The organism is Paenibacillus sp. E222, assembly GCF_013401555.1.
In the GTDB taxonomy this organism is placed as follows: Bacteria; Bacillota; Bacilli; order Paenibacillales; family Paenibacillaceae; genus Paenibacillus.
The window spans coordinates 519,043-576,713 of the sequence record NZ_CP058552.1; the positions used below are offsets into that span (position 1 = coordinate 519,043).

The following is a 57,671-nucleotide window of genomic DNA, read 5'->3' on the forward strand; positions in this document are numbered from 1 at the left end:
GTCAACGTTGCGCTGTACGTACCATCCTGGTTATCCGTTACGGCGCTGACGGTGCCCTGTGTCGATGTAATCGCCACCGACTCACCTCCGCCCGTCAGCCGATTGCCCTGCGCATCCTTTAACGTCACCTTAATCGCGGTCTGGCTCGTTCCATCGGCCGTTAAAGACGCTTTGGACGTTTCCATCAGACTGCTCGCTAATGACGGAGAGCCTGCAACAAACTCCACCGTGCTCGTTGCGGTTAATTCATTTCCCCCAACGGTTGCGCTGATCGTTGCTGTACCCACGGTTGTTGGGGCCGTCAACGTTGCGCTGTACGTACCATCCTGGTTATCCGTTACGGCGCTGACGGTGCCCTGTGTCGATGTAATCGCCACCGACTCACCTCCGCCCGTCAGCCGATTGCCCTGCGCATCCTTTAACGTCACCTTAATCGCGGTCTGGCTCGTTCCGTCGGCGGTTAAAGACGCTTTGGACGTTTCCAATACACTGCTCGTTGGTGACGGAGTACCGGGTACAAAATTCACCGTGCTCGTTGCGGTCAGCGCTTTCCCACCAACTGTGGCGCTGATTGTCGCCTTGCCTGCAGTCGTCGGTGCGGTTAACGTTGCGCTGTACGTACCATCCTGGTTATCCGTTACGGCGCTGACGGTGCCCAATGTTGATGTAATCGCCACCGACTCACCACCATCGGTAAGCGGGGTGCCCTGGGCATCCTTCAAGTTCACCGTGATCGTGCTCTGACTCGTTCCATCTGCGATCAAACTGGCTTGTGTACTCACAATGCGGCTCTCTTCCATAGATATCGAGTAATCGGCAATCATGTACGTTCTGAAGGAATAATCATAATTAGCAGCCGGGGAAGAGCCTCTCGGATAAGGATTACCAGAACCCATATACCACCCAAAACCGATATTAGACCCACCATTTTCGGTAGATACGATCATTCTGTATTGGGTTTCCCTTTTTAAATAAGGAGCAGACTCTCCGGAAAAATTAACAGATGTCCAGCCTGACGCATAGTTAACAACAGTCTTTGCCTCAGCAATTGCGGTGGACAGGTCACTTTCCTTATAAATTTTAATCTGAATGGCACCCAAACCGTTATAACTATCGAATATGTTCAGATCAATCCTGCTCAGATTGCCTGTTATAGCCGGAGTAAACGTCTGATATCTGGGATAATCCCGATTAACAAATGAATTTCCCGACCAACTCGCTTGCTCCTGATCCAGGACCCCAGGCGAGTCAGCCATCACATATGCACCTGATGCTCCCCCTGTTGCAACCATAATACATAGAATCAGGATCAACCATTTCTTTCCCTTGCTCCAACCGTTCATTCATATCCCCCTTCTTAATCGTTGCTGTTCGCTTGCTTCATACCGTGAACTACACCCACGTACCCAATAACATAAAATGGGACCGTTCTCTTAGGCCATACCTCCAAAGGGGTATCTTATACCTAATCCTCAGCAAACCAACGCTGAAATGCTAATCCCATGGAGGTATAGAGTTCTTCTTGAAAGCGGGATATGATAAGGGAATCATTATAAGGAATCATTGCTCGATAATTATTCTTTTGGTCTGTAACGTGGACTGAACTTCCATTACAATAAGACCTAATAGCTAGTATGTTGATGTATGAGGTGCACAGCCATGACAGGAACTAACATTATTGAACATGCAACAGAAGATAGAGATTCAGGAAAAGAAGGACTTCCCCTGGATCGGATAAATAACGATGCACCTAAGATAACCCTCAAAGAATTCATTGAACATTATTCTCCCATGAAGCTTGAAGTGTTTCTCCCTCTGGCGAGAGCCATTGTATCCTGTGTCGGGAATGTTCATCGACTGCAGACCCTACATCTGGATCTAAGGCCTGAGCACATCGACGTGCTGAATAATGGTTACGAGGTTTCTTTGAATACTTCCGGTTGTACGGTGCTGCGTTCAGCGGAAGGTTATATACGCCCACACCCGATTGAGAGCGGTATACCCGAAGGGTCTCTGCCGTATTGCTCACCTGAAAATACAGGCAGAATGCAGCGACAAATTGACGAGCGGAGCGATCTTTATTCCCTTGGTGCAATTTTTTACGAAATGCTCACAGGTCGACTTCCTTTTCTCGCTAATACTGCACTTGAATGGGTGTATCTGCATCTCGCTCAAAGCCCCTCCCCCTTAAATTTGTCTGGTATACATGGATCAGATGCGCTGGAATCCATCGTGATGAAGCTGCTGGAGAAAAATCCGGACTCTCGCTATCCAAACACAGCTTATCTGCTCGCTGATCTGGATCGTATTGGACAATCTGCGGATACACTTCTCACAGAGTCGGACTTTCACGGAAGGTTGCATGAAATGTCAGTCCTCATTCAGGCTTTCGATTCCGCTTGCTTAGGCTCAACCGAGATGATGTACGTTGCAGGCGAAGCTGGAATGGGCAAAACAAGCCTGATCCACCAGGTCTTCCGCAATGAACAGCATACAAGACCATTTTTCTATATCACCGGAAAATTCGAGCAGTTATCCATGGAAAGCCCCTATCAGCCGATTATTCAGGCGTTCCGTGGACTTATTCGCCATTTGCTCGGAGAGACTAAACAAGCCTCTATGCAGTGGGGACACAAGCTGCGCGAAGCATTGGGGATATACGCAGGAGTGATCACGAGCATTATCCCTGAAGCCGACATGATATTGGGCCAAGTACCCGCTGTAGAGGAACTGCCTGCCAATGAATCCAAGAAACGGTTCGTCCATGCTTTTCGCAAATTTGTACAGACACTCGCAACCAGGGAATGTCCGCTTGTGTTATTTATCGATGATGTGCAATGGGCGGATTCTTCCTCTCTTCAATTAATTGATGCCTTGCTCTGTGATCCGGAATCCCAGTATTTGATGATTGTGTGCGCCTATCGTCAGGCGGAAACCGACGTGAGTCAGCTGCCCGGATATCAGGCTGACGGAAGCGCTGCCCTGCAAGCGGTCATCAGACATATCCATCTCAGTCCGCTAGGTCTGGAGGATATGAACGGAATCGTGACGGCGAAGCTAAACAGCGATACACATGCTACACAGTCATTGACGGAATTGCTGTATCAGCAATCGGGTGGAAACCCGTTTCATTTTCAACAAATTCTGCTTCGTCTCCAGGACGATCAAACACTGCTGTATGATGAAGAGCACCGCCATTGGCAGTGGGACCTTGGGCAGATTATTGAGCATAATCTTAGCTACTCGGTTCAGGATCTGATCACACTTAAACTGCGCCGTCTTAACGAGGAGGCTCAGGAGCTTCTTCAGGTGGCAGCTTGTGTAGGCAGCACGTTTCACTCTAAATTCATTGCCCTGGTGGTGAACCAACACGCCGAAGTGCTGCTTCCGTTATGGTCCATGATCGTTGCCGAAGGGATGATTATGCCTACCTCCGATCAACAATTCAAATTCGCTCATGACCATATTCAGAAGCAGATCTACAGCTCCATGGATGTCACCTCCAGACAAGCCCTTCATCTCCGAATTGGCAGTTGTTTGAGGGATCTGTACCCGGAGAATGAAGAGTACACCTATGAGAAGGTTCATCATCTGAATCGTGGTTCCGCCAGCATAGCAGATCCACAGGAGATTCTGCGGCTCGTACAATTGAATGCGGATGCGGGTCACCGTGCCAAATCAGCCTCCGCCCACGATGTTGCGTTAGGTTATTTCAGGCAAGCGATTGAGCTACTCCCAGCGGGATATTGGGAAATGGCATTTGAAACGTGCTTTGAATTACATATCCAAAGGGCGGAATGCGAATATTTATGCGGCCACCATGCGCAATCCGAACAGGAGATTGAACTCTTGCTTGAACGTGCGCGCAATCCGGTCGAGCGGAGCAAAGTACAGATGATTCGAATTATGCAATATATTAACCAGGGAAAATATTCGGAAGGCACCGCCCTTGGCCTCGAATGTTTGCATGACCTTCGGATTTACATCACGCCTAATCCCGGGAAATTCACGCTGTTTATAGAAAGCAAACGAATAGAATGGATGCTTCAAAATCGATACGAGCAGTTGACTCACTTGGAGGAAATGCAAGATCAGGAACGAATTTCAGCCATGAATCTGATTTTTGCCATTACCCCCTCAACCTTCTTCACCAATAAAAAAGTTTTTTTTCTGCTCATGTGTCGGGCCATTCAGCTCTCTCTTCAATATGGAAACACGCCGGTTTCCGCAGCAGTTTATTCGGCCTATGGCCTGCTTCAAGGCATTGCGTTGGGAAAATTCGAAAGAGGATATGCCATGGGCAAGGTCGGGATGGAATTATCTAACCGTTACAACATTCCATCCATTCAAAGCAGAACCTATACGATGTTTGGCGGTGTACTTTGCCAGTTTGTCGGGGATGCAAGGGAAGGGGATATGTATCTGAAAGATGCCATCCAGATGGGCATGAATTCAGGGGATTATATATTTGCCAGCTACGCCATCGGCGCACATGTGAACTCTTTATACACAAGGGCACCCCTTGGACAATTTTCCAAAAACCTCGCCGATTATCTGACGGTGCTGGAGACGACAAAGGATGAATTTGTAAGACAAAACATTTACCTGTATCAGCAATATATCCTTGCCCTTCAAGGAAAGACAGATGCACCGGACTCATTCAGCCGTGCCCATTTTGATGAAAATGAATTTCTGGAGCGGATATCGGGGGAAGAGACATCTGGCACCACTCTGTTTCAATATAATACCTACAAAACGCAGCTATGTTATCTGCTAGGTCATTACGAGGAAGCGATGCAATGGGCAAGGCAAGCCCGATCCCATGAAATTTATGCGACGCATCTGCCCCATTTGCCGGAATGCCTGTTCTATGAATCACTCGCCATGGTGGCCGCCTGTATCCTGCCACATCAACGGTCCACATGGCCGACCCTCAAGCGGCGTTTCAATCAAAATATACGTCGTTTTCGCCAATGGGCGGCATGGAGTCCAGTAAACTACCAGTCCAGGCTGCTGTTGCTTGAGGCTGAGCTTGCTCGTGTCTCGCGGGATATGCAGAGGGCTGAGCATCTGTATGATCAATGCATCCGGGAAGCCAGGGAGCGGGGCGATCTGAGGGTCGCCAGTCTCGCCAGCGAGATTGCTGCCACTCACTATGATAATCAGGACAAGCGGAAGAGCGCTTCTTTTTATTTGCAATCATCGATTCAGGGATATGAGGAGTGGGAGGTGCGTATCAAAATAACCCAACTGAAAAAATTGCAGCAGCACTGGCACCAGGAACAAGAGCCGGAGCATGCTTCACATACCTCCCTGCCCCCTTCAGATAGCAGCGATAAAATGGAGAAGATAGAGCAAAGTATGCGATCTGCCTCCTTCCCGGATCAGCTTGCTGCCATAGACCGCCTTGGCCTCTCTCCTCTCCTGCAAACGATGCAGGACACGTCCAGTCAGACGGAAATGGATACTGTGGTGGCAGACATCATGAAATCCATCCTGATCTATGCAGGTGCAAGCAAAGGGGCCTTGTTGACAGGCAGTGCAGAGCCCTTTTTCATACAGGGTTATGCGGATATGGAGAGTTCCTCTTCCTCCTCTAATGAAATCATTCATGACATGAACCGGTTGCCGGAAGGCATCATTCGCTATGTGTTCCGCACCCAGGAAAGGGTTTATTATAACGGAGGCGAGGATAGCTGGCTCATACACAATCCTTATATGTCGAAGCATCAGCCGCAATCGGTTCTGTGTATTCCTGTAGCGGTTCATGGCACATTGCTGGGCGTTCTTTACCTGGAAAACAGGCTCACACGAGGCGTGTTCCATGAGGAGCACAACTCTGTACTCGTGACGATGGCGTCTCATGTTATCCTGATGGGCTTGCTTCACCATTCCCATGAAACATCTGATCCTTCTCAGTCTTCGCCAGACATCGCGAAAGGAACAGATTCTCTTTCGACCTTGATTGAAGAGCCGCTCACGGAACGCGAACTGGAGGTGCTTGCACTGATTGCAGCCGGATTGTCCAACAAGGAAATTGCAGAGCATCTGGTCATTGCGATGGGTACAGTAAAGGTCCACGTCAAACATATTTTTGCCAAGCTCAAAGTTAACCGGCGTACCAAAGCTATTGCTCAGGCCAAGGAGCTTAATCTGCTCGAATGAGCTTTGCTGAGCTTAAATATCATTTTCGTTTTCGTCTCACATAATAAATATCCCCGATCATGTAATGATCGGGGATATTTATTGCTATATAGAAAAATTCATGAATTAATTCGGTTTATTTCAATATCTTAGACCCGAATGTCAAATCGGCCATTGCTGTCCGTTGATGCATTTGCAATTTCTTGCGGGGAGGCTGCTTGCAGGCCATGGGTTGGTGGTTTGGCCGGCGGTGCTTCTTTGGTTGTTGTTGCCCCGCTGCTCTGGGAGCTTTGCTGTGAGATTTGAGCTTCAATTTGCTTGATTTGCTGCTGCAACTGCTTCGTTTTGGTCTCCTTGGTTTTCTCATCGTTCTTGCTGGATTGTACCTTTTCCAATTCGGCCTCAAGCTTCGTCTTTTGTTTTTCCAACTCACTTGTGCTGTTCGAACTGGATGAAGATGTGGATATGTAGGATGTCGTGGAACTTGCTGCAGAAGAAATATTCATCGTTGATCTCCTCCTCTTTCTTGGTTCCACTATATCCCATCCAGACGAAAGGCACGTTAATTTCAACTGAAAGGTTGCTGAATGATTGGCTGTCGGCCCTTTCTAGTTTTTCGGACAAAGCTACGAGGTCCTTTCGTGAAAATTTCTCACAAGAAATTTCATGAATTTCCTAACGCTATAAAATTCCCCCCATACCTTTCTATATCAGCCTTCGTCAGGCTTCTTAAAAGAAATTCGGCAGCATCCATGAAGGTAGCGCTTACAACCATCCAAAAAAAGGGTTGATAAATGAGAAACCATCCACTATGATATTGTCATCAGTCCGGATAATAAAGTTAAAGCACTTTAACTTTCAATTACATAACATCATGTGAAACCTTTTATTTATGGGAAAACCAACTCTGAAAGTTAAAGCGTTATAACTTTATACCCGATAGAAAGGTTGGTGTTTATGTGACCCATCGCGAAAGCCGGCGGCAGACATTTTACATGTACCTCTTCATCTCTCCATGGCTTATCGGTTTCTTCGTGTTTGCCTTGTATCCGATTCTGTCATCCCTTTATTACAGCTTCACGGACTATGACATTATCCACCCGCCGAAATATGTCGGACTCGCGAATTACAAAGAAATGTTTCAAAATGACCTGTTTTGGAAATCTGTTTTCGTAACGGTGCGCTATACCTTTATCAGTGTACCGATCCAGCTGCTGCTGGCACTCGGATTCGCGCTCCTGCTCAATGCAAAAATACCGTTTCGCGGGTTTTTCCGCACGGCCATGTATTTTCCGAGTATGGTATCCGGCGTCGCCATGTCCTTGCTGTGGTACTGGATTTTCAACCCATCAATCGGTCTGTTCAATTACGTGCTATCTTGGTTCGGCATTAGCGGCCCAGCCTGGCTCATGAGCCCTGATTATGCGCTTTATGCTCTGATGATTATGTCCTTCTGGACGGTGGGCTCAGGCATGATCCTGTTCCTTGCAGGACTTCAAGGCGTTCCTTCAAGTCTCGTGGAAGCCGCCAAGCTTGACGGTGCGGGACGCTTCCGAATTTTCCTGAACGTGACGCTGCCCATGATTTCACCGGTGCTTTTGTTCCAGCTGATTATGGGCGTCATTGATTCCTTCCAGGTATTCACTCAGGCGTATGTAATGACCCAAGGGGGTCCAAACTACTCGACCTGGTTCTACGTTTACAACCTCTACACCAGCGCCTTCAAGGAATACAGGGCAGGCTACTCCTCGGCACTCGCTTGGGTGCTGCTGATCGTCGTCATGGCGTTTACGGCGCTCATTATCAAACTCTCGAACCGGTATGTTCACTATGAAGGAGGCGGGGGCAAATGAGTACGATTCCGACTGCCGGACCAGGGGCTTCACCTTCTGTAAATAAACGCCGGCGCAAAATCGATGCGGTTAGCATTGCCAGCTTCATTGCCCTTGTGGTCACCACCTTTCTCATGCTCCTCCCTTTGTTTTTCATGGTCTCGACCTCGCTGAAATCGAAGAAGGAACTGCTGAAGTTTCCTCCGACCTTTCTGCCGGAATCATGGCAATGGAGTAACTACAGAGAGATTTTCGACACGCTGAACTTCGGTCAAATGTATATGAACAGTCTCATTATCGGCATTTTGACCGTTGTGGGCACCCTGTTTTCGTCGGCGCTTGCAGGCTATGGCTTCGCCAGATATCGGGGCAAGGGCAGCAACTTGTGGTTCATGCTCATGCTCAGCACCATGATGCTTCCATATCCGGCGATTATGATCCCGCAGTTCATTCTCTTTTCCAAGCTGAACTGGATCGATACCTTCCTGCCGCTGATTGTCCCTGCATTTTTCGGTTCGGCATACAACATCTTTTTGCTGCGACAGTTCTTTTCCACCCTGCCGGATGAGCTGTTTGACGCCGGACGCATTGATGGCTGCAGCGAGTTCCGGATGTGGCGACAGATCGCTTTGCCTCTGTCCGGTCCCGCGCTTGCAACCGTTGCAATCTTTGCTTTCATTTACAGCTGGAACGACCTTCTGACACCAGTGCTCTATTTAAGCTCATCGGATAAGTTTACGCTTCCGGTCGGTATGTCTTCCTTCACATCTTCGCGTTTCCGAATCCCGCCATGGCATCTGCTCATGGTTGCCTCCGTGCTCGCCATGCTGCCGATCGTGACTCTGTTTGCGATAGCCCAGAAGCGGTTTGTAGAAGGAATTGTACTTACAGGCATCAAGTAAAGGCTCCGCCGCAGGGGCGGCAAAAAACTTGAATATATGGGGGACTGTAGTTCATGAAAACGCTAAGGATCAAAAAGTCTTTTACACTCTTGCTTGCGACCAGCATGCTCGTCGTATTCGCATTGTCCGGCTGTAGCGGCGGCAAATCTGCGGGAGATATCGTAACCGGGAACGATGGCGATAACGCTAACTCCGGCTCCTCAGGAGGGCAAGTCACCATAACGCACTACACCATTGATTCCGAGGATCGCACCTTTATCGAAAAGCTGGTTCCGGATTTTGAAGCCCAACATCCGAATATTAAGGTAAAAGTCGAGAAAGCTCCTTACGAGCAGTTCGACAGTAAACTCCAAACGCTGATTGCCGGCGGCAAATCTCCTGACGTCACAAGCCACTATGGTTACGGCGGTTTTGCGGAGTATTACAACAAAGACATGCTGCTCGACATGAACGACATGATTAAGGAAGACGGATTTAAAGCATCTGACTACAGCATCCCGGATGATCTCATGAAAATCTATACCGTCAAAGACCATGTCTACGGTATCCCGGTCAACATGTACGTCTCTCTAATGCTCTACAACAAAGACATGTTCGACGCAGCCAACGTTCCTTATCCTCCAAGCGATTACGAGGACAAGAGCTGGACGTTTGACAAAATGGTTGAAGATGCGAAGCAAATGACGCATGTATCCAATGATATTGCCAAAACTCAATATGGCGTTGACTTCACATGGTCCGAGCGCGATATGCGCCCGCTCTATTTCGGAGCTGAGCCCTACTCCGAGGATACCTGGACCAACGGCGGTGTACCATCCGAGACTCATTTCGATTCGCCGGAAGTCATCGCAGCCTATAACAAGCTGTTCAACCTGATCTTAAAAGATAAAGTGTCTCCGACAACGGAATGGAGCAAAAGCGTAGCGGGGCAAAACGGTGATGCGTTCGTAACCGGCAAGGTGGGTATGACCGTCAGCGGCTCATGGAGCCTTGCGGGCTCCAATGATTTCCCTTTCAAGGTTGGCGTGGCTGCAGTACCTGCCGGCGGCAATGACAAGGTCCGCAGTGTACTTTTCGTCGATCCGCTCTTGATTCTGAAGGGCTCCAAACATCCGAAGGAAGCTTTTGAATGGATCAAGTATCTGGTCAGCGACGAAATTCAGGAAAAATCCATCGAACTGAGCGGTGGCAACCCTCCTGTAAATACGAAGGCTGCCGAAACCTATTACAAGCATTTTGATGGCATCGATCCAGCAGATGTGAAGAAGGTATACGAAGGTGCAGTGAAATACGGATTTGAATCCTATAACCACCTGATCACCCACTATTCTCAGATCAACGACATGTTCATCAACGAGATGCAGCCGATTGATACCGGACACAGCACCGTTGAAGAAGTGATGCCGACGATTCAGAAAAAGGTCATGGAAATTATCAATCGTTAACGCTAGAGTTGTGCCGTCCCGCAAGGGGCGGTGCACTATTAAATTAGCTTCGCGGCTAAGCCTCCGTACATGTATACTAATGTTAAGTCAATATAAAGTACGGAAAATCTGCCGCAAGGAGAGTAAACAATGAAGGTTAGTATATTTGATGTTGCAAAGAAATCAGGACTGTCCGTCGTGACGGTTTCTCGCGTTTTAAACGGTGCCGAATCCGTGCGAGAGAAAAATAGGCAAAAGGTTCTGGAGGCCATCAAGGAGCTCGATTACCATCCTAACGCTGCTGCGCGGAGTTTAGCTCGCGGCAAGACAGGAATCGTCGGTTTGATCATGACCACTCTTCAGGACTCCTTCTTCGACACCGTCGTTAAAGAGCTGAACGAAGTGCTTGCACTTCACGGCTATTTTCTTGCCGTCTCGGTCTCTACCGGCATTGGCTCTGATGAAAACCATTACCTGATCCAGGAGGACCGGGTGGACGGTCTGATCCTGCTCTCCCCGATGGAAGAGGATAACTACATTGTGGAACTGAAGCGACGCAATATTCCTTATGTGCTCATCGACAATCAGAAGCCGGAGAACGATGCTTTTTCGGTAACCATCGATAACTACAAAGGCGGCTATGCCGCTACGAAGCATCTGCTTGATCTCGGCCATACCTCCATCGCGCACTTAAGCGGACAGAACATGTTCCGCAGTACGAGGGAGCGCCGCAGCGGTTTTCTGGATGCACTCAAGGAAAAAGACCTGGCACCGTTCGACATGATTACAGGTGATTTCGAAATCGATTTTGGTTATGACATCTGCCGCAAATGGCTGCGAGAGGGACGCCTTCCTTCCGCGGTGTTCGCGGGCGATGACCATATCGCGCTTGGGGTCGTGAACGCCCTCATGGAAGAAGGCATCAAGGTGCCTGAACAGGTAGCTATCGTCGGCTATGACGATCAGTATATTTCATCCAAGCTGCACCCCCATCTGACAACGGTCCGGCAGCCTGCCGACCGCATCGGGATTGCTGCTGCAGATATGCTGCTGAAACGCATGGAGGGTACGATGAAACGCGGGGCTAATGTAAAGATCGACCCTGAACTCATCGTGAGAGAATCTACTGGATCTGGATCACCAACCAAAAGTACGACTGGATAAAAATAATATAACCTTATATATAGGAGTGACGACCATTGGCTTACTACTTGGGAATCGACGGGGGAGGAACAAAAACATACGCCCTGCTGACCGATGACTGCGGCAATGTGCTTGGCAAAGGCATGGGCGGCAACGGCAATCACCAGATTGACCGCGCCTTGGCCGCGCAAAGCATACGAGAAGCCGCGGAAGGAGCCCTGAACGAGGCAGGACTGCAGATTCATGAAGTCTCCCACACCTATTTTGGACTTGCAGGAGCAGACCGGGAAGTAGATTACCGAATCCTGCACCCTCTGGTTCAGGGAATCGGATTCACCCAGAATTACTCGATTAACTGTGATACCATGATCAGCCTGCGCGCAGGTACGAACCGACCTTACGGGGTCGCACTGATCTGCGGCACAGGCACCAACTCCGCTGGCCGCAATCCGGCAGGAGAACATGTGCAGGTCGGCGGTTTTGATTATATGTACGGTGATTTCGGCGGTGGCGGTTCCCTCAATATTGAGGTGTTCCGCTCTGTCATCCGTTCTTGGGACGGTCGTGAGCAGCCAACGCTCCTGACTCCCCTGCTGTTGAACTTTCTTGGGTATAACAGTGTCAGCGATATGTTCGATGACTATCAGGATCACGGCAAACATGTGCCTGTCCATGCAGCGAAGCTGCTGTTTGAAGCTGCCGCAGAGGACGATACTGTAGCCCTGGAGATTCTGAACCGCCAAGGCGTAGAGCTTGGCAAATCAGCGGCTGCGGTAATCCACAAACTTGAAATGGAAAAGGATACTTTTGACGTAGTCCTGGCAGGAAGTCTGCTAACAAGGGGAGATCGCGGCTGGATTCGCAGCAAAGTTGAACAGACTGTTGCAACCGTCGCTAAGAATGCGACCATCGTAACGTTGGCCACCGAGCCTGTTGTCGGTGCCTTATGGTCTGCTATGGATGCGAGCGGACATGCGGTAAGCCAGGATGTGTATAACAAAATGCGCACTTTCCGTGACTTCGAACATATTAAGCAAACCACAAGATAAACGTCAGTAAACACTGTCATCATAAATAATTCTTATAAGACTGGAGTGTGCAAAAATGGCATATGAACAAGGGCTAAAAATAGCGGTAATTGGTGGTGGATCTTCCTATACTCCGGAGCTCGTTGAGGGGTTCATCCTTCACCATGCCGAGCTTCCGGTACGTGAGCTGTGGTTGGTCGATATTGAGCCAGGACAGCGCAAACTGAATATTGTCGGTAACTTGGCCAAACGCATGGTGGAGAAATCGGGTCTGCCCATTGAAGTACATCTGACGTTTGACCGCCGCGAAGCCATCAAGGGTGCGGACTTCGTCAGCACTCAAATGCGTGTCGGCATGCTTGACGCCCGTGGCCGCGATGAATCCATTCCCCTGAAATACGGCGTGATCGGTCAGGAAACCACTGGTCCCGGAGGCATGATGAAGGCGCTGCGGACGATTCCGGTCCTGCTTGATATCTGCCGTGATATTGAAGAACTCGCTCCTAATGCCTGGCTGCTGAACTTTACGAATCCGGCGGGTATGGTCACGGAAGCCATTCTGAAGTATTCCAACGTTAAAAGCATTGGTCTCTGTAATGCACCGATCGGCCTAATCAAGCAGACTTCGGCCAAATACGGCGTAGAAGCGGACCGCATCTATGCCGAGTTTGTCGGCCTGAACCATCTGCACTGGATTACGCGTATCGATGTGAACGGTGAAGACAAACTAGATGACATGCTGGCCGATACGGCCGGGTACAGCGCCAAGAACGTGCCTGCTCGGGAGTGGAATCCGGAGTTCCTGCAATCCCTGCATGCCCTGCCTTCCTATTATTTAAAATACTTTTATATGACTGATGCCATGCTTGAAGAGCAGCTGGAATCCTTACAAACAGGCGGCAACCGTGCGGAAGTAGTTAAACGTGTCGAAGAAGAACTGTTCGAGCTTTATAATGACCCGGACCTTAAGGATAAACCGAAACAGCTGGAACAGCGAGGCGGCGCCTTCTATTCCGAAGCAGCCGTAAACCTGATGCGCTCACTGTACAACGGAACGAATGACATTCAGACGTTGAACGTAGCCAATCAAGGCATTATTGATTTCCTACCGGATGATGCCAGCATTGAAGTCAACTGCGTGGTCACCAAAACCGGCCCGCTGCCCCTGCCGTTAACCAAGGTTCCTCCAATGGCCGTTGGACTGATCCATGCGGTTAAAACCTATGAGCGCCTCGCCATTGATGCTGCCGTGACCGGCGATCGTGGATTGGCCATACAGGCATTGGCCCATCATCCTCTGGTCCCTTCGGTCGAAGTGGCGATTCAGATGTTGGATGAAATGCTCGAAGCCAACAAGGAATATTTGCCGCAGTTCTTTACTGAATCTGCAGCTAATGCATAATTCGGCTATCATCCATTCGTCCTGATACCATAAGAGAAACGTCAATAGACGTGCTTTCACACTAAACGAAACCGCCATATCCCAGGATTTCCTGAGCTATGGCGGTTTGTTGTTTCTAGGCATTCTCCTATCTATATCGCTTACTCAAATCCATCATTAAATCATTCTTCTAGCTCTCCTTCCATTTAAAAAGCAGGCTGGGAGCTAATCTCCCTGCCTGCTTGCATATGAGCAATCAATCCATTTCAAGTTGTTTAGTATGTCCACCAGTTGCCGGACATCACGATCATGGAGAACAGCTTGATGCTGTCTTCATAGTAGCCTTCATTGGAGCTACCCGCCGTTTTGGTCCATACGGAATTCAGCCAGTTTTGGTTCGTGGACGAGGTCATAGCGCTGACACCAAACGGTGCATAGAACGCGCCGCTGCCACCGGAACCTGTAACCGTGCCGTTGAGTTTATAACCATCCTTTACGCTGCTAGGGTTGCCGCTTACTTTGGTCGTAATCCAGCTGTTCATTTGGCTGAGCTGATTGAGCGCCCGGCTGTCACCCGTCATCAGATAATCCGTTGCGATCCGCCAAGGCGTACGACACGAGTTGTAATCGTAGTTACCATCGTTGGCCCCTTCCAGAAAATCGGCTGAAGCCGGCTTGTACGTTGAACCCGACAGAACGACGAAGTCTGGAAGCAATCCGGTTGATGAACTATACCCGTTGTATAAGGAGTTGATAATGGTATAGGTTTTGTCGATCACGTTCGCCCATCTGGCATCACCCGTTGCAGCCTGGAACGCCTTCAAGTGATTCAGCATAAAGTCTGATGGACGGGTAGCATTTTTGTAGGTGTTGTCCGTTGCCCAGTCGCCAAGACGCAGCGTCCATTGAGACTGATTCACGTCACTTTGCATAATGGCATTGATGATGTCCTTGCCGGCCTGAAGGTAGTTGATGCTGCCGCTGCTCCCCCACTGCTTGTCCGCAAGCAGGAGCGAATAAGCAATGTCCATGTCTCCATCCGTGGCCGAGTCGGCGCCTTCAATGTTCTGAAAACTGCTGTTTTGTTTCCATGCCATCAGTTTCGAATTGTTGGCGCTCGGATGAGCCTTATAATATTGATAAAGTCCGTCGAAATAGGTCTGCGCGTTGCTGTCATAACCAGCCATTAGAACCGTTGCCAGCATTCCATACCCGTGAGCTTCAGATACAGTATCCCCGTTGGACTGATATTTCACATAATACTTGCCTGTGCCTGCTGTCTTCAAATATGCTGATTTCCAGCTGTCCCATTTCGCTTTCACGGCGCTGTCCATCGCATTTTGCGTAACATGGTTCGGCTTGATCGAACCGCTGGTATATGTTGTGTGCTGCGGGAATGGCTTGTTTGGAGCGGCGAAGGCAAAGCCCGCCGGAATCAGAAGAAAAGCGAGACAACACATCATAACAGCCTTGCTGCTAACCGAAAATCTCCTGTTTTTTCTCATAAAATTACGCTCCTTTTTAGGTCCAAATGGGTCTTGATCCATGACATAACCTTTAAGCCGAAAATTCAGTGCAGCATCTTGATGGAGAAACCATGATTCGTTTTTGGCATCCAGAGACACAATCACCTCCATCTAAAAGTTAAAGCGCTTTAATTTTTAAAACGCTTACATTTATTTTAATTGTTCTTCTAATATTTGTAAATAGACATTTCCGAGATTGAATCTAAAGTCCTGATTCGACATTTTGGCAGAGACCACCGTTTTCTTACCCTAATTAATTTTCTCCATAATCCAGCTGTACATCCAGCCTTACTCACGGACGGAACAGTACTCCTTTCTTCACAGGCATACAAAAATCCCCCTCTTCCAGTGCTTGAGGGGGATTTTACTAATCTCTTTTTTCACTATCTATTGTCTACCATGAGGGGAGAATACCAGGCTCCCATAAAAGGAGCTATAATTCTTTTATTTTCGTACCACTGTATATCCTTTATCTTTCAGCAATTTCACGATCCCATGATCGCCCAAGTAGTGCGCTGCACCAACTACGATGAAGTACTCTTCCCCTTTGCCGTTTTTCAGGTAACCATCGATCTTGTCAGCCATTCCCACATTACGATCAGTGAGCATTGCTTTGTTGTACTCTTCATCATCAGAAAAGCTGTTCGTCAGCTCCAGCAGTTGCTCGTCATTCCCTGTTTTCCACATTTCGGCCATTTGGTTCACGCTGTCATCCAACACATCGAAATTGTCCAAAGTCGCTTTCAATGTTTTTTCTTGCAGCTCCTTGGAGAAGTCATTGAACATTCCCAATTGAGATTCATAGGATTCCAGCTCGATCACCGGAAGTTTGCGCTCGATTGCCTTCTGAATGAAATACAGATCAACCCCCGCAGAAGCTTCATAACCAGATTTCATAGACTTCAGACTGGCTAACGTGCTCTCCACCACCCAAGGCTTAAAGGTATCCAGTGCGTTCGCTTCCAATCCATTCTTCTTCAAAATATCGCCCAGTTGAGTATACGTCTCGCTGGAGATGTGATCTTTCAGTGTTGTGCCATCCTGATACGAGCCCATATCCAGAACAATCTTCTGCTGCGCTTCTTCAGCTGCTTTGCTGATATCGATCTCTACGCCTAGGTAATCTGCCTCGGCAAAGGCTTCTTCAAACTCCTTACGCAATGGATAAAAGCTTTCATCCGCAATATGCATAGAACCTACCAGGTACACGGTGTTGCCGTTGCTTTCGACTTCCCACATGAAGCCACGTCCACCGGTTTGAACAGTTTCTGTTTCGCCACCTTTGGAAACCAGCAGCACTGTGCGTGCAGCAGCATCCCAACGGACCTCATAACCAGTTGCATCCCCTACAATACGAATCGGCGCATATGTTACGCCATTAATACGTGTAAGCTTGCTATTCAAAGTAATCGTCTTGCCGTTAACGACGGCTGTAATTGTATCATCTGTTGCTATCGTCAGCTTCACATCCATCGCATCCAGCGTGGAACGAAGCGGAACAAGTGTTGTTCCTTTATTGTTAATCGGTGCACCTGCGGTGTATTCAACCGTTTCGTCATTCACCTTTACCGATGTCTCTTGAGGAGAGGCCATAGTCGTCGGCACTGCGGATGCAAGCAAACCGACCGAAATAGTTAGAGACAAGAGCATGCGTTTCCAGTTTTTCATATTATGTATTCTCCTTTAAGAATGAAATAATGAAAAGATATGTTCACTAGAAGAAAAATTAGAGATGGGTGCCACACCGACTTCTTTAGTGCAGCACCTGCTCCCATTCAATTATTTTACTGAGACATCAAAACACCACGACCTACTACACGACTACTACTTACTACCTCCGTAAATTTGAATCAGATTTTATACGCCTTCATCGCTTTGAACAATTCCTTGAAGGTTGGGCGTTTACCATACATCAACACACCTGTACGATAGATTTTCGCTGCGAGCCAACCGAAGATCATAATGGATACCACGAGAATGGCCAGGGACGTCCAGATCTGCCAGGTTGGCGCAACGCCTGCCCCGATCCGAACCAGAATTGCCGTTGGCGATGTGAACGGAATGAAGCTTGCTACTTTCAATAACAGGATGTTCGGTGTAGCAATACTGAAGATCGCGATATAGAAGGACACCAGGGACAACATCGTAATTGGCAGCACGGCCTGACCCAGTTCTTCTGTCCGACTCACCATGGAACCAATGGCTGCGAACATCACCGCATACAGGAAGTAACCCAGAATGTAGAAGATAAGTCCATATACAATGACTGCGACGTTCACATCACTCAGATTCATATTGAAATCGCTCAATACATCACGGTTATGCGGTAGCAGCATATTGCCAGCAACTACTGCACCGAAAATACCGATTTGCAGCAAACCTACCATGAAAATACCGATGATTTTACCAAACATCTGACTGAGCGGAGATACACTCGTAATCAAAATCTCCATAATACGCGAACTCTTCTCAGCTGTAATCTCGGAAGCAATCATATTCCCTGTCATCATCGTTGATGTGAACAACAGGATAATGAGCAGATATACCACAATGTAGTTGATGCCACTCATGGTACCTTCCGACTCCGCAGCAGCTCCACTTTGGCTAGAATCAAGGCTTTGCTCTGTCAGTTTTACCGGCGTGCTGATGAGCTGTTTTTGCTCCGCCGTGAGTGTATCCTTCACCACGACATCAAGCTTCACAATTTGCAGCGCAGCTTCAATAGGTGCTATAACCTGCGGGGAGATATCTTCGCTTGAATACAAGACAGGTTGTGGGAAGTCTTGCCCAGCAACAGGTTCAAACTTCAGGTACCCATCCAAAAGCTCCGACTCCACATCGGCTTTGAGGGCCGCTTCATCTTTACTCGCGTCCGAAACAAAGTGGTATGCTTCATTTCCTTGTGCGGAGGAGTATGTCTCCAGCTTCTCAGCTACCTCCGTTTGTCCCGTGCTCAGCAGACCGATCTTCACCGGATTTGTGCTCGAGCCTCCACCGATGGGACCACCATTAAATAGGGTAATGAAATATGGAATATTGAGTCCAATCGTAATTAAAAGTGCAAGTACAATAGTCGTTACCATGAAAGACTTCGTTTTTACTTTGTTTTTGAACGTAAATCCGATAATTGTCCCCATTTTATTCATTCGACTCACCTACCTCACGAATAAAGATTTGGTTAAGCGTTGGTTCCTTGATTTCAAAATGTTCAACGGTCGTCTGAGCCATGGCTGCTCTCAGAATTTCCTGAGCTGCTTCCATCTGACCAATATGGATCAGGTATCCACGCTCATTTTGCTCTACCTTTTTCACACCCGGCAGCTGTTCCAGACCGCCCACATTACCCGTGGTGCTCAGGAATACATGCTCACGTGGATAACGGCTCTTGATCTCCTTGATCTCTCCTTGCACAACCGTATTGGAGCGATGCAGAATGGTTATCTGACGACATAATTCTTCAACGTGCTCCATCCGATGTGTCGAGAACAGAATGGCTGTGCCTTCATCACGCAACTCCTTCACCGTGGATTTCAGCAATTCCACGTTGACCGGATCGAGTCCGCTAAAGGCTTCATCCAGAATGAGAATTTGCGGTCTGTGCACCACTGCGGCAATAAAGCCCATCTTTTGCTGATTCCCTTTGGATAGTTCCTCAATCTTTTTGTCGTAATACTCCGGCACTTCGAATCGGTCCAACCAATACTTCAGGCTCTGATCCGCATCCTTTCCATTCATGCCGCGCAGACGGGCCAGATAGTTGATCTGCTCACTGACCTTCACCTTCGGATACAAACCGCGCTCTTCCGGAAGATAGCCCATAATCTGCTGCAACTCCGTGTTGTAGGGCTTGCCGTTGTACAGGATATTCCCTCCGTCCGGATGGATCAATCCGAGCACCATACGCATCGTTGTTGTTTTACCAGCACCGTTGGCTCCGAGCAGACCGTAAATCTCCCCTTCTTGTACATTAAGCGTCACACCATTAACTGCCGTTTTGTCTGCGTATTGCTTGACTACCTGCTTCAATTCCAATCGGTTCATCATTTATCGTCTCCCTTCGGTTATTTCCACTGTACGGGTGCATACCCGGCAATCCAGAATGCCAAGACTTCATCCAATTCCAAGTTGCGGATTTTCAATACCCGGTTATTTGCCAGCTCCAGCCTTTCCTGCGCTTCGCTGACTCGGGTTGTAATGACGCGGACCAGACCCCTCTCTTCCAAAGAAGATTCCACAACACCGGGGATACTCTCTGGTCGCAAGTCTCCTTCATACCAGACTTCTTTCCACTGATCGAGCACCATATCTTTCTCGGCTATCCCCAGCGACTGACCCCGGTGCATCAATACGATGTAATCTGCAAGCCTTTTGACTTCATCCGCAATATGTGTGGCAATCAGAATCGTGGTGTCTCCCTCCGCCATGAAGGTACGGAACTGCTCAATCATCACTTTCCAGGCAAAGGGGTCCAGCCCTGATGAAGGCTCATCCAAAAGCAATAGTCTTGGGCGAGCTGCGATTGCAGCAGCGATCTCGAATTTCCGCCGTTCACCCTTGGACATCTTGTTCAGCTTCACATCAACAGGTACTTCCATATCGTGAATCAGTTGGTCGAACAACTTCATATCCCAACGCGGGTACCAGTAGGCCCGAAAATTAGCTGCTTCCTGTGCAGTTATCCGGTTCTCTTCGAGCCCAGCGTTGTCAGCCACAAAACCGATCTGTTGTCTCAGTTCAATGGGAAGAGGCCCCCCATGTTCCTTCCCAAACCATATAATCTGTCCTGCATCTGGCAGTACCACTTGTTGTAGCATGTTAAGAAGTGTGCTTTTACCTGAACCGTTATGACCGAGAATAGCAACTACATACCCTTCCGGGATGGTCAGATCGATTGGACCAATAACTCTGCGTTTTCGCATTTTGGATACGCCGTTCAACTGAACTGCGATGGGCTCCATGTATGAATCACTCCCTCACTTCACTTCGAGTAAACAGCCTTCAGGACTTCCCGGAACAGACTCTCCAGTTCTTCTTCCGTACATCCTACCGATTTTCCGGACTGCACCGCTGCCTGCATCGCTTCCTGTGCGGCCTTCAATCTATAATTTTCTCTGTCGCCGGCTTCTACCTGGGCCACAAATGTACCCGTCCCCTGCTTCGTACGAAGCAGCCCTTCATTCTCCAGATCCTGATAGACCCGTCTAACCGTTATAACACTGCAATTCAGTGATCCGGCGAATTCGCGAATGGATGGCAAATGTGTTCCCTCCCCCAACTGACCCGTAACAATTAACGATCTCAACTGATTTTCAATTTGGTGGTATAAAGGTTCAGCGCTATTTTCATTAATTTGAATGGGTATTTTCACATCTTGCACCTCGCCCTCCGGTACACTCCAGCCTGTTACCTGTCCGTGCCGGTTTCATCCTGTATTCATTTTTGTGTTCATCCCTCATACCCTTAACTCAAATCCCGAGTGGAAAGTTTCTTAAGCGTCAATCGACTGAAAAGCCATAATCCTGCTATGCCAGCCACCAAAGCAACCCACATAATCGGGGAAAGCAGCCCCCATGATTTACTCATATCAATTACAATCGAAAATCCGTAACTGCCCGACGTTCGGATCAGCAAGGATATGATGATTGTAAGCGGCAAGAACAGCGAACTGAGAAGCAAATATTTTTTACCACTGTGCAGAAACTCTCCGTAAATATATAAGCCTGTCATGAGAAGCCCGTAACCTGTACAAGTTATGCCAAAAGCCAGGTACTGATCCCACCGGAATCCTTCCTCGTGCAACCCAACCACATACAGTGATCCATAGAAAAAGATACCATTATACGTAAACGCCATCAGAGACTGCTGAAGTCTCGACCACATCACGGTTTCGTTCGGAATGGGAAGTCTGCGATAGTAGGCTAACATCTGTGTATAGGAATCCTCATGTATGTAACGGAAGGAACGCCTGCTGAACACAAATCCCTGAAATGGCACCATGATCAAAAAGAAAGTATCTACAACAGGATTAATGAAATCTGTCTTCTGTTGTCCTAATAACAACACACCGCTCATGCTGCCCGTGTATATCATAAAAATTGCGGTCCACAGCCATTGGAGCTTATCCTTGTTCATCTCGCTACGGGTCAGCCACCAAGCCTGCTTCCATTCGTTCATATCATTGCCTGCCTTTCCATCATTCATTGGAACACTTTGATCACTGTGCCTACTGTATATATCATTATACACAGTATACAGACCGTTCCTCATTCCCGTCAACCCCTTATTTTCCTGAATCAGGAAGTTTGGATAGGATTCAGGTTAGAGATACGATAAAATAAAACTTGATTCTGAACGTACAGTGATTTATTGTAATGTCATTTGTTCAACTTATAGAGATACTACAGAGATAAATAGAAAGGATGGATTCACTCATGGATTGGCTAGTTGAGATCGGGTTTGTGCTCCTCTTCCTTATCGTGGTTATCTGGCTCATTGTTCGAGACGAACCCAAACGGCACGCTACCAAAAAAGGCAGACATCGTGTACAGCGTAACAGCGGCTACACCGACTCTTCTCCGGCATACCCGGTCATGACCAATGATGACTCCTACACTCATCATTCCAAACATTTTCACGATCACAAGCATCATGACAGCGATCCTTTTTCGGGATCTAATCACCATCACAGCAGCAACGACAGCAGTGGAGATAGTGGCGGTGGGGACAGTGGCGGCGGTGGTGGAGATTGAATTTAACTCCTCAAACCAAAAAAAGAGCTGTATCCGATATTGTGCGAACACAATTCGGAACAGCTCTTTCCTGTTTCCCGGCACCTGAAATACAGAAGAGGTCTAATCCTTAAACGAGATCGTAGCCACTCGGCAGAGTCCGATTTCTACGGATTTCACGAATCTCCTCCAGAGTCAATCGCTGATTGGTGGAGATCAGGGATTCCACATCATTGCCACGGATCAGATCATCCAAATCTCTCAAATTGGTATTCCCACGAAAGACGCGGAACCCACCTTGAAAGTTAGGTCGCGTAAACACAACCAACGTTGCATTCAAACTTGTCGAGAAAAAACGCAGGCTCTCTACCCCTCCCAGGATGTTGTCCAGATTACGGAGACCCGTGTTACCACGATATACCCTGCTTCTTCCGCGATAAGCCTCTTCTGAATACACCGTAAGGCGTGGATACGTTTGACTTACATGGACTGTTTTTTTCATTTGTTTCCCCCCTCTCGAACTCATTCTATGAATGAATACGAGAGGAAGTTTGGACCAATCAACGGATGGATTCATCCATTTTCATATTTTCAAAGAATTTAATTCATCGCATTAAACACCCAGGATGACTTCCCATACCGGGCGTGTGTGCCCACCAGGATACAGCAAGTACAACAGAACGTATACAATAACGCCTGTGATCGCACTGCTAAACCAGATCATGGATGTGAATCTCCCCCAGCGGCGATGTGTCTTGAATTTCTTTTTGAAACCAAGCACTAAAGTGGAAATCCCGAAGACCGCTGCCACCGTGGCAAGGATAATATGAAAGATCAGAAATATTCGATAGAAGATCTCCATCTCCGGATCCCCGCCCCAAGCCGTATTCCCGACAAAGATGGTACGAGACATATAAATGACAAAGAACAGAAGGGCAGCAATGGCCCCTGCAATCATCGCGGTTTGGTGCGCCTCCCGTTTGCCACGGATAATTAGCACCCAGCCAATTCCAACCAGCACCGCGCTAATCACAATGAAAGAAGTACTGATCGTGGGTAGCAGAAAATACATATCCATCGTGTGTTTCCCCCTCTTGTCCAAACAAAACTTGTGTTATTTCGCTGCAGGATTAAGCGGTCCTCCCGTTTTCTCTACAGGGTATGGATCATCATCATCTTCCCGTTTTTCCTTGCGGTACCATTGGAAAAAGACATACGCCAGCATGGAGACAAAGATGCCTTCCTGTATAAATTTCATCAAAATACCGCCCACCTGCTGATCCTCCTTGGCAGAGGACAGGAAGTTGAAGAACGCCGGTCCACCGAACGATCGCAGCAACGCCGTAGAATCCCCGGACACACAATACCGCATCGCCTCAGCCCATACGGCGGGATTGCTATAGGTCGCATACAAGGGTTCGGAAGCAAAGATAATCAGTCCACAGGCTGGTGTCAGAAGCACCATGTTCAGAAAAATAAATCCAATCTTGGACAGCCCCGACGCTTGTCTGCCTTCCGGCAACGGATTGAGCAGCGTCCACCACATCAGCATGGAAGTAATGAAAAGTACAATGTAATACAAACGGTGAACCGTAAAGTTTAACATCACGTAATCATGTACTACGGGCAGGTGATATAACGAGAACAACCCGTTAAACAGCACAGCCGCCACGATTGGATGAGTCAAAAAAGATAACTGCCGTGTCGGCAGCCACCTTATGATTCCGCGCCATACCCAAAGGGGCAATCCCTTCATCAGTAGCGGTGGCGCAACCAGATAGGACAGAGCCATACTCACCATATGGAAACTGAACATCACATGACCCAGCAGATTGAATGGCCCTGCTTGTGCAAGATACAGCACCGTAAGCCCTGTAATAAACATCATTTTCTGTGCAGTTGTGGCCTGATCTGCCCCCTTGATTCGCTCACTGAACGGACCAACGAGCACCAGATAAGCTGCGGCAATGAGCAGAAACAATGCCATAATAAGTGGACTCCATAAATCGTTGAAACTAAAATATTGCAACCCGAGCATACGGGAAACCTCCCCGTGACCTGTTTTGGTTATTGCCTGAATTCATTGACCGATCGGTTCGCCTAAAAGGGGAAAAGACGGCGACACTGCGCCGCCGCCATCTCTTTTACCACCAAACCCAATAGAGTGCCATAATGATGCACGTAAAAGCTACGAAAAATCCGAAGCACATGAACAGGATCGGCATCAAATGCCCTTTATCCTTCAAGTGCATCCAGTAACCGAGCTGTACAAACACCTGCAGGATCGCCATAACCACCAATATAATAATGGTAAAGGTCGTATTAACTCCTCCCGCGGCGGCAGCCGCGAACGCAATGAGCGTCAGGACGATCGAGAAGATAAAAACAACAACGTGTTTCTGTGGACCTTCCGCCCGGTGACGATGCTTCACAGGCTGCTGATCACTCTTATCCTGTACCGACATGTGTTACCCCACCTTTCCGAGCAGGTACACGACCGTAAAGATAAACACCCAGACCACGTCAATAAAGTGCCAGTACATTGCGGAGACGTATACTTTAGGTGCAGTTACGACCGTTAATCCTTTTCTGAACAGTTGACCGATAATGAGCCCGATCCACATAATACCGAATGCAACGTGAGCTCCGTGGAACCCGACCAGCGTATAGAACGCTGAACTGAATGCACTTGTGGTCATGCCGAACTCTTTATGTTTCACATATTCATAGAACTCGTAAATTTCCAGACCGAGGAATCCGAGACCCAGTACAACGGTGATGCTAAGCCAGAGAGCAAGAGCATTGCGCTTGCCCTTATGCATAGCCTGGATGGCAAATACACTTGTCAAACTGCTGACCAAGAGAATAAAAGTTGCGGCAGCCACGAGGGGCAGATGAAACAATTCATTTGCCGTCGGTCCGTCATTCGTTTGCCCACGAAGGGCCAAAAAGGTTGCGAAGAGGGTTCCGAACAATACGGTCTCGCCGCCAAGGAACAACCAGAAGCCGACAAGCTTGTTGCGTCCTTCCAGCGTTGCTTTCTCCGGCTCATGCGGCAATTTGCCGTCTACCGGTTCGGCATGTGAAGTTGTCATGTTCTAACCCCCTTCTCATCCTGATCCTCCGGTTCAATATGCCAGCCATGATCGTCGTAAAGTGACCGCAGCGCCATCGCACCAAATGTAATCAGAAGGCCAATAATGACCACAATATAATTGTTGAACAATCCGTTCATAAACGCATTGCCAAAATCATCCTTGCTGAACATGAGACCAAGTCCAGCAATGAATATACCGACGGACATAACAAACGGCAGCGGCGTCGCTGACGGCATATGGATCGAACCTACAGGTTCAGCTGGTGTCATCTCCGTATGTCCTGCCATCTTTTCCTTCCAATACGCATCGATTCCACGTACCAGAGGCGTCTGCTTGAAGTTGTATTCCGGCGGTGGAGATGGAATCGACCATTCCAACGTACGGCCATCTTCCCACGGATCATTCGGTGCGTCTGCTGGTTTTCTCGTTGTGATCACGATGTTCACGAGGAACAGGATAACCCCAACACCCATCAGGAATGCACCAACGGAGCTGACTAGGTTAAGCAGGTCAAAATCCTGATTCGGCAAGTATGTAACGATCCGGCGCTGCATCCCCATCAATCCAAGGAAATGCTGTACGAAGAACGTTAATTGGAAACCGATCATGAACGTCCAGAACGTCCACTTTCCGAGCGTTTCGCTCAGAACACGACCGAACATCTTCGGCCACCAGTAATGTAGCCCCGAGAACAAACCTAGCACCAATCCACCAACGATAACGTAATGGAAGTGAGCGACAACAAAGTACGTATCATGGAACTGGAAATCCGCAGGCGCAGAGGCCAGCATGACACCAGTTACCCCGCCCATAACGAAGGTTGGAACGAATCCAACAGCAAACAGGTTTGCTGCCGTAAAACGGATCTGTCCGCCCCACATCGTAAAGAGCCAGTTAAATATTTTGATCCCTGTTGGTACAGCAATCAGCATGGTTGAGATCGAGAACAATGCATTAGCGACGGTTCCCAGACCTGTCGTAAACATGTGATGCGCCCATACCATGAATCCCAGAAAGGCAATCAGAATGGTTGCAAACACCATGGAGCTGTAACCAAACAATCTTTTACGTGCAAAGGTTGGAATAACCTCAGAAATAATACCAAATGCTGGCAAAATGAGAATGTATACTTCCGGGTGCCCGAAGATCCAGAAGATATGCTGCCAGAGTACCGGGTTACCGCCACCTGCAACATCGAAGAAATTGGCTCCCAGTATACGGTCAAACGTTAACAATACAAGTCCTACCGTTATGGCAGGGAATGCAAAAAGGATGATGGCTGATGTAATAAATGTGGTCCAGGTGAACATCGGCATCCGCATATAGGACATTCCCGGCGCACGCATCGTAATGATGGTGGCGAGAAAGTTAATGCCCCCGATGAGTGTCCCTAGACCGGCGATCTGGAGTCCTATAGTGTAGAAATCCACACCGTGCGTCCCACTGTACTCGCTGCCAGAGAGAGGCGTATACGAAGTCCATCCGGCATCCGGTGCCCCTCCCATCAACCAGCTCAGGTTCAAGAGCAGTCCGCCAAACAGGAATGTCCAGAAACCCAGCGCGTTAACAAAAGGGAAAGCAACGTCCCGTGCCCCAATCTGCAAAGGCACAACGGCATTCATTACGGCAAAAATAATAGGCATGACACCAAGGAAAATCATCGTTGTTCCGTGCATCGTAATCAATTCGTTGAAGACCTGCGCCGACACAAAATTATTCATCGGTTTCATGAGCTGAATCCGAATCAAAATGGCTTCAATGCCGCCGATTCCAAAGAAAAATCCACCCGCAATTAAGTAGAGAACGGCGATTTTTTTGTGATCGACGGTGGTAATCCAATCCATCAAGCCCCTGTAACGCTTGACGCTATGAGCATGAGCCAAGGTTGTGTACCCCCTTCTTCGTCCTTGCTGTTCTATTCATAGTCCAATTTGTAGTTGGCCAGATATTCGGCAATTCCGTCGATTTCTTCATCTGTGAGTCCAAGGTCTTTCGGATTAGGCATCGTATTGCCCGGCTTCACGGATTGTGGATCATGGAGCCATTCTTTCATGTTGTCCAGCACCGGATTACCGTCTTCCTGGCCTTCGCCCTGGTTCAGCAGAATACCTGCCACGGATTGCTTGCCACCGATACCTGTAAGGTTAGGCGCAACTGGTCCACCCTGATCCCCAACTGCATGGCAAGAAAGGCAGTTTGTTTTGAACTTCTCAGCCAATTGGGTATCTTCCGGAAGTACCGCCGGGGCTTTCATTTCATTGACCCATTTGTCAAAGGATTCCTGACTGACCGCTTTTACCTTAAATTCCATGAAGGCATGCGATCTGCCGCATAATTCAGCACATTTACCTCGGTAAACGCCTTCATTTGGCGCCGAGAAACTGAACTTGTTAAGCGTTCCATCCGGGTTTGTGTCCATTTTACCCGCAAGTGACGGCACCCAGAAGGAGTGAAGCACGTCAGCGGTTTTCAATTCGAATGCGATTTTCTTTCCGGTCGGGATGATGAGGTCTTGAGCGGTGGTTACGTCATATTGAGGATAAGTGAATTCCCACCAGTACTGATGCGAGGTGACTTTGACCTGAACTGCATTTTTGTCGTTGGACAGATCTTCGCCTTGGGCAAAAATCGTTTTGACCGTCGGTACTGCCAGAACAATAACGAGCAGCAACGGAATGGCTGTCCATATTACTTCCAGCTTGAAATTGCCTTCAACCTGTTCGGGCACTTCATTCTGCCCGGCTCGTCTGCGAAACCGGATCAACACATACGCAGCAATAGCAAATACAATGATGAGCACCACGATCATAATCGTAATGGACAGCTTCATCAGATCATATTGGCCTTGCGCCACAGGACCCTGAGGTTTCATTACCGACAAGTCTTCCCGCCCGCATGCGGATAGCAGCAAAGAGAACACCGCCAGCAAGGGGAGAATTCGCTTTGCAACCTGCCACTGTTTCATCATTGATCTACCCCACTTTTTTAACATTTTCGTAGATTGCCGTTGTCGCCCGAAATAAACTCAATTTAACCCATTTCAGCACGATACACGTAATCCTGTCCGACATACAGAATGCTTACAAAAATAACGCTTCCACCACTCCCGTCATTTCCTGCTAAGGGCATGTCTGCGCATTCTTCCAATTCATTCTATATGGTTCAATCACTTATTAAATATAAGTTGAGGGTATGATTTTGTCAATCTTTGGACACATGTTCACAAATTGTTCACTATATGTAAAAAACCGCACCACAACTTGATTTGTAACCGATTTCACTTAAAAATATTACTCTCTACTTTTGAAAATTTTTGCCAAATTTCGGTGATGAAATTGATTTTTTTGCCGATATTTCTCACATTGAAAACATGCAGTATTATGCAAAACAGAAAAGCATGCACCAGGTTGTCTCTCTTACAACTACTGGAAGCCGCAGTAAAGCTCCATACCGCTCCCTTTTAGAACCAAACGGCATGGAGCCTGAACCTATTGAACATCCCGGACACCATTACACACGCTCTTACCAGCTTCCCATAGATACAGCATCTAAGTCCCGTCAGTTAATATAAGGGGACCATCATTTGTTATGGCTACCGTATGCTCATACTGAACGCCCCAGCTTCCATCCGCCGTTCTCACCGTCCAGCCATCCTCATCCCATACAACCGCTCCAGAGCTGCCTTTTGTAAATATGGGTTCAATTGTAATGACCATGCCTTCTGTCAGCATCATACCTGTTCTGCGTTTCCCGTAAGGGAGGACGTTTGGTGGTTCATGGATATATTGACCGATCCCATGACCAATAAGAGGCTTCACAATCCCGTAACGATACAGCCTTGCTGTCCGTTCAATCGCGTTTCCAATATCCCCCAGCGTATTTCCTGGCACGGCCTGTGCTATCGCCTTATGAAGTGCCCTTTCCGTTCGATGCATTAGCTTGCTGATGGACCTTCGTTGCTCACCGATCCCATACGTCCATGCAGAATCGGAAAGCCAGCCGTCTTTGTTCACCACCATATCAATAGTCACTACATCCCCTTGGGCCAATTTCCGGTCATCAGGGAAGCCGTGGCAAACCACTTCATTAACTGAAGCGCATGTAGCGTAAGGATAACCTCTATACCCCTTTTGCTCAGGTGTAGCTCCTCTCTCAGCCAGAAAAGCCTCCACCCGCTCGTCAATATCTCCTGTCGTCACTCCGGGGGCAAGCCATTTTTCAATCTGCTCGTGACAGCTTCGCAGGATTCGTCCCGCTTCCCGCATGTAGCCGATCTCTTCTTTTGTTTTTAAAATAGGGTCCACATGCATTCATCCTTCCTGCCATATGTGTACTTCCATGTATATGCAGCAGGCAAGGAACAAAGCCCCCAAAAATGGAACAAAGCTTATGCTGCTTATTCGGTTTTCTTTTAGGTAAGCGGGTGACCCATTGCAAGTATGTACATATTATTTTCAGAACAAAAAAAACCGTCTGCCGGAGCTTAAAGCCCGGGAGACGGTTCTATTCATATCGGAACAGTATAATCAGAGTTGTGTGTGTTTCAGGACACGGAAGAATCCATCTTGACAAGCTCATGCTCAACCACAGAAGTCAATTCTTCCTCGTATCCACCCGTAATCCGGTATTTTCTCACGTACTCCTTCACGAATTTTTTTGGATCTTTAGGACGGAAAATCCGAGTCATTTCCCTCAAACTTTCTTTGACCTCATTGTGACCTTTCGTTGCCATTGTAATTCCCTCCCAAAACGTTGAAAGTGAATGCTCCGTTTAGAGAATGCCGAATAAGTCTTAAATGCCATTCATGAAGTTGTGTGCGCGGCTCAAAGCAAGCTTTAGGTCGGGAACCCTTGCTTAAGCAAGTACCTGACACTATAAATACCCGATATGATTCGGTTTGAATCATAATCTTATTGTAGCATATTCGGAAGTATCTTACGACTTGACAATCTTACCTAATATTTATAACGGTTTCTATGCCCAAAAAGTTTAATTCCGAATTATTTTTACAAATACGATACTTCTATACGGAACTAATATATCCAGCATAACACTGAACTATTCGGGGGATATTATCACGGACAACCCATACAGTTAAAACACTGGGATCAAGGAGGCGTTGTTTTATGGATCAAAAGGATAAAGAAATGCTGCCCCTTTCGCATGAAAAGGTGGAAGTGGACGGAATATATACCAACGAAGCCGGACAAGAAGAACATCTGCATCGCGGACAACACTTCCCGGCCGATCCCGTTCTCGGCAAGACAGAATGGGAACTGACGGAATTCGCTTTTGACAACCATCACGATGGTCGTACTGACGAGCGTTTGGTTCCTAAAGAGAATGACACCGATAAGATTGGCAAGACCACACATCCACGTAGACATTTTCAGCGTGGCGACCGTTAAGTTCTAAACGCAATAAATCACTTTAAAACTAGGGCGCATCATACCAATCATTGGTTGGTGCTGCCCTGTTTTCTATACTATATGCAATTGAGAATACAGAGAGTTAACTTGCATCCCTTAGATCGTTAAGAAGAATTTTCTGGGAACGCTGTTCCAGCTGTCGAAACTCCTCATTGATTCTTCGTTCTTTAGCAGCATCCGGCTGATACGCAGGAATCATCGCCCAGTGCTCACGTATCAATTCGATGCGATTCTTCATTGGAGGATGGTAGGTACGGTTTTGAGTATCATTCATTTCCTGTATCCGCTGAATACGAAGAATTTCCTGAGTTGGAACGGCAGAAATCCGTTTTCTAAACTCCTCATACAGCTCTTTGTTATATTGATATTCCGCAACCTGTTCAGCCGTTTGTGCAAAAAGACCTTCCATCTCGGCCTTCAATAATAGAGATAACACTGCCTCACTGCCAGCTGTCTCCGAAGCTTCATTATCTGCGATGTAGAATACTCGCTGCATCTCATTCCGCATGCTTTTGATTAACAATACATAGATACCGCCTATAACAGCAAATAACAATAAACGTAGTATTATAAGTGGAAACACCACCCAATATAAACTGTATAATCCCTGGGCTTGTCACCTCCGACAATCCCTGTAAATGCCAGGTCAGCCACATCACCGACCATACTAAGCAGGCTTTTCCCCTCTTCGATTACACCATCTCGTTTACCCTTTTCACGTGCATCCCAGTTTCGTTTCAGCCGCGCTTCCTTCAGCGCGCTCTCTCCCATACTGGCCAGACTCTGGTCGAACGCAGACTGGATCATGTCAAAGGAACGATGGATCTCGGCTTCCAGTGCTTCAGCTTCGCACCAGGTTCAGGCATCATGTACCATACTTGGCTACTTTCGCGGCATACGGGATATAAACTGTAGGTAATTCACAATGCTTTTCAACAAGAAAACAGACCGATCCCATTGGTCATTTGACCACGATCGATCTGTTATACGTACACTTGCCTACAGACAACTATTTTGCCGATCCCACTGATATACTGCCTCAACACCATTGGCCATCAACTTGGTGATCAGCGAATCTCGGCCTTTCTCAAAAAAGTGTATGATCTCCTCCCGGTACAAGGGCAGCAATGTATGGAAATAGATCGGCCATTCGCCCTCCATCTCCTTACCTTCATCCCGGTACGGCATGTTCAACGCTTCTGGGCATTGAGGTAGCGGTGGAACGATCATGACTCCGCAGTAGGTGGTACTGTCGTCATACGGTAGGATTTTTGTATGTGCAGGTACTCCTGTCTCACTAAACATCTCCCGATATGTATCCGCCAGATCCTCCTCACTTTGGTTGGGGAAGACAAGCCACTGTCCTGTAAAATATCCACGCTGCATGATTTCTTTCACAAAGTGCCGCATCATAGGTACGACCCAGCCGAGCGGACGATTCTCCCAGTTTTCTTTCGTCAACTGTGCATCCACTGGTAAATGCATTACAATTTCTGCATATCCGGTATCCAGTGAAGCTGGCGTCATCCCCCGGAAGTAACTGTTCCCAAATGAAACCAGCGTTTGATATGGTACCGCAGCAGTAGGTTCGGTTATGTAGATTTCAGGATCGCCTGCATCGTTCGACTCCGCGGGAATCATATTATGAATAGGTCCATAGAATGTGCTGATATGTGTCTCTGCATCCTGACGATCCGTTACTCGAATCCGTGGATTGCGTTCCACGTATGCTTCAGGTTCGCTTGACCAAGCTAGGTCAAAATCAAATCCCTCTAGACCTGCTTCTTCTACACGTTGTTTGAACTCATCCGAGACATAGGTTGCACTTGATATGATTGGATGTTCAGTGATTTCATAGTTATAGAAGATCGTTTTGAAAATATGCTGTCCACTGACCCTTTCTTCAATAAATTCTAATTTTTCGAATCCTCCATATTTATTAGCAATAGACTTGTCCAAATTAATACAATCCAAAATGTTAAGTACATTCATTACGTAATGTGTTTCATTTTTATAAATAACAGGTAAAACTTCCACATTATTCTCCAGAAATTCTCTCAACTCAATAGCTGCATGCTGGTTTAAAATCATATCTGATAGATGACTAGATATACTGTAAATCTGAGTAGAGTCACCTTCGTACTTCAATCTCATCTGTATAACTTTCCATTCATTAATCAACGAAATACCTTTATTGAGTTCTTCGAGCATTCCTCCATCCTTTACAACATCAAGAATTTGCCCATCTGTAACTTCAGACATTCTCCAAATTTTCAAAAACGCTTCCCCCTCTTCATTAATCTTCATATAAAATCTCGATTTTGCCTGTTAGCAGACCTTCTCTTGTCTCCTCCAAGAATGCTAGTATGCGTTCTTTCTTTATTTGTTGACTTACTGGAAGTTTATCTATATCCAATAGATTCTTTCTCATATACTTAATATACTCCTGACCATGCCTGAACATAGGATTCCCTTTTTTATCTATATTGTTAAACGGGAAATGCGTCACTTGCCCTGGCCAATCCGACATTGCTTTCTGAGGAAGAAAGACTCCGTTTGCCGAGGAATTGATGTTAATTCCATACTTCTCGATTAGCTCTCGGAGCCCCCCTTGATTTACAGGCACGAGGTGATGCGCTTGAGAATCCGGCGGACGGGTAATACCTGCTTCTTCTAGTTCCTTTCCAAGTACTACGGAATCCTGCCTGGATGCAGGATATTCCTTGCTGAGCTCCCATCCGTTACTTTCCTTAACTTTATCAGAATAATCTTCTGCAAGCTTCGAAGACTGATTGCGTAACGTCATTATCCGATCTGCATTCACATTTTTTCCAGCGATGAGCAGCTTATTAATCTCTTGTAACTCACGTTGTGTTAGATGTTCCAGATCCCCACTCTTACATTCCAATTTCCCGGTCCATTGGTTGGGAGTAATGATTCCTTCATCTGCTGCTGCATTTAGTTTGGAAATACTCTGTTGATTCAGATGTGGATCATAGTATTCCTGGTGATTTCTAGTCCTCGGCTTGGTACTTTCAGATGGACTATCTTTGGGAATCCATGTATTTTGGGGTTTGGATGCCTCAACCTTCGGTGAAATGAATGAAGGACTAGACTCCACATTTTGTGACTTCCCTGTCTTCTTCGAATCCACATGAGAAGTGCTCGGCGATCCCTTCGAGCTACCAGAATCACTGCCTTTCCCATGATTTCCACCTGTATCGGAGAACATGTGACTGTCATTCTTCACAATCACAGGCACGGTCTGGCCGTTGCTCAGCCTCACTCGTTGAACTCGCCATGGAACACTGGCTGCTGCACCTGCAGTCATTTTACCCATAGCCTGGTTGATTCGTTCTCCCAGCTCTGCAAGAGATGAAGGCATTAAAGCCGCATTGGTCTTGAGCTTGCCATCCTTCATGGCACCGCCTGAGGCTCTATCTGGCCCATCTCCATGACCATGCGGAACGCCGCCCTTGGCTCCATCTCCATCTGCATGACCAAACTTCTTACCACCACCCTTGAGCACTTTGACACCATTTTTGACCAAGGATGCCCCGCCAGCTACAGCCGTTACCGTATCAACAACCCGTACCGCAGCGTTGACATCGTTCCGACCAGCGTCGTAACTCTCTTGTTCCTTCAGGGTCAGCATCGTGCGGTTGTCTTCGCCTTTCAGATCCATGAACGGTTTGGCATACGCCTTTCCCGCACCGGATACATCCTGCCAGATCTCTTGCCCTGATTTCTGGCCCGTGACCAAGTCTCCTGTATAATCGATGACGTTATTTACGCCCGTAATCGTTCCTTGTACCGTGGCATTCCGCTCCAGCACATTGTTCTTTAGTATTTAAGATATCAAAAAAAACACTCATATCGATCTGCTTGTAGTACCAAGCGTTATCCATTATATCAAGCACTTCACTACTAATTTCTCTTGATTCGTACTGACTTAGGCTACTACTTGGTATACGGGACCTTCCAGTATTTCCACATAGATATCCGCATGGTGATACCTAACCCTCCCGTATTATGACTCTCTTCACGTAAATACTTTGCCAGTTTATCCACCCCCACCGTCAACGTCTAATGCGGTGAGGATACTTCTCTCAAAAGGCAAGGGCGGTTTTACCACCCGCACTGGGTAGGTTCTATTCATCAGCCACTGAGACAGTGACCGAAACAAAGAAGACCACAACACGGCGGTTAGCTCGCATTATGGCCCTATACAGAACGATGGATACACATAAATCGTGACAAACCCAAAAATAGATTTGCTCCAAATTCGCTTACTAACTTATGCACTCTACTCAATATCAGAATAAATAAACCCTTTTGACTTTCTTGTTAAAAATCATTATCCAATATTGAACTTTTGTTTGATTTCCTCTAATCGAGCTTCAACCTCACCCTTAACATTTGGATTCCGTATTAAATAGTCCTTACTTGCTTCATTTAGATACTGATAGAAAGTGGAATAATCCAATACAATTTTTTGATCTTCTTCTACTGCGGGGTAGTCAAAAAAATAGCAAACTCCCGCATCTCCGAAATAACCTTCCTCCCACTCATCTAACTCACCTGCAAAAACACACCAAACACTCTCACTACCGCCAAACCCATTTCCATTGCAATAGTTTTTAAGTGCATCTAAAAAATATTTCCCTTCAAGGTGTCGATAATACATTTCCAATAATTCTTTCTCTGTTAATTTGACACTCATCAAATCATCCTCCTAGAAATTATTCTGATATGGTCGGAAAGAAGTTCGTCACCTTTCCATTTTCATCAAGGTATCCCGTGAACTTCAAACCATTCGATGCTGTCCCTCGAACTTCCCTACCTACAATTTCGCCATTCGCCATCGCTTCTTTTCCCCACTTGTATAATTTGATCATTCGAGATTACTTTTGGATCATATACAGTTTTTGGATGTGAAATATTTTTATACTGACCGGATATTACTTTCAATTCCCTATCAAGGGCTGGAAGTCTATATTGGATTTGATAGATTCCAGGGGTTGTAGGATGTGGGGTTTTGGAAACGATAAGGTCTTCAAGACTCCAGCCTTGATCTGTTAATATTTTTTCGAAACTTTCTAAATTGTGACCTCCCACAACTCCTTTGTTCCCTTTTCTTACAATACTTTGTGCATTAATTAAGTGATCGTCAAAACCATCTAAATACTCGAAATTATTCTTTATTACTGGTACGGTATCACCCGTCCCCTCAGTTTTCCCATCCCTGGCCTTAGTTCCATCTTTCGATGACGGAGCATCTTTAGGTTTAGATGCATCCTTCGGCTTAGTTGGTGTAACGTTTGAAGACGTAGCTGACTCTTTAGATACGATTCCTTTCGGCACACTACTCTCTCTCGAATCCACATGAGAAGTGCTCGGCGATCCCTTCGAGCTACCAGAATCACTGCCTTTCCCATGATTTCCACCTGTATCGGAGAACATGTGACTGTCATTCTTCACAATCACCGGCACGGTCTGGCCGTTGCTCAGCCTCACCCGCTGAACTCGCCATGGAACACTGGCTGCTGCGCCTGCGGTCATTTTACCCATAGCCTACCTGATTGGTTCTCCCAGTTCCGCTAGAGATGAAGGCATTAAAGCCGCATTGGTCTTGAGCTTGCCATCGTTCATGGCACCGCATGAGGTTCCATCTGGCCCATCTCCATGACCATGTGGAACGCCGCCCTTGGCTCCAAAAAAACAGGTCAATCATGGTGGTATCTGACCATAATCAACCTGTTTGATGTATCGGAATAGCGATATTTAAGTTTTAAAATTAAAGTATTTGATGGGCGTACAACCGAAATGGAAGATCTCTATAGGCCCGCCATTCTCACTATTTCAAAAGATGCTCATATTTTTCCATCATTTAGAGTGGATGGAAAATCACCTTACGCGCTATGTTCCTCTTTAATTTGCTCGAACCATTCCTTCGCAATGTCGTCTGCGGTTTTTACAGGGTCATTTGAATAAACCAACTCATATTTATATTCTGCTTTAAGGCTATTTTTTGTAACATCATATACCAATTTTATTTCGGTTGGCATTTCTCTTTTGTGTTCGTCGCATAATCTATATATCTTTTCAATATCATCGTTAATAATATTCAGAACGCCTTTTTGTCTTTCGACTGATATGTCATATAGAAGACCATAACTATCATCTAATGCATCGTTAAGTTTGTGTTTCTTTACAAGCCTACCATTAATAAAATAGAAAAAATCACTAGAAATAACTCTTTCTTCAAATGAACAATAAATATATATTTTTTCGGCTCTTTTGTGAACATACTCTAAACAAATGGAGACCATGTCAGCTTGAAGTTCACTAAAAATATCTTCAAATACTTTGCTCATAGTAACCTGCCTTTCTTAATTTAATATACTCTTTGAGAAAGCTTCTCCATCAATTTCATACTGTACATTAAATTTAGATGGGCGTATACTGTCTCCGTCATATTTCACTTCAACATTTACTTTTACTTTTTTCCCTTCTTTAATCGCATTAGCCCATTGATTCTCAATTTTCTTATATTGGCTTAAATTCACATTGCTTAGTTGTGAAACAAGGTTGTCAATTTCTGGTGAACCACCAAATCTATCCCCTGCCAAATGCCCTGCATGGTCGCCTGGCTCTTTGCCTGGAGTATCTGGATCATGAGGTAATCTGCTATCCCTCTCAGTTAATTTTAAATCGTCAGCAGTAAATTTTTCAAGCCTTCCCTTACTATCAGTTTTGTAGATATATTCATATTCACCTGTTTTATATGTTACATTTGGCTTTAGCTCCCCATCTACTATATGGCTTCCATCTCGTAAAATATCATCAGCCTGGCTACCAACCTCACTAATTTTCCCCGTCCCCTCAGTATTCCCATCCCTAACCTTAGTTCCATCTTTCGATGATAGGGCTTCTTTAGGTTTAGGAGCTTCCTTCGGCTTAACTGGCGGAACGTTTGGAGACGTCTTAGACGATTCTTTAGAAACGGTTCCTTTCGATGGCGCACTACTCTCTCTCGAATCCACATGAGAAGTGTTCGGCGATCCCTTCGAATTTCCAGAACCACTGCCTTTCCCACGATTTCCACCTGCATCCGAGAACATGTGACTGTCATTCTTCACAATCACCGGCACGGTCTGGCCGTTGCTCAGCCTCACCCGCTGAACTCGCCATGGAACACTGGCTGCTGCGCCTGCGGTCATTTTACCCATAGCCTGGTTGATTCGTTCTCCCAGTTCCGCGAGAGATGAAGGCATTAATGCCGCATTGGTCTTGAGCTTGCCATCCTTCATAGCACCGCCTGAGGCTCCATCTGGCCCATCTCCATGACCATGTGGAACGCCGCCCTTGGCTCCATCTCCATCTGCATGACCAGACTTCTTACTACCACCCTTGAGCACCTTGACGCCATTTTTGACCAAGGATGCTCCGCCAGCTACAGCCGTTACCGTATCAACAACCCGTACCGCAGCGTTGACATCGTTCCGACCAGCGTCGTAACTCTCTTGTTCCTTCAGGGTCAGCATCGTGCGGTTGTCTTCGCCTTTCAGGTCCATGAATGGCTTGGCATACGCTTCTCCCGCACCGGATACATCCTGCCAGATCTCTTTCCCTGATTTCTGGCCCGTGACCAAGTCTCCCGTATAATCAATGACGTTATTTACGCCCGTAATCGTTCCTTGTACCGTGGCATTCCGCTCCGTTAATGACCCTACTTCTTCTCCCTTGACCCAGCTGTATAATCCCTGGGCATTGTCACCCCCGACGATCCCTGTAAATGCAAGGTCAGCCACATCACCGACCATACTGAGCAGGCTTTTTCCCTCTTCGATCACACCGTCCAATTTGCCCTTTTCACGTGCTTCCCAGTTCCGTTTCAGCCGCGCTTCCTTCAGCGCGCTCTCTCCCATACTGGCCAGACTCTGGTCGAACGCAGACTGAATCATGTCAAAGGAACGATGGATCTCGGCTTCCAGGACTACATTCTCACTCTTGCCGTTGACCTCTTCCACAAGCTCCACATGATCTGTCATCGTCTGAATGTACAGACCTTCTGTACCCTCCAGACTGACGCTGGCTCCGCTGATGTTCAGGTCACCCATGCATTGGATCTGCACGTGGGTTGTGCTGTTCAATGTAACCCCGTTACCCGCAGCCATCGAGATATACAAGGCGCCCTCTTGAGCGTTCATGACAAGTTCACTGTCGCCAAGGGTGAACGATTTCCCCTGCGGGTTACCGAAAGACTTTACACCCGGGTCTTGCATCACTTTACCGCTCTTCTCCACATGTCCCGCTTCCGTTGGTTCCTGACGAACCGACTGCATCACCATGGCTTCGTCTTCTTCCGCACTTGGGAAATACAGTTTCACCTTCGCGCCGGGTTCGGGCATCATGTACCATACTTGACTGCCTTCCGCGGCATACGGGAACCAGCGTGCCTCCCCAGCCTGCTGACCCTCATCCATATCCAGATGAACCTTCACCTGGTTACGTTTCACATCAATGATTTTTCCTTCGATAGCCGCACCCGTGATCATCGTTTGAAGCTGTCTGGGCAGTGGATGCGATGCTGGCAATGCACATGTATACTTCCACTGTAGCAAGCTCCGTTCCAGCATCGCCTGGCGAGAGGTTATGTTGTAGATACGGCCATCAGAGGATACTTCATCCCCCAATTGAAGCTCCTGCCCCAGATCGAAGGTATACGTTGTATACTCCGCCTCCGTTACCGCATGTTTTCCCTGGGCTTCGGTATGTAAAAAACGCTCAATATTACGACTCTTCTCGAAAGGGATGGCTTTCAGCTCAAATGCCCCTCTGCCTTCGGGATAACCAATCCAGAACCTGGGCTTGTGTGCAGTCACATCCGGCACCAGATCTGCTCCCAGATGAGAAGCGAGCCGTTTCAGAAAGCTCCAATCAGTCTCCTGGTACTGCATGATAAAAGCGCCCGTCTTCGTCTCATCAAAGGCAAAATCAATATAGTCTCCTTCAGGATACCCCTTCATAACACGATTAACAATGTCCAGATAACGTAGATTCTCGTTCTGATAGGATTTCGTTCTCTGTAAGGCATCCAGTTCATAGGTATGTGAGATGACTACAGCCATCACATATACGATCCCTCTGGTTGCTTCGACTTTGATCTCATGGAGTTGTCCCTTGAACAGGGGTAACTCCCTTCCGGATTCATCTATCTGGATGAATCCGACTCGATCGTGACTCCCAGCTTTCTGGATAATGGTTTCTTCCCATTCTTCATCTACCCATCCACTGAAGGATAACCGACCATGTGCTCCTGCTTGCTGGATCAATTCCAGCTTATCCAGGCGTATCTTGCCATACGGCCAATGGACATGGATATCCCCATAGGTTAGCGTTGATTTTTCCAAGGTCTGCACAGTGTTCCCCCTTTCTTATCCGTCTGCATCTTACAACTGACCATCGACCTCAATCTTGATAATCCCGCCTTTTCGGCATATCAGTTCAGATCGACTGAGTAGAGCAGCCTCACCTTCCACCAGCACATCCTCCTTGCCCTGGCTCCATTTGTTAAAGAACGTATCTGGTTCACACAATGCTCCGTCCATTTTGCAAAACCCGCATCGTCCAACGTTAGCCAGTGGAATCACGTCCGCAACGTTTAATACAGGCTGTTCCTTGATATAGATGCCGTGGGAAAGAGGCAGGTTCAGCACACCCGGATCTGATCCCTGACTGCAGGAAATCTCGGCACCTCTGACCACATAGGTAAATTCACCACCGAACCCTCCTGACATCAAAGCTTTGAACAGCATGGGTAGCAGCATTCTAGTCCCCCCTATGTTAATTAATGGATTGGTCCATTTCCGTTTTCACTCATCCGGGCACATGTGAATATCGCCCTTGTTAGAAGTCGCCATAGATGAAGCTGTTCAACCGGAAAACGGACATTCCCTGTGACCGCTCTTCCTTTTACCGATGTAACGATCACAATATCGTAAGCCATTCCCAAGGTTGAGGGCTGAATGGATTCTCCATAGAAGACAATCAGTCTATCTCCTTGTACCGTCTCCTCATGTAACCATTGCGCATCCTTTTTGAGCGTTCGCATCTGATCTGTGATGATCCTGCCCATTCCCTCAATCTGGCTTACGTGCAATGGATGAGATGATCTAGATAGGCTTAAGCTGATACCCTTTTGCTCATCAATCCACATGACCTCATCTCGTCCATGGCTGTTTCTGCCCTCCTGTAGTTTGCCTCGGGGAACCCGGACCAGACGATCCGGTAAAGGAAGGGTTATTATCCCCTCCCAGATTTGGTGATTGTTCAACGTGATGATATCTGCTTCGGTCTCGATCAGACCCTGGCGTACTCCGAATGTAACCTCTTCCTGCGTCATCAGCTCCCCACTTGCCGCTTCAGCTTCCTGAATGCGCTTTGCCAAACGCAAATCCCGATCCATTTTCAGCAACATCTCATCACCATATCGGTTCATTCCAGGTCCACCTTTCGTAAAACAAAGCCACTTAACCCTCTGCGAAGCATGCTCTCTGCTACATCAAGACGCACGATTACACCACTCCCTCTTACACCCTCCAATGTAAATATGCGTTGATCTTTAACCGCCTCACCCTGCAATACAAGCTGCTGTATTGAACCATTCGGATAAAACAGGCTATGGTCAGACGAAGCCAGCACAGCAGGGATATGACTCGCCCAGTAGCTCAACTGTTCCCCACTCCCCTGATCAATGAAGGTGACGGATTTGAACAACATTGCTTCATCGACCAATTCCATCAGCCGCTTCATGCGATCACTAACAAAATATGAAGGCCTACTTATCCAATCGGTCGGCTCTTCATTCAGTCTGCGTTCAATCATCATGACAGATGAAATGGGCAACTCATCAAAACTGGTTTGTAATATGGGAGGCCTGAACGGATTCAATATCCGATGATCTTCGGTCAGTTCATAAAATCGTGGGACCATAGCTCCTCCTCCTCTTCCTCATGGGATACAACCCAGCGTATCGATTCAATCTGCTCTTCATTCAAAACATGTGTATACCTCTCACGGTCATGAATCCATATCTGTGCCTGACTCAGCCTAGCCCCCTGGAAATCAGCATGGAATAACTGTGCTCCCCGAAGGTCGGCGCCTTCCAGATTGGCCCCGGCAAAACAGATTCCCTGAAGACCAAGAACACTTTCCTCGAATTCCATACTCGCTCCGTCACTGACATCAGACAGGTTGGCTCCACGCAGACTGCATTCCCGGAACACAGCATCCATAAGTAGCGCCCCTCTGAGGTCAGCTCCACTCAGATCACTCTGTTCCCATTTGGTCCCAATCATCACAGCACCTCTTAAGTTACTCTTGTTCAGATCGGCAAGACTGAAATCGGAATACCTGATATCAACGTGGTCATATAATCCTTCTGCCAAGGATAGTGACGTATAGTCTCCATAAGCACATTCCAGCCCTTCCGCTACTGATAATTTCTTGCGGATATTCTGCATGTCCCTATACCCAAAGTCCCTGATATACACGGGTTCACTCCAGTCCTTATATTCACCTACCCTGATCTGAAACTGATCTGCACGGTCGATGTGTTCCATCTCTTTCAAATTCACAACATGAGGAACGGCCAGACGTGCAAGCGCAATGACGTAGGCGTTGAATCTCCCCGCGGACTGCAACATCATCCGTTCAACATCAGAAGCATTCAGTACACCTCCATAACGTCTCATTTCGATATGAAGCAGCTGTTGTAACGAAGACAACGGCTGGAATGCCCACGTCGCATCATATGTGTGCATACACTCCACCTCATCCCAATACCATTGATCGGAGTAGGCTTCCATTAAGCAGGTGTAACTCCCCTCCAATATAGATGTTCTCAACATGGAACAATGAAGGATTGAGACTGGTTGTTTCCCGAGTTCCTGTTGGGCCCATTCTGCTTTTACACAGAGTTGCCGCATAGACTCTACGAACGATTGGATTAACGAGTTCTGATGTTGCATGATGTACACCCTAAGTGACGAGAGATGTTCCTGAAGTGCGGGCTCCAATATTTCCTGCTGTAAATGTGCAATCGCTTCCGCTTTGTTCATTTCTCTTCCTTTCTACTACTCTTGGCTAATTCATCTTGATCTCCGCCCCGTGCATCTTCAACTCTTCTTCCAACGTGATGGTATTGCCCTTTCCGGTTAACTCAACCTTCTCACCTGCGATCCGAATCGTTTGTCCGGACATGACGACATCCTGACCCGCTGTAATGCTGACATTCTGATCGCTTACAATCTCGATGCCATTCTCGTCACTGACCGTGATATACATTCCACCCGCCGAGATCACAATTTTGTCTGGAGCCAGCATGATCTCTTTCCCATACTTGGTCCGGAATGTCTTGATGTCCGGATTACCCATTCGATCTTCGGGCACTGGGGGCGGGGCTACTCTGCTGGCCGGGCTAGATTTACTTCCACCTCCAGCCGCGCCTGAACTATTACGATTGCTCCCGCTTGGACTTCCCCCAGACTGTCCCGAAGCCCCACCCTTTCCAACCGCTGATGATGCGGTTGAAGTCTGTTTCGGTGCAGCTGGCACAATCTCAGGATCTTGCCTTTTTACAGAGCTTATGGCAATGCCGTCTTCCTCTTTTTTGCTTGGAAAATAAATACGGATGCTGTCATTCACTTCAGGCATGCAATACCAGCCCGTATTGTTCTCGGAAGCATAAATCGTTGAATAGGGAAAGAAATAGGCTGTGCTCTCATCCTGCTGCTCATCCATATCGAGCTTCGCACGAACTTTGTCCCCCTTGACTTGAAGAACCGAAGCCTGAATGGAAGCGCCAATAATGGAAGTATTGTAGCTCTTCTTATAACGAAGCCCCTCCGCTGGAAATAAGGAGTATGTATGATTTAGCAAACTATCGATGAATCGGGTCTTCGCCTCACCTACAATCCACTTTTTGGATTTAAACTCTACTTCATTCCCTACTTCGAACCATTGCCTGCTGTCCGCTTCGTATACGATATAATCCGGATCTTTGACACCCGGTACTTTATTTTCCTTGGCAGATCGATAGTCGGCAATTCGTTTGGTTGCTGTGTAATGGGATGCTTGCAATTCACCCTTATACTGGCCTTCGGGTAAGCCAAAATAAAACTTGGGTTTTCCTGAAGATGTATCCGGAACAACTCCAGTGTAGAAATGGGAAGCCATCCTTTTGATAAATTGCCAATCTGTTTCCTCATACTGCATCACAAAATCTCCGATTTTACGGCCATCTGTAGCAAAGTCAATAACATCTGAACCTTCATAGGGAGAAATAATCTTGCGCACCAAATTCTTGTAGGACAGATTAGGGTTTTGGAAGGAGCGCTTGTGCAGTTTTACATCCAATAAGTAGGTATGGGACACCGCTTCAACCATAAGTGTATGTACATCGTTAATAACGTTCACTTTTACGTGCAGCACCACACCGGAGAAAAACACTTTCTCATGTCCATCGTCATCGGCAATTTTCACTTTAATATCGGTTTGGGATGTTGTTGCTTGCACATAGCTGTCTTTTCGAGATTCCGGGATCACTGCCGTCATTCTCATTCGCGCATGTCCGTTCATCGTTTTATTCACTTCAAGGGTCTGAAGACGAACGATTTCGTAAGGTGTTACCCGAACCTGACCGTATGTTGTTGCGGATATATTCATAATAAGCCTCCTTGTATCTCAAATTAATTAATGGTTTACCCTTTATAATTGTATTTATATAATTCGGAATTTTATGGAATATTTTGAATATGTAGAAAGTCTCAAATTGGATGTATATATACGCACTTCTATTTTCAAATGAATCTATAGTCTCACGTGGTGTTTACCTATATTGAGTGTTACATTTTCTTTGTCCATCTGGAACATTCCTTGATCAAACCGGTTCAGTTCTGTCCCACTCCCTCATAACCTAGTTAAAAAGGACAAAGGAGGCTGGACCGAATGTCCCCCATGAAATCATCAAGCGGTCTGGATGAAAATATTGCCGGCATGCTCTGTTATCTGTTCACTTTTATAGGCGGAATCGTCTTTCTGGCTGTTGAGAAACGAAGCCGATTCGTTCTGTTTCATGCACTTCAATCCGTCACGGTATTTGGCCTCATTATGGTCGGTCATGTGTTGTGTGCATTTCTCCCACTTTTTGGGCCACTGCTGGCATCGCTATTGTCCATGCTTGGTGTGGTGGTCTGGCTTCTCATGGTAGTCACCAGTTTGCAAGGCAAATGGCTGAAGCTGCCATGGGTCGGAGACTTTGCAGAGAAACAGCTGCGCCATCTGTAGTATGTAACGCTCTATCGGCTTCCTCCCAAAGTAATTCATCCCGTGAGTCTACATAATAATCCATCTTGTTTTCGGCAAAAAAGAAAAAACACCGGATCTCCTGCTCTCTAATGAGCAAGGTCTCCGGTGTTCCGTTTATTTCATTCATTATGACTTCAATAACGATTCACAGGATAGATGATTCATCCCCTGAATCGTTTAGGCCGTTTAACTTTTTGATTCACAACATTTATTATTCAATCCATGAGGAATTTAAAGTTAACATAATATACATGTTGAAGGCGTCCGGTAATGGCAACGAAGATTTCAGCTCTTTACTTTTTACGCCGACTTGCCATTATCTCCAAGGATCACATCTGCTTGACGCTCAGCCATTTTGGCCGCCGTTGCTTGAGTACCCAGACCATTAAAGAGCAAATTCATGAAAATGGCAGTAAAGCTACCTGCAATAATTCCGTTACCCAGCATAATCTGTGCCCAGTCCGGTGCACCTGCGAACAATTGAGGTACAACCGTTACACCCAGCCCCATCCCTACAGAGCAGGCGATGATGAACAGGTTCTCATGACGGTTCAGATCAACCTGGCTGCCCAGAATACGAATACCAGACGATACTACCATACCGAACAATGCAACCATGGCCCCGCCAAGAACAGAACCTGGAACTAGCTGTGCCAATGCAGCAATCTTCGGTACAAAGCCGATAACCACAAGCAGTCCACCCGCTACAACGATAACATCGCGCGTTTTGACACGAGTCATCTGTACAAGCCCTACGTTTTGTGAATAGGTCGTGTACGGGAATGAGTTGAAGATACCACCCAGCACAATCGCCAAACCTTCTGCACGATAGCCACGGGCCAGATCTTTGGAAGACAGGTCTTTATCCAAAATTTTGCCAAGAGCCATAAATACACCCGTGGATTCAGCCACGCTGACAATCGCCACCAGGATCATGGTCAGAATCGGTACAATCTCAAACGTCGGCGTACCAAAGTAGAATGGCTGCACGACATGGAACCAGCTTGCTTCACGAATTGGAGCGAAGTTCACTTCACCCATAAGCCCTGCTGCCACTGTGCCCACGAGAAGGCCGATCAGCACCGAGATGGAACGAACGAATCCCGTCGTGAACCGTGTCATCAGAATGATGAACACCAATACGCCGAAACCGAGCAGAAGATGAACACCACTGCCAAAATCTTCTGCGCCCTGACCGCCGCCGAGATCGTTGAACGCAACTGGAATCAGGGTCAGACCAATAATGGTTACTACTGATCCGGTGACGACTGGCGGGAAGAGCCGAATCAATTTACCAAAAATGCCCGAGAACAATACAACGAATATCCCTGATGCAATAATCGCACCATAAATGGCAGACACGCCGCTCTTCATCCCAATTAAAATCATCGGTGATACAGCCTGGAATGCACAGCCAAGCATGACGGGCAGCCCCACTCCGAAGAACCGATTGCCCCATACCTGAAGCAGAGTTGCCACACCACAGGCGAGCAGGTCAATGGCAATCAGATAGGTTAACTGCTCCGTTGTAAAACCAAGGGCTTTGCTGACAATAATCGGTACAACGACAGCTCCTGCATACATCGCCAGTACGTGCTGGAGACCTAGCGAGAACGTTTTGATCGGATGCCGATGCCGCTGGAAAATACGTTCGCGTGCCATATTAGATCGTGACCTCCTCGTCCGCAAACGTAACTTTCCCGTCTGACAACGCCCCAATGCGAACCAGTGATTCCACACGGTATCCTGCTTCTTTCAGCAAGCGGCCTCCCGGTTGGAACGCCTTTTCAATCACGATGCCAATCCCCACTACTTCAGCACCTACTTGCTCCACAATGCGGGCCAGACCAAATGCTGCCTCGCCATTGGCTAGAAAGTCATCAATGATCAGTACACGGTCACCAGGCTGCATGAACTTCTTCGCAACTGTAATTTCATTGGTCTCCTGCTTCGTAAAGGAGTAAACTTTCTCAACCAGAATGTCTTCCGTGAGTGTAAGTGACTTCTGCTTCCGTGCAAAAATAAGCGGAACGTTGAGTTCCAGCGCAGTCATGATGCCTGGTGCGATCCCTGAGGATTCAATCGTCAGTACACGTGTAATGTTCTCCCCGTCAAAACGGCGGATGAACTCCTTGCCCACTTCCTTCATCAGAACCGGGTCCATCTGGTGGTTCAGGAATGAATCCACTTTGAGTACCTGCTCGGACAGGACAATGCCTTCCTGTATTACCTTGTCTTTTAACAATTGCATCGTCATTCTTCCCCCTGTGCGCCCTCTCGTACAGAAGCCTGCATGACCCGATCCCCGCTGTAAAAAAACAAAAAGCCCGCCTTTTTACACGCTGCGGAAGAACCGGAGACGGGAAAAGACGGACTTGTACGTATGTGGACAAGCCGCATAGGTACTGCAAGTGTAGTGTAATGGACGAGCTTGATAACTGGTCAACTCCGAGCAAACCTCAAAACTCCCTATCCAAGAAGGGATATGAAAGGGCCTGAACATGCTTTTTCAGACACACTGCCCGAGAATCCTCTCTCTCCATACCTTAAAACGTTGCAGATCTTTCCCGTAGTCCGATCATTCCGGTGATCGGGTAGAAACATGCAGGCCTATTCCTGCACATATACGAGTCGGCATATTTAATTTTAAGCTCCATGATTCGTTACAATGTATGATCGCGAACCTGAATGTAAAAGTGTGAACGGAACTGATAATGTTAGAAGTATACCGAATCGGCGCCGTGAAATAAAGAAGTATTTTCATGGAAGTTGCGGAAACTTGTCTTAATTTGCAATAAAGGGATGATTGCTGCGGTGTTTTTATGTACAATATGAGAACGGAAGCGCGTGTCTGAACGGAGAATCGATGGAAACGCCGCCTGTATTATGAATTTATTGGGTAAAGGAGATTTGCAGACATGAAAGGCGTACTGAAGGAATTTAAAGAATTTGCTGTACGTGGCAACGTCATCGATCTGGCGGTCGGTGTCATTATCGGGGCTGCTTTTGGTAAAATTGTCACGTCCCTCGTGAATGACATTATCATGCCACCTGTAGGTAAGTTGCTTGGAGGAGTTGATTTCAGTCAGAAAATTTTTAATCTGGATTGGGATATGCGAACTGCCAGTGGACAGGAGATCACAACACTCGCTCAAGCCAATGAGGCTGGCGCTACGGTGATTGCATATGGGCAGTTCATCAACGTGATGATTGATTTCCTCATCGTTGCATTCTGTATTTTCATGCTGGTGAAGGGTATCAATTACATCAAAAGCAAAGAACACAAAAAGCCCGAGCCGCAAAAAACGACCAAGGCTTGCAAATACTGTCTCTCTGAAATTCCGGCTGCGGCTACTCGCTGTTCGCACTGTACTTCAGAGCTGGAAGCTGAAGGTAACGGCGCAACGGTTTAATCGATTCCATGCTTTGAGTTCATTAGAATTTAAAGTGTACCCAAAACTCTATATAGCGAATAGTAGAGGATAATTGTTAATATATAAAGGTTTATGTAAAAAAAATCCTGCTTGATCTGTCCGTCATTCTTCTTCATCCGTGTTGTTGCAATCCCGCACGGGGCGGGTGGAATTCAATCGGCTTCCACATGAAAGGTCTCACCGTAATGGTGGGGCCTTTCTTAATCTCACAAGCAGGGTATGTTGCTTTACTCTCATTACTATCCTTACACTCACCAAATGTACAAACTAGAATCGACGCGGCAGCAAGTGCTCCAAAATCGACTTCAAATCCCGATCTTCCTTATAAACCTCTTCCCCGGTATCGAGCTCCGTTACCCGGATATAATCAAAATTCATCGACGCATCCACAGGTTTGAACAACAATTGGCTCTCGTCTTCCAAACGTACGTTGAATCCCATATCCTTAAACATCGTTGTTAGCTGGCTATTTGCCGGTTCCTGACCTTGCCCTACCATAATCAACCCTCTAAGACTTTTACGTTCCTGAGGTTGCGGATAAATGACCTGAAAGTGTACAATGCATTCCATAAGGTGGTTCCCCTTTCGTTTAAAACACACTTTGTGAAATTTTGAACTTTAAAACTTGCTATATAAGGAGATACGTATCATGACCCCAGAACGTTTCGACATTTACGACGATCAGCAAAATTGGATAGGTACAGAGCTGCGCAGCGTGGTCCATGCCGAGGGATTCTGGCACCGTTCATTCCACTGCTGGATCGTGCGGGACGAAGGTTCACAGCGGTTGGTTCTATTTCAGCGAAGACGGGATATCAAGGATACCTTCCCCGGATGTTACGACATTACCGCAGCAGGGCATCTCACAGCCGGAGAACAGCTGCATGAAGCCAGTCGTGAGCTTGACGAAGAACTGGGCGTGCAAGCACCTTTTGAAACGCTGACCTACCTGTTGACGGCAAGACAGCAACTTGAAGGGCAGGTTCGCGGCGTACCTTTTATTGATCGGGAATTCAGCTCTGTCTTTGGACTGTGCTTGAACCAGCCTCTCGAAGCCTATACCTTGCAGGCAAGCGAGGTCGACAGCCTCTACGAAGTGCCTTTGGAAGACTTGATTGCCTTGTTCCGTGGCGATATCCATGTGATTCAAGCCGCAGGAGTGCAAGCCGTGCAGTCAGTGTCCAATCAGATGGATCAGGCAAATCGAAACTCTGTTCCTCTCCCCGTTCAAACACGTCACATGCGCGAGATTAGAGCAGCCGAGTTCGTGCCACACGGTACGGAATATTATATCGATGTACTTGAAGCGTTAGTTCACTTGCGCAAAAACTAACCAATTTTGCCTATAACAAAGTTACGTTCATAGCTTCATTTTCTCAAAAATAGCATGAATTCATACCCTATTACATTAGCTCAACAGGGAACATTTGCTGTGATGAACATCACTGCTTCTGTTAACTAGCATGAAGAGGCGTCTGCCACATGGCAGCGCCTGCTTCCTTTAAGCATGTATTTTGGAGTTCATACTCACTCTGAAGGTACGGACCAATAACGTGCTGAGAGGTTTTCGTATCGAGTCCCGTAACGAGACTCCAGTTCATCCCCCATGTCTTGCTCCAGTTCATACAACACCAATTCCTGAGCAAAATGATTCAGCAGCAGTCCGGTCATGACCGGATGTTCTGTTACCATCGCTTGAGTGGCGCAAGATTCCCCGCGCATCCCTAACATACACCAACGACGATCGACCACTAAAGAGAACTTTCGGCCATTATCTGCTCCGTATGAGGGCAAACCAGGCCAAGGAGCTGGCTGATCCATAATACCCTCTCCGCCATCACATGACCATAAAAGGCGCACACCTCGATCTTCAGCACGCTGCAAGTCTGCACGCAACAACTCCGCTTCCTCACGCCACACGTCCACCACAATCTCATGTTTGGCCTCAGCCAGTTCACGGCTTAGATTCTCAAATACATTTTTGTCGCCTTCAATGTTGTAAAAGACCGGCTTCTCCGGCTCATGCTGCGGCATACTGCTCTGCACATATTCAAGAGATGCACGCATCTGACTTGAGATCATGCTTGTCATCTCTTCAGGCTTCAAGACACTGTACTTCGCAGGCTCACCAGCGCTGCAGCGCAGGAATCCCCGCTGTTCCAGCCGTTGCAGGGTGGCATATACATTGGAACGGGACACACCCAGCCTTTTTGCAACCTCATATCCCGAGGCCGAACCTTGGCGAGCGAGTTCCACCATAATTTTAGATTCCATCTCGGTAAACCCCAGATGACGCAAATGATGCAGCAGTTGGTCCATATTCCCGTCCCCCCATGCTGTAAGCAACCAGCGCTGCCCCACAATGATTCAGCTGCGCGTCTACTGCATCAAATCAGATCTGTTCTGCTCCGCAGCGTGGGCACCATTTCGAGCCTTTGGGCAGCTCTGCTGCACAAATCTGACAGTTCACCATTTCGCGTGGCACTTCGGTCTGTACGTCCACGGTGTTCACGATTGGATTATTTTCTTTCCAGTACCGAATACGCTCATCCAGCTCCTGCTGGCGCTCACGCTCCCGTTGCATTTCTTCATCCCGACGGCGTTCCCACTCGGCATCGAACGCTTCCTTTTCCTCTTGGGTAAACTCCGTACTGTTATACTCGGATTCGGTCTCCAGGTCCGCAATGGACGGAATCACCGTGTGATACGGCTCAGCTTCCTCCAGTTCCTCTTCAACTGGCGCATCGTAGATCGGTCGCTCCGGGCTGTGGGCCACGGCTGCTTCCTGTCTCGCAGGGCTTGTTCCTCCTACAGATGCTGCTGCGGGTTTGAACTCACCCAACTTGCGTCCGCATTTCGGACAGAAGTTGGCATCCAGTGTAGCGACGTGTCCACACTCGCATAACCGCTCATTTTTCAGTTGTGCAATCTTGTTGCGCAGTCCATCGATCTCGTCCTGCAATTCATCGCACAGCCCCGATAGATCCACCATCTCTTTTTCGGCACGCGTCATGTCCTGTGCGCGATAACCTTCATAGAAGATACGACCCATATCTGTAAAATGGACTTCCTGTTCCTGCTGCAAGCCCACAATCTGATTATTAATTTTACCGATTTCAACGGCGTGCTGGGCACGCTCTGTTGCTTTGTTTGCTCCGTTCTTAATTCGCTGAAGCAGTTTCATGACTTCTCCTCCTCTGTCCCGTCAGAGTTGAACCTTTTGATTCAACACCATTTGTTCCAAAACCCATTTTCATTTGATTTTTTATAGTATATAACTTATACGATATCATACCAAAAAGTTGCGAAATCTCGCGTGAATGCCCGTTTTCTGCCGATGCTGGATGAATTCGGGGGCTTTCGCCAGGACCATACGTTCGGGTATAATGAAGCTTTGGCCCTACTGATCCGCCTACTTGGGCGGTTATCCCTATCATACCAATTTACAATGCGATTATGAAAAGGGCAAATGAATTACTTTTAAGCCGGGATAGTCCTATCCCTGAATGCATATAGAGGTGGATGAATGATGTTAAGTCCGAACTCAACGTTTTACCCCCGTCCGCTCGGGGTTACCCCGGCGGCATCCCTGCCCCAGTCCCCTTCAGCTCCGCTGGAGACCAGTAGGCAGCTCGTGGGCAGCGATGATCGGGATGCGCCTTATTTCCGCTCTCTGGAAGAGGTAGGCATCCGTCTGAACGGACCCCAGATCTCAGCGGTTCGCCACGGCAAAGGACCCCTGCTGACTCTCGCAGGAGCTGGCTGCGGCAAAACAACCGTACTGGCTGCACGTGCCGGCTACCTGATGGAGGTTAGTGGCGCTCAAGCGGGAAGCATCCTGCTGGTGACGTTCACGAACAAAGCTGCCACTGAGATGAAGGACCGCATCGCATCGCTGCCTGGCATTCGTCCCGCAGCCGCACGAGCGGTGCAGGCCCGTACATTCCACTCGTTCGCGTTGACGCTGCTGCGTCATTACGGCGTGCAGGAGGAGATTTTTGGCGAGTCCCGTGCGCAGCATACCGTGCTCAAAATGCTCCTGCGTCAGAATGGCATGAGTGAGGCTTTTCAGCCTGAGAGTCTGTTGGCCATGCTGTCTGCTTGGAAAATGCAAGGCTCAGAGACGAGCGATCTTCCCGAAAAATCACAGGAGGAACGGGATGCCAAACGTGTTCTCCTTGGTTATGAAGCCTGGAAGCGGGATCGCAACAAAATGGATTTTGACGATATTTTGCTGCGAGCTGCCGCTCTGCTTCGTGATCCTGCTGTACTGGGGCCGCTTCAGCAGCGTTTTCAGTACATCATGGTCGATGAGTTCCAGGATACGAACAGTCTGCAATATGAAATTGTGCAAAAACTGGCTGCTGCCCACCGCAACCTGATGGTTGTGGGAGACGATGACCAGACGATCTATACATTTAATGGGGCACGGCAGGAATCCATTTTGGAATTCGATAAAGTTTACCCCGGTGCACGCATCGTGACGCTGGATATCAACTACCGCAGCGATGCGCGTATTCTGGGACTGGGCAGTGAATTGGTCGCCCGGAACAAACGAAGACGTGACAAGCGGCTGCGCGCAGCCGGACATCGCGGAGATGCGCCACGGTTCGCAACCCCCTCCAATGCCGAGGAAGAAGCAGCTTGGGTTGTTAACCAGTTGTGTCAGCAAGTTGAGGAAGGTTTGCATACGTATCGGGATATCGCAATCCTGCACAGGACAGCCAGCAGCAGTCGGGCTATATTCGAGCAGCTTGTGTTGAAAGATGTGCCGTTTGTACAACACGGCGCTTCCCCGGTCTTCTATGACCAGTCATTGATTCGACCGTTGATGGATCATATGCGCTTGTCTCTGAATCCACGTGCTGTAGATGCTCTGCCGAGTGCGCTGGGGCCTCTCTATGTATCCCGTGATGCCGGACTGGAGTGGATTCAGCGCAGTGAAGAGCAGCAAGCGAAGAAATATCCGCTCATCCATCTGGCCAAATGGGACAAGCTGAAGCCTTTTCAGCAGGAACAGGTCAAGGAACGCATCAAGCTGATCAAATCACTGACGAAGCTGAAACCGGTGATCGCGATCCAGGAGATGCGCCGCCAGTTTTACGACAAGTATATGGAAAGCGGTGATCCCAGCATCTTTACCCATTATAAGGAAACGATGTTGGAGACACTGGACGAATTCGAAGCTGCCGCCAAAAAATTCGAAACCGTTGAAGAGTTCATCCAATTCGCCGATGAACTCTCCCGCAGACACCGCGAGATGGAATCACTGCGCCGTTCACAGGACAGCGATGCAGTCCAACTGATGACCATTCACCGGGCCAAGGGACTTGAATTCCCATGTGTATACTGGATCGGCGCCAGCGAAGGAATCGTGCCTCACAGCACGGCACTGCGGCAGGATATCCCTGAAGACCAGAAGGCTGCTCTTACGGTGCAGCAGACAGATGCCGAACTGGATATGGCTCTGGAAGAGGAGCGACGTCTCGCCTATGTCGCAATCACACGGGCCAAACAGTACTTATACATCACTTCTCCCGCCAGTCATCACGGAAAACCGGCGGACGTTTCCCGCTTTCTGCTCGAAGCCTTCGGCATGGAGGTACCGGATAAACGCAAAAACCGCGAGGATGGCCAGACTGGCAATCACACGTCATACGGCAGTGGTAGCAGCAGCTGGAAGGGTAGCGGGAACACGAATGGTAAAGCTAACGGCAATGAGAGTAGAACTAGAAACGGAAATGCAGCATCCGTCCGTTCAGGATCGCGGCCGCAGGGACGGGATGCAATGAGTCCCGTTCAGCGTGGTTCAGATCTACGAAGTGCAGGTCAGCGTAGCGCGATCCGTCAAAGTGATCGGCGTGATTTGGAAGTACTCGATGAACGAGACGAGGATCGTCTCAGTGAGCGGCGCGGCAGCGGGGTGATTCGCAATCACACGGCGTTCAGCACCACGGGTGTAAGTCAGGCCGCTTCGTCTTCATCAAACCGTTCTGGGTCGCATTCCTCAGGAAAGACAGAACGCACGGAGACCGTGGCAATCTGGAAGTGCAGCTCGTCCACCTGCAAAGCGTGGCTGCGCCAGAAACCGGATGGTTCTTCTGCCAATTCATCCAAAAAAGCGACCTCTGGTCCTCCGCCCTGTCCACTATGTTCAGGCACGATGGAGGCCGGTACACGGAAGGTTCCGGTAACTAGCCGGTTCGGAAGATGAGTTAGGTTTAACGAACCTAGCACACGCTATTTGCTCCGATTTGCGCAAAACTGAGGTGTAACGAATCATAGTGACCTTATTTCTTCAATGTTGACCGATTTTTAGGTTCGCACGTCCGTTTTTACCTAAATAAGGTCACTGAAGTTCGTTAAAATATGTAATCTTTGAGAATTAGTCTTTTAGTATGCGGTAGGTTCGTTAACGCTTGGAGCGAGAGGAGCATCCCTTTCGAGATAGCCCCTTTGCACAAATTAGAAGAGGTGAGTTATGGAACTGGAAGCTGTAATTAAAGAGCGGATACAAGAAAGATTCGATATATTACAAGAACTGTATACGATATGGTTTACTGAAAACCCTTCTTGTATCGTCCCCAAAAAAAGATTCTATCCGGATGCACACATAGAGAGACAGAGAACGATCACATATTTATTGAACAAAGGATTTATTGTTGTAGATCCCGTAGAAAATGAACCGGAAATGGTTGCAGTGAGTATCACAGTTAATGGAATTGATTTTTTTGAACAAGGTCGTTTGGATGGCATAGGCAATGGATGGTCGGTTGTAACTGAGCACATTGATGAGTAAGACGAAGGCAAACGATAGCCATTCGTTTCAGGACGCTTCCTGCTGTTTATTAACAGTAGAAGCGTCTTTTTTCCATTTTAGAATGGAGGTTGGATTATGCAGGACGGCAAAAAGCATTACTATGTATCGGTAACCCATAATCTTATTGAACAGACCAAGAACGAATCAACTCCGTTTGAAGTCATGGTGAACGATGAACAGTTAAATCGGCTGAAAGACCTGATGAAAGTGCTGGAGGATGAAGACGCCTATACACTGCAACGAGCTCCGGTACCCTACAAATCGGCGGATCATGACGAAGCAACAGAACAATTCTCAGATGGCATGACGTTGCTGTACACGTTTCTTTACGACCATGGCACTTCGGATACCCGGCAGGCGATTGAGAGCATGAATGTACTTTCACGGCTGCAAGATACGGATTATGATGATCAAGGGTATGAGAACTCACCGCTGAATAAATGAACTTTTTTATCAAAGACTTCCTCGCTCCGCCTGTCTGCTTCAGGAGTGGTGGGAGTCTTTTTTATAAATTTAACTCTAATAGTATCATTATTGATACTATAAACCAAAAATGATACTACTGTTTATTTTTGATATTATGATATATGTTTATATATATACACTTATTTCTGCGAGGAGGATAACTATAGCGATGGAAAACCCAATCATGATGAAAGCATTCGGATATTACGAACCCGGGCTAGAGACTGACATACCGCCATTTCAGGAGGTAGAACTGGAGAAACCCAAACCTACAGGAAAGGATTTACTCGTTGAGGTGAAGGCGGTGTCTGTCAATCCGACGGATTGGAGGTCGCATCTTTCCAAACAACCGAACGACTTATCCCTGACTGTGCCTGGTCGTGATGTAGCGGGCGTGGTAGTGGACATCGGCTCCGATTGCCATTTGTTCAACGTTGGTGACGAAGTATATTATGCGGGGAGCAATATACGCCCAGGCGGACACAGTGAGTTTCATTTAGTAGATGAACGCATTGTCGGCAGAAAGCCGAAAAATCTGGATTTTGCCCAGGCAGCAGCTTTACCTCTGACAAGCCTTACGGCAGGAGAAGCTTTTTTTGAGCGCTTGGGCATTTCCAGGAATGCATCGGATAACGAAGGCAATAGCATGCTTATTATCGGGGCAGCGGGAGGCGTCGGCTCGATCGCTACTCAATTAGCCAAGCTCGCTGGACTTCAAGTTATAGCAACTGCCTCTCGTCCCGAATCCGTCTCTTGGGCAAAATCAAACGGAGCAGACCACGTGATCAACCATCATCAACCATTTGGACCACAACTTAAAGATCTTGGACTCGCTGGTGTACAATACATTTTCGTGCTAAATCATATAGATGAGCATATGGAACAGATGGCAGACGTTATTTTGCCTCAGGGGAAAATTTGCTCCATTCTACCCTTCGAAAAACCACCCGAACTTCAAAAGTTATTCTCAAAAAGCGTAACGCTCGTCTGGGAAATGATGTTCACCCGCCCGATGTTCCAGACTGATGATATGATTGAACAGCATCTTCTGCTTAATGAAATCGCAGATCTGGTGGAGGCTGGCAAGATTCATACAACGATGGCAGAACGGATTGAACCCATTAATGCAGCTAACCTGCTGGAAGCCTACCGAAAAAGTAAATCGGGCACTGCGATTGGCAAAATCGTGTTGGAAGGGTTCGAAAAATAAACGTACATCCGTTTTGTCTGATCACGATCAGTGAATCCACCAAAGGGTGTTGTCTCTCCAAAGATAAGATGGAGAAACAACACCCTTTAATACCACATTAAATTCTACCTCTATATCAGTCCAGACGAATCTCCTGACCCTTTTCGGCTGACTCGTAAATTCCGCACAGCATCCTTGTCGAAGCCACACCATCCGCAATGGGACTAATGGGCTCGGTACCATTCAGACAGCAATCCACAAAGTGATCAATCTGATTCTGGAAGGCACCATGAATATCGAGACCTTTATAGTCTGTCTGGGGTTCAATGTTAAGGATGGTATTGTGTTTCTCGGTGACGATTAACGTCTCCGGCTCCAGCTCAAACCCACCGCGCTCGCCGTACAATCGGACTGAAGATTCTTCCCCACGTGCATGCAGGGTAAAGCTCACATCTACGGCCAAAGAAGCCCCGTTCTCGAAGCGAATCAGTGCATTCGCCATATCCTCCACATTGTTGACAGCAGAACTGTAATCTGCGGCTTTGTAAAAAGAAAGATGCTCGATATGCGCACGATTGCCCAGTTTTCGGTACGTATTGCCACTCACCGAAACAGGTTTCGGTTTGCCCATCAGATACCAGCATTGGTCGATAATATGTACGCCAAGATCAATGAGCGGGCCACCGCCGGAACGGTTTTTGTCCGCAAACCAGCCTCCGGGATTTCCCAAGCGACGCAGGATAGAAGCTTTGGC

The 57,671-nt window shown here is 47.5% G+C and carries 53 protein-coding genes and 1 riboswitch (2 of these 54 only partly in view); of the genes, 16 read left to right on the forward strand and 37 right to left on the reverse strand.

The genetic code is table 11. From position 1 onward, the window contains the following. A protein-coding gene (locus tag HW560_RS02240) for an invasin domain 3-containing protein (protein ID WP_179261847.1) crosses the window boundary here: on the reverse strand, positions 1-1,343 show its beginning. 2,938 nt of this gene lie to the left of the window's left edge; only the first 1,343 of its 4,281 coding nucleotides appear in the window; it begins with the start codon at positions 1,341-1,343; its stop codon lies beyond the left edge, outside the window. Positions 1,344-1,659: 316 nt separating this feature from the next. On the opposite strand from HW560_RS02240, the gene HW560_RS02245 reads away from it, so the two are divergent. Then, positions 1,660-6,165: an AAA family ATPase gene (locus HW560_RS02245; RefSeq protein ID WP_179261849.1), complete on the forward strand. Its 4,506-nt coding sequence runs from the start codon at positions 1,660-1,662 to the stop codon at positions 6,163-6,165. Between the two features lie 128 nt (positions 6,166-6,293). Here the strand turns inward: HW560_RS02245 and HW560_RS02250 are convergent, their stop codons facing one another. Then, positions 6,294-6,650, reverse strand: a complete 357-nt coding sequence (locus tag HW560_RS02250) for a FlxA-like family protein (RefSeq protein ID WP_179261852.1) — start codon at positions 6,648-6,650, stop codon at positions 6,294-6,296. A gap of 489 nt (positions 6,651-7,139) precedes the next feature. Between HW560_RS02250 and HW560_RS02255 the strand changes: the two genes are divergently transcribed. From HW560_RS02255 to HW560_RS02280, 6 genes are all read left to right on the forward strand, one after another. Further along, positions 7,140-7,997 carry a carbohydrate ABC transporter permease gene (locus HW560_RS02255; protein WP_090904252.1) on the forward strand — a complete coding sequence of 286 codons (858 nt, stop codon included), beginning with the start codon at positions 7,140-7,142 and terminating at the stop codon, positions 7,995-7,997. Next, complete coding sequence (locus HW560_RS02260) at positions 7,994-8,878, forward strand: carbohydrate ABC transporter permease (protein WP_090904251.1); 885 nt, start codon at positions 7,994-7,996, stop codon at positions 8,876-8,878. The genes HW560_RS02255 and HW560_RS02260 overlap by 4 nt, the downstream gene beginning before the upstream one ends. A gap of 53 nt (positions 8,879-8,931) precedes the next feature. Further along, a complete protein-coding gene (locus tag HW560_RS02265; protein ID WP_179261854.1) occupies positions 8,932-10,323 on the forward strand; it encodes an ABC transporter substrate-binding protein in 1,392 nt (463 codons plus the stop codon). Positions 10,324-10,452: 129 nt separating this feature from the next. Next, positions 10,453-11,466 carry a LacI family DNA-binding transcriptional regulator gene (locus HW560_RS02270; protein ID WP_179261856.1) on the forward strand — a complete coding sequence of 338 codons (1,014 nt, stop codon included), beginning with the start codon at positions 10,453-10,455 and terminating at the stop codon, positions 11,464-11,466. A 35-nt stretch (positions 11,467-11,501) separates the two neighbouring features. Continuing rightward, positions 11,502-12,494, forward strand: coding sequence for an N-acetylglucosamine kinase (locus HW560_RS02275; protein ID WP_179261858.1), 993 nt, complete (start codon positions 11,502-11,504; stop codon positions 12,492-12,494). 55 nt (positions 12,495-12,549) lie between these two features. Next, positions 12,550-13,875, forward strand: a complete 1,326-nt coding sequence (locus tag HW560_RS02280) for a 6-phospho-beta-glucosidase (RefSeq protein WP_179261860.1) — start codon at positions 12,550-12,552, stop codon at positions 13,873-13,875. 254 nt (positions 13,876-14,129) lie between these two features. On the opposite strand, the gene HW560_RS02285 is transcribed toward HW560_RS02280, so the two are convergent. From HW560_RS02285 to HW560_RS02315, 7 genes are all read right to left on the reverse strand, one after another. Then, entirely contained in the window at positions 14,130-15,359 is a 1,230-nt protein-coding gene (locus tag HW560_RS02285) for a family 8 glycosyl hydrolase (RefSeq protein WP_179261862.1), read from the reverse strand. Positions 15,360-15,824: 465 nt separating this feature from the next. Next, on the reverse strand, positions 15,825-17,048 hold the full coding sequence (locus HW560_RS02290) for a TraB/GumN family protein (protein WP_179261864.1): 1,224 nt from the start codon (positions 17,046-17,048) through the stop codon (positions 15,825-15,827). Positions 17,049-17,230: 182 nt separating this feature from the next. Beyond that, positions 17,231-18,526 (reverse strand): ABC transporter permease, encoded by a 1,296-nt coding sequence (locus HW560_RS02295; RefSeq protein WP_179261866.1) that lies wholly within the window; start codon positions 18,524-18,526, stop codon positions 17,231-17,233. Continuing rightward, on the reverse strand, positions 18,519-19,421 hold the full coding sequence (locus HW560_RS02300) for an ABC transporter ATP-binding protein (RefSeq protein WP_090904353.1): 903 nt from the start codon (positions 19,419-19,421) through the stop codon (positions 18,519-18,521). Before HW560_RS02300 ends, HW560_RS02295 begins: the two co-directional genes overlap by 8 nt. A 20-nt stretch (positions 19,422-19,441) precedes the next feature. Continuing rightward, positions 19,442-20,338 (reverse strand): ATP-binding cassette domain-containing protein, encoded by an 897-nt coding sequence (locus HW560_RS02305; RefSeq protein ID WP_179261868.1) that lies wholly within the window; start codon positions 20,336-20,338, stop codon positions 19,442-19,444. A gap of 20 nt (positions 20,339-20,358) precedes the next feature. After that, entirely contained in the window at positions 20,359-20,748 is a 390-nt protein-coding gene (locus HW560_RS02310) for a GntR family transcriptional regulator (RefSeq protein ID WP_179261870.1), read from the reverse strand. A 92-nt stretch (positions 20,749-20,840) separates the two neighbouring features. Next, positions 20,841-21,647, reverse strand: coding sequence for a hypothetical protein (locus HW560_RS02315; protein ID WP_179261872.1), 807 nt, complete (start codon positions 21,645-21,647; stop codon positions 20,841-20,843). 164 nt (positions 21,648-21,811) lie between these two features. Between HW560_RS02315 and HW560_RS02320 the strand changes: the two genes are divergently transcribed. Beyond that, entirely contained in the window at positions 21,812-22,129 is a 318-nt protein-coding gene (locus HW560_RS02320) for a hypothetical protein (RefSeq protein WP_179261874.1), read from the forward strand. A gap of 109 nt (positions 22,130-22,238) precedes the next feature. Here HW560_RS02320 and HW560_RS02325 read toward each other — a convergent pair whose 3' ends face one another. The 9 genes from HW560_RS02325 to HW560_RS02365 all read right to left on the reverse strand — a co-directional run bounded on the left by HW560_RS02325 (position 22,239) and on the right by HW560_RS02365 (position 29,938). Further along, the gene (locus HW560_RS02325; RefSeq protein WP_090904242.1) at positions 22,239-22,610 is read right to left on the reverse strand and encodes a hypothetical protein; all 372 of its coding nucleotides are present in this window, start codon (positions 22,608-22,610) and stop codon (positions 22,239-22,241) included. Between the two features lie 111 nt (positions 22,611-22,721). Next, positions 22,722-23,186 (reverse strand): DUF420 domain-containing protein, encoded by a 465-nt coding sequence (locus HW560_RS02330; RefSeq protein WP_024632131.1) that lies wholly within the window; start codon positions 23,184-23,186, stop codon positions 22,722-22,724. A gap of 36 nt (positions 23,187-23,222) precedes the next feature. Beyond that, complete coding sequence (gene ctaG / locus HW560_RS02335; RefSeq protein WP_090904241.1) at positions 23,223-24,146, reverse strand: cytochrome c oxidase assembly factor CtaG; 924 nt, start codon at positions 24,144-24,146, stop codon at positions 23,223-23,225. A 106-nt stretch (positions 24,147-24,252) separates the two neighbouring features. After that, positions 24,253-24,573, reverse strand: coding sequence for a cytochrome C oxidase subunit IV family protein (locus HW560_RS02340; protein ID WP_076290536.1), 321 nt, complete (start codon positions 24,571-24,573; stop codon positions 24,253-24,255). 3 nt (positions 24,574-24,576) lie between these two features. After that, positions 24,577-25,203 carry a cytochrome (ubi)quinol oxidase subunit III gene (locus HW560_RS02345; protein WP_090904240.1) on the reverse strand — a complete coding sequence of 209 codons (627 nt, stop codon included), beginning with the start codon at positions 25,201-25,203 and terminating at the stop codon, positions 24,577-24,579. Further along, positions 25,200-27,050: a cytochrome c oxidase subunit I gene (gene ctaD / locus HW560_RS02350; protein WP_371129195.1), complete on the reverse strand. Its 1,851-nt coding sequence runs from the start codon at positions 27,048-27,050 to the stop codon at positions 25,200-25,202. Before ctaD ends, HW560_RS02345 begins: the two co-directional genes overlap by 4 nt. 71 nt (positions 27,051-27,121) lie before the next feature. Then, positions 27,122-28,174: a cytochrome c oxidase subunit II gene (gene coxB / locus HW560_RS02355; RefSeq protein ID WP_090904238.1), complete on the reverse strand. Its 1,053-nt coding sequence runs from the start codon at positions 28,172-28,174 to the stop codon at positions 27,122-27,124. Between the two features lie 580 nt (positions 28,175-28,754). Next, positions 28,755-29,516 carry a type I methionyl aminopeptidase gene (gene map, locus HW560_RS02360; protein ID WP_179261876.1) on the reverse strand — a complete coding sequence of 254 codons (762 nt, stop codon included), beginning with the start codon at positions 29,514-29,516 and terminating at the stop codon, positions 28,755-28,757. Between the two features lie 233 nt (positions 29,517-29,749). After that, positions 29,750-29,938: a hypothetical protein gene (locus HW560_RS02365; protein WP_017690840.1), complete on the reverse strand. Its 189-nt coding sequence runs from the start codon at positions 29,936-29,938 to the stop codon at positions 29,750-29,752. 395 nt (positions 29,939-30,333) lie between these two features. Between HW560_RS02365 and HW560_RS02370 the strand changes: the two genes are divergently transcribed. Then, positions 30,334-30,615: a transposase gene (locus HW560_RS02370; RefSeq protein ID WP_090904236.1), complete on the forward strand. Its 282-nt coding sequence runs from the start codon at positions 30,334-30,336 to the stop codon at positions 30,613-30,615. 103 nt (positions 30,616-30,718) lie between these two features. Here HW560_RS02370 and HW560_RS02375 read toward each other — a convergent pair whose 3' ends face one another. From HW560_RS02375 to HW560_RS02435, 13 genes are all read right to left on the reverse strand, one after another. Then, the gene (locus HW560_RS02375; RefSeq protein ID WP_179261878.1) at positions 30,719-31,159 is read right to left on the reverse strand and encodes a hypothetical protein; all 441 of its coding nucleotides are present in this window, start codon (positions 31,157-31,159) and stop codon (positions 30,719-30,721) included. A gap of 44 nt (positions 31,160-31,203) precedes the next feature. After that, positions 31,204-31,407: a hypothetical protein gene (locus tag HW560_RS02380; RefSeq protein ID WP_179261880.1), complete on the reverse strand. Its 204-nt coding sequence runs from the start codon at positions 31,405-31,407 to the stop codon at positions 31,204-31,206. Positions 31,408-31,635: 228 nt separating this feature from the next. Further along, on the reverse strand, positions 31,636-32,913 hold the full coding sequence (locus HW560_RS02385; protein WP_179261882.1) for a suppressor of fused domain protein: 1,278 nt from the start codon (positions 32,911-32,913) through the stop codon (positions 31,636-31,638). Positions 32,914-32,932: 19 nt separating this feature from the next. Beyond that, the gene (locus HW560_RS02390; protein WP_179261884.1) at positions 32,933-34,471 is read right to left on the reverse strand and encodes an AHH domain-containing protein; all 1,539 of its coding nucleotides are present in this window, start codon (positions 34,469-34,471) and stop codon (positions 32,933-32,935) included. 522 nt (positions 34,472-34,993) lie between these two features. Next, positions 34,994-35,359: a ribonuclease toxin immunity protein CdiI gene (gene cdiI / locus HW560_RS02395; RefSeq protein ID WP_111621647.1), complete on the reverse strand. Its 366-nt coding sequence runs from the start codon at positions 35,357-35,359 to the stop codon at positions 34,994-34,996. 116 nt (positions 35,360-35,475) lie between these two features. Next, positions 35,476-36,207 carry a CdiA family toxin C-terminal domain-containing protein gene (locus tag HW560_RS02400; RefSeq protein WP_257031631.1) on the reverse strand — a complete coding sequence of 244 codons (732 nt, stop codon included), beginning with the start codon at positions 36,205-36,207 and terminating at the stop codon, positions 35,476-35,478. Between the two features lie 341 nt (positions 36,208-36,548). Continuing rightward, positions 36,549-37,013, reverse strand: a complete 465-nt coding sequence (locus HW560_RS02405; RefSeq protein ID WP_179261886.1) for a DUF600 domain-containing protein — start codon at positions 37,011-37,013, stop codon at positions 36,549-36,551. A 15-nt stretch (positions 37,014-37,028) separates the two neighbouring features. Continuing rightward, positions 37,029-40,061 (reverse strand): DNA/RNA non-specific endonuclease, encoded by a 3,033-nt coding sequence (locus tag HW560_RS02410; RefSeq protein WP_179261888.1) that lies wholly within the window; start codon positions 40,059-40,061, stop codon positions 37,029-37,031. 30 nt (positions 40,062-40,091) lie between these two features. Further along, the gene (locus HW560_RS02415; protein WP_090904232.1) at positions 40,092-40,469 is read right to left on the reverse strand and encodes a DUF4280 domain-containing protein; all 378 of its coding nucleotides are present in this window, start codon (positions 40,467-40,469) and stop codon (positions 40,092-40,094) included. A 20-nt stretch (positions 40,470-40,489) separates the two neighbouring features. Then, a complete protein-coding gene (locus tag HW560_RS02420) occupies positions 40,490-41,140 on the reverse strand; it encodes a hypothetical protein (RefSeq protein WP_179261890.1) in 651 nt (216 codons plus the stop codon). Next, the gene (locus HW560_RS02425; protein ID WP_143067083.1) at positions 41,137-41,634 is read right to left on the reverse strand and encodes an imm11 family protein; all 498 of its coding nucleotides are present in this window, start codon (positions 41,632-41,634) and stop codon (positions 41,137-41,139) included. The genes HW560_RS02420 and HW560_RS02425 overlap by 4 nt, the downstream gene beginning before the upstream one ends. After that, positions 41,610-42,509, reverse strand: a complete 900-nt coding sequence (locus HW560_RS02430) for a pentapeptide repeat-containing protein (protein ID WP_179261892.1) — start codon at positions 42,507-42,509, stop codon at positions 41,610-41,612. The genes HW560_RS02425 and HW560_RS02430 overlap by 25 nt, the downstream gene beginning before the upstream one ends. 277 nt (positions 42,510-42,786) lie before the next feature. Further along, a complete protein-coding gene (locus tag HW560_RS02435; protein WP_179261894.1) occupies positions 42,787-44,367 on the reverse strand; it encodes a contractile injection system protein, VgrG/Pvc8 family in 1,581 nt (526 codons plus the stop codon). 282 nt (positions 44,368-44,649) lie between these two features. On the opposite strand from HW560_RS02435, the gene HW560_RS02440 reads away from it, so the two are divergent. Next, the gene (locus tag HW560_RS02440) at positions 44,650-44,988 is read left to right on the forward strand and encodes a DUF4870 domain-containing protein (RefSeq protein ID WP_090904227.1); all 339 of its coding nucleotides are present in this window, start codon (positions 44,650-44,652) and stop codon (positions 44,986-44,988) included. A gap of 321 nt (positions 44,989-45,309) precedes the next feature. Here HW560_RS02440 and HW560_RS02445 read toward each other — a convergent pair whose 3' ends face one another. Both HW560_RS02445 and HW560_RS02450 read right to left on the reverse strand, forming a co-directional pair. Beyond that, positions 45,310-46,671: a nucleobase:cation symporter-2 family protein gene (locus HW560_RS02445; protein ID WP_090810282.1), complete on the reverse strand. Its 1,362-nt coding sequence runs from the start codon at positions 46,669-46,671 to the stop codon at positions 45,310-45,312. Position 46,672: 1 nt separating this feature from the next. Beyond that, the gene (locus HW560_RS02450; protein ID WP_090904226.1) at positions 46,673-47,260 is read right to left on the reverse strand and encodes a xanthine phosphoribosyltransferase; all 588 of its coding nucleotides are present in this window, start codon (positions 47,258-47,260) and stop codon (positions 46,673-46,675) included. A 299-nt stretch (positions 47,261-47,559) separates the two neighbouring features. Then, positions 47,560-47,659, reverse strand: a riboswitch (purine riboswitch). Between the two features lie 268 nt (positions 47,660-47,927). Between HW560_RS02450 and mscL the strand changes: the two genes are divergently transcribed. Further along, on the forward strand, positions 47,928-48,422 hold the full coding sequence (mscL, locus tag HW560_RS02455; protein WP_090904225.1) for a large conductance mechanosensitive channel protein MscL: 495 nt from the start codon (positions 47,928-47,930) through the stop codon (positions 48,420-48,422). Positions 48,423-48,710: 288 nt separating this feature from the next. Here the strand turns inward: mscL and HW560_RS02460 are convergent, their stop codons facing one another. Further along, complete coding sequence (locus HW560_RS02460) at positions 48,711-49,013, reverse strand: hypothetical protein (protein ID WP_063567890.1); 303 nt, start codon at positions 49,011-49,013, stop codon at positions 48,711-48,713. 79 nt (positions 49,014-49,092) lie between these two features. On the opposite strand from HW560_RS02460, the gene HW560_RS02465 reads away from it, so the two are divergent. Then, entirely contained in the window at positions 49,093-49,776 is a 684-nt protein-coding gene (locus tag HW560_RS02465) for an NUDIX hydrolase (protein ID WP_179261896.1), read from the forward strand. A 194-nt stretch (positions 49,777-49,970) separates the two neighbouring features. Here HW560_RS02465 and HW560_RS02470 read toward each other — a convergent pair whose 3' ends face one another. Continuing rightward, positions 49,971-50,762, reverse strand: coding sequence for a TrmB family transcriptional regulator (locus HW560_RS02470; protein WP_090904223.1), 792 nt, complete (start codon positions 50,760-50,762; stop codon positions 49,971-49,973). A 73-nt stretch (positions 50,763-50,835) separates the two neighbouring features. Beyond that, the gene (locus tag HW560_RS02475) at positions 50,836-51,627 is read right to left on the reverse strand and encodes a zinc ribbon domain-containing protein (protein WP_179261898.1); all 792 of its coding nucleotides are present in this window, start codon (positions 51,625-51,627) and stop codon (positions 50,836-50,838) included. Between the two features lie 345 nt (positions 51,628-51,972). Here HW560_RS02475 and HW560_RS02480 point away from each other — a divergent pair, with 345 nt between their 5' ends. The 4 genes from HW560_RS02480 (at position 51,973) to HW560_RS02495 (ending at position 56,938) form a co-directional block, all read left to right on the forward strand. Then, the gene (locus tag HW560_RS02480; RefSeq protein WP_179265725.1) at positions 51,973-54,657 is read left to right on the forward strand and encodes a UvrD-helicase domain-containing protein; all 2,685 of its coding nucleotides are present in this window, start codon (positions 51,973-51,975) and stop codon (positions 54,655-54,657) included. A 267-nt stretch (positions 54,658-54,924) separates the two neighbouring features. Further along, the gene (locus HW560_RS02485) at positions 54,925-55,242 is read left to right on the forward strand and encodes a hypothetical protein (protein WP_179261900.1); all 318 of its coding nucleotides are present in this window, start codon (positions 54,925-54,927) and stop codon (positions 55,240-55,242) included. Between the two features lie 96 nt (positions 55,243-55,338). After that, positions 55,339-55,707: a hypothetical protein gene (locus HW560_RS02490; protein WP_179261902.1), complete on the forward strand. Its 369-nt coding sequence runs from the start codon at positions 55,339-55,341 to the stop codon at positions 55,705-55,707. A gap of 190 nt (positions 55,708-55,897) precedes the next feature. Continuing rightward, on the forward strand, positions 55,898-56,938 hold the full coding sequence (locus HW560_RS02495) for a zinc-binding alcohol dehydrogenase family protein (protein WP_090904218.1): 1,041 nt from the start codon (positions 55,898-55,900) through the stop codon (positions 56,936-56,938). Positions 56,939-57,053: 115 nt separating this feature from the next. On the opposite strand, the gene HW560_RS02500 is transcribed toward HW560_RS02495, so the two are convergent. Next, positions 57,054-57,671, reverse strand: partial view of a Gfo/Idh/MocA family protein gene (locus HW560_RS02500; protein WP_179261904.1) — the 3' portion only. Its footprint extends 453 nt past the window's final position; the window shows 618 of its 1,071 coding nt (coding positions 454-1,071); its start codon lies beyond the right edge, outside the window — the gene reads right to left on this strand; its stop codon occupies positions 57,054-57,056.

Bases quoted from the DNA above. Each gene is read 5' to 3' on its own strand.
- HW560_RS02245 (WP_179261849.1), top strand. From the start codon at position 1,660: ATGACAGGAACTAACATTATTGAACATGCAACAGAAGATAGAGATTCA.
- HW560_RS02250 (WP_179261852.1), bottom strand. From the start codon at position 6,650: ATGAATATTTCTTCTGCAGCAAGTTCCACGACATCCTACATATCCACA.
- HW560_RS02255 (WP_090904252.1), top strand. From the start codon at position 7,140: ATGTACCTCTTCATCTCTCCATGGCTTATCGGTTTCTTCGTGTTTGCC.
- HW560_RS02260 (WP_090904251.1), top strand. From the start codon at position 7,994: ATGAGTACGATTCCGACTGCCGGACCAGGGGCTTCACCTTCTGTAAAT.
- HW560_RS02265 (WP_179261854.1), top strand. From the start codon at position 8,932: ATGAAAACGCTAAGGATCAAAAAGTCTTTTACACTCTTGCTTGCGACC.
- HW560_RS02270 (WP_179261856.1), top strand. From the start codon at position 10,453: ATGAAGGTTAGTATATTTGATGTTGCAAAGAAATCAGGACTGTCCGTC.
- HW560_RS02280 (WP_179261860.1), top strand. From the start codon at position 12,550: ATGGCATATGAACAAGGGCTAAAAATAGCGGTAATTGGTGGTGGATCT.
- HW560_RS02285 (WP_179261862.1), bottom strand. From the start codon at position 15,359: ATGAGAAAAAACAGGAGATTTTCGGTTAGCAGCAAGGCTGTTATGATG.
- HW560_RS02290 (WP_179261864.1), bottom strand. From the start codon at position 17,048: ATGAAAAACTGGAAACGCATGCTCTTGTCTCTAACTATTTCGGTCGGT.
- HW560_RS02295 (WP_179261866.1), bottom strand. From the start codon at position 18,526: ATGAATAAAATGGGGACAATTATCGGATTTACGTTCAAAAACAAAGTA.
- HW560_RS02300 (WP_090904353.1), bottom strand. From the start codon at position 19,421: ATGAACCGATTGGAATTGAAGCAGGTAGTCAAGCAATACGCAGACAAA.
- HW560_RS02305 (WP_179261868.1), bottom strand. From the start codon at position 20,338: ATGGAGCCCATCGCAGTTCAGTTGAACGGCGTATCCAAAATGCGAAAA.
- HW560_RS02315 (WP_179261872.1), bottom strand. From the start codon at position 21,647: ATGAGGAACGGTCTGTATACTGTGTATAATGATATATACAGTAGGCAC.
- HW560_RS02320 (WP_179261874.1), top strand. From the start codon at position 21,812: ATGGATTGGCTAGTTGAGATCGGGTTTGTGCTCCTCTTCCTTATCGTG.
- HW560_RS02325 (WP_090904242.1), bottom strand. From the start codon at position 22,610: ATGAAAAAAACAGTCCATGTAAGTCAAACGTATCCACGCCTTACGGTG.
- HW560_RS02330 (WP_024632131.1), bottom strand. From the start codon at position 23,186: ATGGATATGTATTTTCTGCTACCCACGATCAGTACTTCTTTCATTGTG.
- ctaG (WP_090904241.1), bottom strand. From the start codon at position 24,146: ATGCTCGGGTTGCAATATTTTAGTTTCAACGATTTATGGAGTCCACTT.
- HW560_RS02340 (WP_076290536.1), bottom strand. From the start codon at position 24,573: ATGTCGGTACAGGATAAGAGTGATCAGCAGCCTGTGAAGCATCGTCAC.
- HW560_RS02345 (WP_090904240.1), bottom strand. From the start codon at position 25,203: ATGACAACTTCACATGCCGAACCGGTAGACGGCAAATTGCCGCATGAG.
- ctaD (WP_371129195.1), bottom strand. From the start codon at position 27,050: ATGGATTGGATTACCACCGTCGATCACAAAAAAATCGCCGTTCTCTAC.
- coxB (WP_090904238.1), bottom strand. From the start codon at position 28,174: ATGATGAAACAGTGGCAGGTTGCAAAGCGAATTCTCCCCTTGCTGGCG.
- map (WP_179261876.1), bottom strand. From the start codon at position 29,516: ATGCATGTGGACCCTATTTTAAAAACAAAAGAAGAGATCGGCTACATG.
- HW560_RS02365 (WP_017690840.1), bottom strand. From the start codon at position 29,938: ATGGCAACGAAAGGTCACAATGAGGTCAAAGAAAGTTTGAGGGAAATG.
- HW560_RS02370 (WP_090904236.1), top strand. From the start codon at position 30,334: ATGGATCAAAAGGATAAAGAAATGCTGCCCCTTTCGCATGAAAAGGTG.
- HW560_RS02380 (WP_179261880.1), bottom strand. From the start codon at position 31,407: ATGGGAGAGAGCGCGCTGAAGGAAGCGCGGCTGAAACGAAACTGGGAT.
- cdiI (WP_111621647.1), bottom strand. From the start codon at position 35,359: ATGAGTGTCAAATTAACAGAGAAAGAATTATTGGAAATGTATTATCGA.
- HW560_RS02400 (WP_257031631.1), bottom strand. From the start codon at position 36,207: ATGGGTAAAATGACCGCAGGCGCAGCAGCCAGTGTTCCATGGCGAGTT.
- HW560_RS02405 (WP_179261886.1), bottom strand. From the start codon at position 37,013: ATGAGCAAAGTATTTGAAGATATTTTTAGTGAACTTCAAGCTGACATG.
- HW560_RS02415 (WP_090904232.1), bottom strand. From the start codon at position 40,469: ATGCTGCTACCCATGCTGTTCAAAGCTTTGATGTCAGGAGGGTTCGGT.
- HW560_RS02420 (WP_179261890.1), bottom strand. From the start codon at position 41,140: ATGAACCGATATGGTGATGAGATGTTGCTGAAAATGGATCGGGATTTG.
- HW560_RS02425 (WP_143067083.1), bottom strand. From the start codon at position 41,634: ATGGTCCCACGATTTTATGAACTGACCGAAGATCATCGGATATTGAAT.
- HW560_RS02430 (WP_179261892.1), bottom strand. From the start codon at position 42,509: ATGGAAGCCTACTCCGATCAATGGTATTGGGATGAGGTGGAGTGTATG.
- HW560_RS02435 (WP_179261894.1), bottom strand. From the start codon at position 44,367: ATGAATATATCCGCAACAACATACGGTCAGGTTCGGGTAACACCTTAC.
- HW560_RS02440 (WP_090904227.1), top strand. From the start codon at position 44,650: ATGTCCCCCATGAAATCATCAAGCGGTCTGGATGAAAATATTGCCGGC.
- HW560_RS02445 (WP_090810282.1), bottom strand. From the start codon at position 46,671: ATGGCACGCGAACGTATTTTCCAGCGGCATCGGCATCCGATCAAAACG.
- HW560_RS02450 (WP_090904226.1), bottom strand. From the start codon at position 47,260: ATGCAATTGTTAAAAGACAAGGTAATACAGGAAGGCATTGTCCTGTCC.
- mscL (WP_090904225.1), top strand. From the start codon at position 47,928: ATGAAAGGCGTACTGAAGGAATTTAAAGAATTTGCTGTACGTGGCAAC.
- HW560_RS02460 (WP_063567890.1), bottom strand. From the start codon at position 49,013: ATGGAATGCATTGTACACTTTCAGGTCATTTATCCGCAACCTCAGGAA.
- HW560_RS02465 (WP_179261896.1), top strand. From the start codon at position 49,093: ATGACCCCAGAACGTTTCGACATTTACGACGATCAGCAAAATTGGATA.
- HW560_RS02470 (WP_090904223.1), bottom strand. From the start codon at position 50,762: ATGGACCAACTGCTGCATCATTTGCGTCATCTGGGGTTTACCGAGATG.
- HW560_RS02475 (WP_179261898.1), bottom strand. From the start codon at position 51,627: ATGAAACTGCTTCAGCGAATTAAGAACGGAGCAAACAAAGCAACAGAG.
- HW560_RS02480 (WP_179265725.1), top strand. From the start codon at position 51,973: ATGTTAAGTCCGAACTCAACGTTTTACCCCCGTCCGCTCGGGGTTACC.
- HW560_RS02485 (WP_179261900.1), top strand. From the start codon at position 54,925: ATGGAACTGGAAGCTGTAATTAAAGAGCGGATACAAGAAAGATTCGAT.
- HW560_RS02490 (WP_179261902.1), top strand. From the start codon at position 55,339: ATGCAGGACGGCAAAAAGCATTACTATGTATCGGTAACCCATAATCTT.
- HW560_RS02495 (WP_090904218.1), top strand. From the start codon at position 55,898: ATGGAAAACCCAATCATGATGAAAGCATTCGGATATTACGAACCCGGG.